Source organism: Xenorhabdus griffiniae (assembly GCF_037265215.1).
Lineage (GTDB): Bacteria > Pseudomonadota > Gammaproteobacteria > Enterobacterales > Enterobacteriaceae > Xenorhabdus > Xenorhabdus griffiniae.
Map to the genome: position 1 here is coordinate 3,014,925 of NZ_CP147737.1, position 57,671 is coordinate 3,072,595.

The following is a 57,671-nucleotide window of genomic DNA, read 5'->3' on the forward strand; positions in this document are numbered from 1 at the left end:
GACCAAATTCTCACTGCCAATCAAGGCGGTACGCCATTGCCGCCCAAAGCGGTATTGCTGACTTTCGACGATGGCTATAGCAGCTTTTACCATCGCGTCTTTCCGCTGCTGAAAGCCTATAACTGGCCAGCTATTCTGGCTCCTGTTGGGATCTGGGTTGATGCGCCAGCCGAAAAACCCGTTGATTTTGGTGGGTTGATGGTAGCGCGGGAGCGGTTCACTACCTGGGAACAGGTGGCTGAGATGTCTCGTTCTGGTTTAGTGGAAATAGGCTCTCATACTTATCAGCATCATTACGGCGCCATCGCTAATCCACAAGGCAATACTGAGCCGGCCGCAGCCATTCGCATTTACGATCCGAAAACCAGAAAATATGAAAGTGAGCAGGCGTTTCGTCAGCGGATGGAAAAGGATATCGCCACGATCACTCAAAGAATTATCGCAGCCACAGGCAAGCAGCCACGAGTCTGGATTTGGCCTTATGGCATTGATAACGGTGTTACCCTGGAAATAGCCAAACGCTATGGCTACAAAATGGCATTGACTCTGGATAATGGGCTGGCAAATGTCAACAATCTTGATAATGTTCCACGGATTTTGCTTACCCATAACCCTTCTCTGAAAGAATTCGCCGAGCAGGTCATTCAGGTACAGAATAAACCGTTCTTACGGATTGCTCATATTGATCTGGACTACGTTTATGATCCAGATCCCGCTCAGCAAGCCGATAATCTCGATAAACTGGTCCAGCGCGTTGCCGATCTGCGCGTCAATACCGTTTTCCTGCAAGCCTTTGCTGATCCCAAAGGCGATGGCAATGTACGTGAACTCTACTTTCCTAATCGCTGGCTACCAATGCGAGCGGATCTCTTTAACCGTGTCGCCTGGCAATTGCACAGCCGCCTGAACATTGAAGTTTATGCGTGGATGCCTGTTTTGGCCTTTGAACTGGAGTCTTCCCTCCCGCGGGTGATGAGCTATGACCCAAGCCATAACAGGCTGTTTGTCAACCCGACACAATATCGTCGTTTATCGCCTTATAACCCAGAAAATCGCCGAAGGATCAAAGAGATTTATCAGGATTTGGCCTCTCATGCTATTTTTCAGGGTATCTTGTACCACGATGATGCCGTCATGTCTGATTTTGAAGATGCTGGCGCAGATGCCATCAACGCTTATCAGGCCGCAGGTTTATCTGCTTCCATTACAGAAATTCGGCAAGATCCGGAACAATTTGCTCGTTGGACACGTTTTAAAAGCCAATACCTGATTGATTTCACTCATGAGTTAACCAGAGAACTTAAGTCAATACGGGGTTATCAGATCAAAACGGCACGCAATATTTTTGCCCTGCCCATTCTGGAACCGGACAGCGAAGAGTGGTTTGCCCAAAATCTGGATGATTTCCTCGCTCATTACGATTGGGTTGCTCCAATGGCAATGCCATTGATGGAAAATGTGCCACTAGCAAAAAGCAATCAGTGGTTATCCCGATTGGTGAAAATCATTGCTCAACGTCCACAAGCACTGGACAAAACTGTTTTTGAATTGCAATCCGTAGATTGGCGCAAACCACTGGATAAAAGAGCAATTTCAGGGCACCAATTAGCAGAATGGATGCGTCAATTGCAGCTCAATGGCGCACAGAGCTTCGGTTACTACCCTGATGACTTTCTCAACAATCAACCAGAAATGAATGATATCCGCCCTGTTCTTTCTCCTGAATGGTATCCACTTAATGATTGATCGTATTATTGCTTTTGCCGTGCTCTGCCTGGTATTGAGCATCCCTCTCGGTATCGCTATCACCTTTACCGGGGAAGTCATGCTGAACTTTGTCTTCTTCTGGCCTTTGTTCATGTCGGCCATCTGGATCTCAGGAGGGATCTATTTCTGGCTCTATCGGGAAAGGCATTGGAAAATCGTTGATGAAGAAGCCCCGCATCTTGCAGGTGATCCTCTGATTTCAATTTTGATCCCTTGCTACAACGAAGGACCAAATGTTCGCGAGACCCTGCTGGCCGCCTTGAACCAGCGCTATCCCAATGTTGAAGTGATCGCTATCAATGATGGTTCAACTGACAGCACCGCAGATGAACTCAATGCGATGGCAAAACAGCATCAAGCCCTAAGAGTGATACACCTGAAACAGAATCAAGGCAAAGCGACTGCACTTCAAGCGGGTGCGGCCGCCGCGAGAAGTGATTATCTGGTTTGCATTGATGGCGATGCCTTATTAGATCGCGATGCCGCTGTTTGGCTGGTCAAGCCCATGATTGATCATCCCCGTGTTGGTGCTGTTACAGGCAATCCCCGCGTTCGGACACGATCCACTTTAGTGGGACGCATCCAGGTTGGAGAGTTCTCTTCCATCATTGGCCTAATCAAGCGTACCCAACGGGTTTATGGTCAAGTTTTTACTGTTTCAGGGGTTGTTGCAGCCTTTAATCGTCGTGCTCTGGCCGACGTGGGGTATTGGAGTAATGACATGATCACCGAAGATATTGATGTAAGTTGGAAACTCCAATTACACCATTGGTCCATTTTTTTCGAACCCCGTGCCATCTGCTGGATCTTAATGCCTGAAACCCTACGGGGATTATGGAAGCAGCGGTTACGCTGGGCACAGGGTGGAGCCGAAGTTTTCCTGAAAAACCTGCGTCAATTGTGGTCATGGCGATATCGCCGCATGTGGGGGTTATTTGCTGAATTCTGCTGCTCCGTTATCTGGTCATTTACATTTGCCTTTTCCATCATTTTATTTTTACTTGGCATGTTCATCACATTACCGGAAAACATTCGCGTCTATACGCTATTTCCACCTGGGTATACAGGGTTGGTTCTGGCAGCTACCTGCCTGATCCAGTTTACCGTCAGTTTAGTGATTGAACGGCGCTATGAAAAACACGTTGCTTCATCGCTGTTCTGGGTGATTTGGTATCCGATGGTTTATTGGATGCTAAACCTATTTACGACTCTGGTATCTTTTCCCAAAGTGATGCTTAAAGTACACAGAAAACGCGCTCGCTGGGAAAGCCCTGACAGGGGAATAGAGAGAATCGAATCATGAAAGAACCATTGATTTTTACCGAACAAAGGTTATGGCCACGTTTAATTGATATTCTGTTGACCGTCCTGGCTTGGGTGGGGTTTATCTATTTATTCATGGTGGGATTATTTTACACCTCCCATAATGGTCCCAGGCCTTTTACGGCGACAGTATTTACTTCAGAATTGGGAACTATCACCCTTTATATTGGCATTGCCATATTTAATGCATTTTTGCTCATTGGCTGGGCGAAATACAACCAACGTCGATTTAGGATCGAACGTCGTCGTCACCGACCTGCGTTAACTCACACTGAGGTGGCGCAGAGTTTTACTTTGGAACAAAAATTGTTTGATACCTTAAGGCAAAGCAAAGTTTCCAGTATCACTTATGACAATCATGGACATATAATAGGAATCGATGAAGATGTATCAATATATACGCATTAAACTTCAAGTTGCAATTTACAACACGCTATGAAACCTGATTTCTTCCCGCTTCGCGGGAAGAAATCACACGCATCTTGAAGTTGCAGCTTGCAAATCAATGTGATTGTTTATATCTCCCCGCATAGCGGGGAGATATAAGACGCATCTTGAAAGGCGATTGCTATAGAAATAATCTTTATTCACTAAAAATGAAATTATACCTTAAAGGTATCAATTAGATTGATAATAATCTTATTTGGCAAGTAATAACTGTACAACCTATCTCATTCAGTTTCATTTCTTCAATGAGATAGGTTTTGGTTAAAGAACAGATTTTATCAATAACTTTAACACGATCATTCACACAACCATTGACAATATGAAAAACAAATACTGGATGAAAAATATATACTGGAACCCGATATGAAAGTAATTGAACGGATTCATCATCTTTGTAAACGCACTATTTTTAAACGTTGTGTCTCCAGATTATTTCTACGGGTATTGATGACCTTATGCTTAATCACCGGTACATGTCAGTCAACCGTAATGGCTATGCCTGACACCAATGAAAAACGAATAATCAATGAAAAAACAGCACACACCGAAAATGTTGCGCGGGTAGTTTCTGGAATTATCAGTTATACCCACTGGCCTATTACACCTACTATCCTGCACTTATGTCTGGTTCCTCCATCCAATTACATTAGCGCCTTAACCCACATTGATATGATTTCTGATCACACAGAACTGCAAGTTGAAACACTCAATTTCAATGTAGAACAACTCATAGAAAAATGTGATGTCATTTACTATGGTCAAGTCGACCCACAACTTCAACACCAGGTAATCAACCTGAAAAATGACAAGCCACTGCTTACCATTGCTGAAAATAATCCGAACTGCGAAATTGGCAGTGCATTTTGCCTCAATATTAACAGCACGCCGGCAACATTTAGCCTCAATCTTGATATTCTGACGCGCAGCGGCGTGCGCGTACAGCCGAATGTCCTGCAATTGGCTCGTAAGGTGGAATAATCTATATGAAAAAACGTTATTCACTGATGCCCTCGCGCCCGACTTTACGTCATGCTTTCCACCGGATCCATTTGGTCATTACATTTATCATATTATCCGTAGTCGGCTTGTTTTTATCGTTACTGGCATTGCTTGCCATGCAGAAATATGCCGAAAACAGTTTAAAACTGATTGCCACGACCATTGCTCATACCGCACAAGCCGCCGTAGTTTTTCAGGATAAAACCGCAGCAAACGAAATATTGGAAATGATTGCCGTTCACGATGGTTTTACCGAAGCCAAAATTTTTGATGCAAAACAACAGGTGTTAGCGAGTTGGCAAGCCAATCAGGAAACTCGGACGGGTAATTTCAAGAAATTGATCGAGCACTGGCTTTTTCCTGAACCTTTCACCCTGCCAATTTACCACCATCAGCAAAAAATAGGCTCAGTCTGGTTGCTTGGTAACAGCTGCCACATCATCAAATTTGTTTATCAGGCCCTGCTGGTGCTATTTGCCTGTCTGCTGTTCAGCGCCGTCATTTCACTCTACCTCTCATTGCGGATGCACGATGGTATCGTCAAGGCGCTGCAAAATATTACGGCCGTCGCCCATGATGTGCGGCAACGGCGGACATTTTCACGGCGCGTGCCCTCGGCCCATATTGCTGAGCTGCATGAGCTAAGTCAGGTTTTCAATCACCTGTTAGAAGAGCTGGAAGAGTGGCAACATCATCTGCAAACAGAAAAAGCCGCTTTAACCTGGCAAGCACAACATGATTCCCTGACAGGCTTACCAAATCGGGCAACTTTTGAACGCGTGCTTTCAACCGTCATGGGCGATAAATTTATGCGTGAAAGTGCAGCGATATTATTTATTGATGGTAATAGGCTGAAATATGTCAACGATGTCTATGGACATGCTGCTGGCGATCACGTGCTTGTCACTATCGCCGCCACCTTAAAACGAAGAGTAAGAAAAACAGATACCGTTGCCCGACTTGGCGGGGACGAATTTGCTATCCTGCTGCCTTCGGCCAATCTAGAAGACGCAGAACGCGTTGCCAAAAATATCATTCATGCCATGGATACCCCCATTCTCCTTCCCAACGGACAACATCTACGTATCACACTTAGCATTGGTATTGCATTATCCAATGGTGAACTAACAGCAGAACAACTACTCTCTGAAGCCGATGCGGCGATGTATCACATTAAACAACGAGGCGGTGGCTGGTATTCCGCTGATACAACAAAACTGAACTATCTATCAAGGAACCTTCTATGAGCAGAAATCGTTATTGTGTATTTATCTTGGCGTTTATTGGCGTACTTTTCCTCAGCGCCTGCCAGAGTAAAGGAGCATTGACAACCGCACAAATCGCCGCACTTAAACAACAAGGGTTTCAACAAACTGATGAAGGCTGGTTATTTGGTCTATCAGAAAAGGTGCTGTTTGATAATAACCAATTTCACTTGCGTCCAGAAGGTGAAACAAAATTAAAACAACTCGCCAGTGTCTTATCCAAAGTGGGTATCCACCACGCACGCCTTGATGGTCACACCGACAACTACGGAGAAGTGAGTTACAACAATCAATTATCATTGAAACGTGCCAACACCGTTGCAGATGCACTGACACAGGGAGGTATGCAGCGTAATAATTTGATAACCCGTGGATTAGGGCCAAGCCAACCTATTGCCGATAACCGAAGCGCAAAAGGTCGGGCAGAAAATCGCCGAGTTGCCATTGTGATAACGACACCGTGATAGCTATACCATGAAGCAGGCAATATGGGTTTTAACACAGCCCGATTAATTGCGGGTAACCTGATAATATATTGATATAAATCAAATAATAATTTAGCCATGGATGGCAACAATATTTGTTTATCTTGACCGTCCTCAGCAATTATAAAAAATTCCCTCCTAATTTTGTCATATAGTTATATAGTTATTTCCCGTCTTTAAATTCTTCCTGTAACATAGCCGACGTTGTTTTCGCAAAAAAAGAGCCTCTTTTTTTGTAATCAATAAGTTAATGAAATTTTGCATAGTTTGGATAACAAGCCTACTGTTAAGAAATGGGCTTGATCAAGAAAGGAGATATGATGGGGCTGGATCTGAAATCATACCGATCCCTGTATCGGATATTTGTGATGTTATTCATCACCATCACTGCCAGCACAGGTTATATATTCTGGAGATTATTTTCCAATTATCAGGATAATATCCAGCCAGATGTAGAATCAGTCTGTGTATTTATTTTATTGTCTCTGCTTACGTTCATATCTGCGGTGTTTTTCTATAGACAGACCAAAACCATAACTATCCCAGAATATCGTTTGAAAAAAGCGATTAAAAATAAGCAATTCATTCCCTATATACAGCCCATTATTTGTAGTAAAAACAATGAAATCATTGGATGTGAAATCCTTGTTCGCTGGCAACACCCCATCCATGGACTATTGACGCCAAATAAATTTATCGCACAAATTGAAAAATCAGATTTGATTATTCCTTTAACGCATAACTTAATCACCCAAGTAAGAGACTATTTTGCGCCTATTGCTCATCAATTACCTGAAAATTTCCATTTTAATTTCAATATTAGTGCAAAACATTATAAAGATGTCAGGTTAATTGATGATTGTCATCATTTTCTAAAATCATTTCCAGAAAATTCTATTAAACTGATTTTGGAAATTACCGAACGAGAATTATTGGAACTCGATAATCATACTATTCATTTATTCAATAAATTGGATGAACTGGGCGTATTAATTGCACTGGACGACTTTGGCACCGGTTTCTCTAATTACAATTACTTACAAAAACTTAATGTTAACTTAGTGAAAATTGGACATAATTTTATTAGCAAAATGAATACTGATATGGTTTCAAAAAATATTGTGGAGAATATCATTGACCTTGCCCTGCGGTTGCATGTGGAAATTGTGGCAGAAGGGATTGAAAGCCAAAAACAAGCTAATCAGTTAGCAAACTATTCTGTCGATTATTTACAGGGATATTACTTTGACCGCCCAATACCGTTGGAAGAATTTGTCAGGAAATGGTTATGATAAGCATTCTCCCTGCAAAAACGGCTTACGGGGTCTTTAGTTCTGACCATTTCTGTTCCATATGCTGTCCAATGGTAGCCGCTAAGTCTTCAACAGATGATTTTTGTTGTTTACGTTGTCGCTTGATAAAATCTTTTAATTCATGCTGCACATCATAGGCAGTATAGAGAGAAAGCATTAGCGTTATTCCTGTCACTATGATAACAATATTTAGCGATTATAACGCAAAATTGTCACAATAGCAGCAATTAAAGGTGCATAATGGTGAATACAGACAAGCATGATGATTTATCAAGGATTAAACAAATCATTCTATTATTTAAACATACTTGCCCTATTTAAAATCTTAGCCTTACCATGTTCATTTAACAAAATAGGGAGCTTATGCAAAAACACATAACCATCATGTTGAAACTCAATCAAGGCTTTATTTAAAGGCGATATAAAAAATGTATCGCCATCAAAAAAACAACCAGTGTTCAGTTTGAAATAATTACCAACAAAATCATCAAGATTATTTGCATCCATCAAATAAACCTCATCCTTTATATAGGAACCTTCATTAATTATAAAAACATCATTGCAAAGATATTCTTTTAAATTAACGCCCTTTAATCTTCCAGTATCATCCTTGCTATTCCAATCTTCTATCTTTTTTAAAAATTTAAATCTACTTTCTTGTGCAAATCCGACATAATTTAGTAATATCAACTCCCCACCAATAATAGGGTGTAACATCAGATCGGCTCTATCCATAGTGTAATTTTTATAGTTTTCCATACTCTTTCCTAATAAGTTCCAAAGGTGAGTCATCACGGCATAAACCATGTTTTTTTAAATTTCATTACTCTAACTTTTAATTGATTTATAATAATCAATTAAAATTATAGTAATTAAGCTTAACAACTACCTGATATCAAATTCAAATATAGTGATTACATCAAAACCACCACGACTGCATCGCTAAATTTTTAGGTCTATTTTTGATAAGTATCAGGAATAGAATGGATAAGTCCAGCATTACAAGGACAAGTCGTCCTGCTATCCAAAGTTCCTGCTAATTTTGTTCCTTTGTCCAAGAAAGAGCTGACTCCACCAACAACAGTATAATTTCCTGAATATCTCCCGCAAGTCACAGCAGAACCTTCAATTGCCGCTTGTTTTCCATAAAATTTAATACTGCTGGTTCCAGTCAAAATAGTACCGCCACACGTCGTTTTGTCGCCGACTGTCAAAAAGTTTCCTTTTGCCATTTTATTTCCTCTTGTTTTAGACTAAATTTACAGTGAAATATTAATTACAGTTTATATGCATTAAACTTCAAGTTACAATTTACAGCACAATATCATTGGCAACCCAAATATCGTAGGCCATTTTTGCTTTTCAGCATATTTATTATGCACATTATTTTCCGAAAACATCAATCTGTTTTAATAACAAGAATACAGAATAATATATTGATTATATCGTTCCATTAAAGCCCATATTGATTTTTATGCGCATTAAACTTCAAGTTACAATTTACAACACGATATGAAACCTGATATCTCCCCGCTAAGTGAGGAGATATCACATGCATCTTGAAGTTAGATCGGTATTTAAAGCCTATTTTACCATTAAACCGCCATCAACAGGTAAACAACAACCGGTAATAAATTCCGCTTTGTTACTCGATAACCACACGATAGCATTCGCGACTTCTTCTGTTTCCCCAATCCTTCCAATTGGATGGGTATCGCCATACGCATCTAAATTATCGCCAAACACACTGACTGACATATCTGTTCTGATTAATCCTGGACACACAGCATTAACCCGAATATTTGACTTTGCCATCTCTAAAGCGGCAGACTTTGTCAATCCAACCACCGCATGTTTACTGGCAGTATAGGCACACCCGCCTGCATAATTCGCCTTTAACCCTGAAACTGATGCGACATTTACTATTGCTCCACCTGATTGCGCCATTAACGGTATCTCATACTTCATGCATTGATACACGCCGGTTACATTCGTCGCAATGACGTCATCCCATACTTCATCTGGATATTCGGTTATTTTTGTAAACGAAGCACCAAACATTCCGGCATTGTTAACAGCAATATCCAAACGACCATAATGCGCTTTAATATATGCAAAGAGCCGTTTAATGTCTGAACGTTTACTCATATCAGCAGAATAAAACGCACAATTAGCATTATGTGGCATTTGTGCTATTGCTTTACTGCCTTTATCAACATTTCGCCCTACCAAAAGGACTGTTGCATTCCTTTTCACAAACTCAATAGCAGTAGCCAACCCTATTCCCGCCGTTCCTCCCGTGATTAATACCACCTTATTTCCAAATACATTCATAACCTATCCCCCTTAAATAAATAATTAACTTCACCTCATCCTTTCAAATTACCACACACCACAACTGTAATTAGAATGGACGTTTTCCCATAATAAAACTTTCATCTATCCTTACAGTGAACACTTTGAATATTATGCCTAAATCCTTATATTTTATATGTTAAAAATAATCAGAACTAAAATGCATTTAATTCATAAAAAAGATATCATCAATATTATTTCAACCATTTTTCTCTGATTTTTTTCCATGTATTTTATACCAATCATCTTTCAAGATGCGTCTTATATCGTGTTGTAAATTGCAACTTGATATCAGGCAGCGGTCGAATCTGGCGTATCCGTAGAATGCCCGCGTAGCCATTCATTCAAACATAATTTTTGAGATCATGATCACAAAATTAAAATGATCATCATTTTAAAGGCAACAGACTCTTCATTTTTACATTTAAATCAATAAGTTAATTAAATACTATTTTTCCGCCAGCTAAATTATGCGAAATAATAAGTTAACTATATATAAAAACACCGCGTATTACGCTAATTAAGCAATGATTTTAATTTTTCATCCTGTGATTGTCAGAAGTTATTTTTTATTTCACTGGATTTCATTTTGTTTTTACTTTTTCATTATTTATTATTCCCCCCATTTTATTCACCACGAATGAGCCGATATATTCGGCTAATAACGTCTCTTCAAATTATCACAAGACGGCCTCTTGCGTCCTTAATTAACCAATTTGTCCGGGACAATGTGTGTGAGATTAACATCATCTCAGGGAGATACACCGTGCCAATGAAAAAGCACCTCACAAAATTGAAGAAAGGAAAAGCGCTGTTGGAACAAGGACAGCAAGCGACACAGAAGGTGAAACAGGCCAAGGAATTGTTGACAGGTGCAAGTGGTAACGCCGCCAATACCAATAGCATGATCAGTGGCATGGGTGGGGGCTTTGCCGGAGGAACAGGCAAATCAGTTGGGGGCCTCAGTGCCAATAGCCTGACCAGCGGCGGCGGTTTTGCCGGTGGGGCCAGCAAGGCACTTGGCGCGCCGGGGTTGGCCGCTAAAGCTGCCGCGGGTAATCTGGGGGCAGGCAAGATCCTGCAACAACTGGGCCAGAAACTGGGGCTGGGTGGTGACGGGCCTGCGCCCAGCGGCCTGCTGTTTACCCTGACCGCGGGCACCTTGCCGGCACAGACCTTTGTTGTCACCGACTTCAGCCTGACCGAACACTTTTCACACCCCTTTACCCTGGAAGTGGGGCTGGCCAGTGCTGACGCCGCCATTGATTTTCCACTGGTGCTGGATCGCACGGCAACACTCACTATTCTGCACAATGGTATTGAACAACGCAGCATCACCGGTATCGTCACCCGCTTTGAGCAGGGCAACACCGGTTTACACCAGACCACCTACCGGATGAGCATCCGTCCGGATCTGTGGCGCACGACCCTGCGGCAGAACTCGCGCATTTTCCAGCAACTCAATATTGCCGGCATTATTACCAAAATCCTCAAGGAGCACAGCATCCGCGACGTGGTATTCAACCTGCGTCACCCACACCCAGAGCGCGAATTCTGCGTGCAATATCAGGAAAGTGACTTCAATTTCCTGCAACGGCTGACCGCAGAAGAAGGTATTTTCTACTTCTTCGAATGTAGCAACGGGCGTAATACGCTGGTGTTCGCCGATGACTGCGGCTCGGTACAGCCGGGTGTACGCTTGCCTTATCAACCCGGTGAAAGCAGTACGCTGGGGGAACCGGCGGTCAGCAGCCTGACCCATAGTGCACAGGTGCGCCCGGCTCAGGTGCAGCTTAAGGACTACACCTTCAAGAATCCCGCCTGGCCGGCAGAATTTCACCAAAAAATACGGGACGAAAACCTGCAACAGCTGTACTACGAACACTACGACTATCCGGGCCGCTTCAAAGACGAGGCGCACGGCAAAGCATTCACCCGCTACCGACTGGAGGCACTGCGCAGCGACGCCGTGACCGGAGAAGGTCGTGGCAATGCGATTGCCCTGCAACCAGGTAAATTGTTCATTCTCGATAACCATCCCCGGGAAGACCTGAACCAGTCATGGCAAACCATCTCCACCCGCCACAGCGGCAGCCAGCCGCAGGCACTGGAAACCGTCAGTTCAGGCTCTGGCACCACGCTAAACAGCCATTTCTACTTCATCCGCCAGAACCAGAACTGGCGTCCGGCACCGTTACCCAAACCGGTGATTGATGGCCCGCAAATTGCCAAAGTAGTCGGCCCGGCTGGGGAAGAAATCTTCTGTGACCAGTACGGGCGTGTGCGCCTGCAATTCCCGTGGGATCGTTACGGCAAGAGCGATGACCAAAGCTCCTGCTGGATACGGGTCAGCCAGCCGTGGGCCGGTCAGGGCTGGGGCATGCTCGCCATTCCGCGTATCGGGCAGGAAGTGGTGGTGGATTTTCTGCACGGCGATCCGGATCAGCCCATCATCACCGGCCGCACCTACCATGCCAGCAACCTCCCGCCGGGCGCACTGCCGGGCAGCAAAACCCAGATGGCTTTCCGCTCCAAAACCCACAAAGGCGAGGGTTACAATGAGCTGCTGTTTGAGGATGCGAAAGGCAGTGAACGGCTGGCACTGCACGCCCAGAAGGACATGTACACCAAGGTACTCAACAACCGCGATACTCATGTGCTCGCCAACCACAGCGAAACCGTGGAGAAAAACCAGGCCATTAAGGTCAATGAGAATAAAGAAGAAACCGTCACCCTTAACAGCGCAGAAATCGTGGGCGAGGTACGCAAACTCACCACTGGCAAGGATTACATTATCACGGTCGGGACGCATAAGCAGGTCAACGTCGGCAATACCCTGGCCATCACGGCCGGGGAGGTGATTGAGCTGCGCTGCGGTGCGAGTGTCCTGCGCATGGACAGTACCGGCAAAATCACGATACAGGGCAGTGAGTTCAAATTTGACGCCAGCGGCGCAGTACAAATCACCGGTAAAGATATCGATCTGAACTAAAAGGAAGCCTTAAGATGGAATTTCGTAACTTGACCCCGTTTGCGGTCATGAACTATCAGATGCTCGATATCGAAGATACCGAACATTATGTCGCCGTGATGAAAATCGGCTATCAGCTTATTCCCACCGGACAAGGGGAGTACCATGCTGAACTGCTGCCTGCGCCACCACTGTGCCTACAGGATGAATATCGCGGCACGATGAACACCTCACAAGTGTTACAAGAAAGCGACCTTGCCCCGTTCAAACCACGTTGTGATGTGATTGTCAACGGCACAGCGTATGCGCCACAAGGCAGACCCTGCCCTGAATTCCCCGTGCGGTTGCTGGTACAAAGCTCACAGGGACAAACCTTGCTCGATAAAACCCTCACTATCAGCGGTGAACGGGAATGTATCCGCGATGACAGTGGTCACTGGCAACTGAGTGAACCAAAACCCTTGACTTCCCTGCCGCTGGATTACCGCTATGCCTTTGGCGGTGAGTGCAAAATCTACGCTAATGATGAAGCCAGCCAGCGTCTGCAAGGATCTGATTACCTGACAACAGCGCAGCGTCAGCAACACCCGGACGGCGAAAAAGCGCCGCTTGCTCATGCTACCTGCGAAACCAATCCGCTGGGAACCGGTTTTATCACCCCGTGGTATGCCGAAGCTAAACAACTGACCGGCTATCCCGCACCGCGTATTACCCGACCGGATGCGCCATTTACTCTTGAGCTTTTTACCGCTCAACTGAATGGCACACTCCTCTCCGATACCCCCGCCTGCTCGCCACAGGGAATGGGATTTATCGGGCGTCCATGGCTGCCTCGTCGGGCATTAGCGGGGACTTACGATGCTGACTGGCTTGAACATCGTCATCCTTATCTGCCGAAAGATTTTGATTTCGGCTACTGGAACGGGGCGCCAGCAGATCAACAGATCGCGTGGCCGGCCACTGATATCGCCATCACCCTGAACGGCCTGACCCCCGATGGTAAGCTGTATGTCTGTCTGCCGGGGCATCGCCCATTTATCCTGCTGCGGATGCACAACGGCGTATTATTGCCCGTACCGATGCGCACGGACACGCTCATTATCGATAGCGATGCCAAAACACTGCACCTGACCTGTCGGCTAAATTTTAGGGCTGACCTGCCCGTGCGGGTTGCCGAAGCCCGGTTTGAAATCAGCCCAGATGCACCATTGCTCAAACTGGCTCCACGGGATGAGGAGAAAAAAGATGGCTGATAACTACCTTGCCCGTACAGCAGGTGACTGGATGATTGTCGGCACGCTGCCGGATGTATGCAAAACCCCGATGGGCGCTTCCACTCCGCCCATTCCTTATCCGGTGGTGGCGAAACTGGCGGACAGCGCCTCGCCGGTTCCCTCTGTGCGTGCCAATGGCAAGCCGGCCGTGGTATTTGCCAACAGTTTTGTCCCGACCACTATTGGTGACCAGCCCGGTGTAGCGAACGGGGTTAAAAGTGGCACGGTTGGCGGTAAATGCCATCCGCAGGAGCACACCAATACGGTGCGAGCGGGCAACAAACTGGTATTACGTCACGGCGATAAATTTTGGATGAACGGGGCATAAGGAAAGAAACGATGACAGAACAATCTTCGACGCTGGTTGTTACACCCACTGTTTATGAAGGCAAGGAATTTTGTGAGGAATTTCATATTCGGACCCAGGCAGAGGCGGAAACTGCACTGAGTCGGGTCGATACGCTCTATCCACAGAGCCGCCGATATTATGGCGCTTATGGAGACGACCCAGAATTAGATCAATACTACAATCACGAAGACGCCAAATTCGAAGCGCAGTCTTTTAAAAAAGCGGCACAGGATGCCGTTGACAAATTCAACAGCGGCGAGTTTCCACTGAAAGCGTGGGAAGAAAAGGAAAAAACAAAAGAACCTGACTATCCTCAGCCCAATTCCCCCTTACCGGCCAGAGTCCGCGATGACAGCCCGACAGGAACAGGGAATACCCTTGGCAAAATTACCGCTCAGGCAGCCCCAGCACAAGTGTCAGTGGCAGAAGCCAATCCCATTCCCAAAGCAGAAACACCGGCAGAAAAGGGAATGTGGGATAAAACCGTTGACTGGTTTCAGGAAACCGCCGATAGCGTCAGCAAATGGATTGATGAGAGTCAACATAATCTGGAGGCGGCCTGGGAGAATCCCGGGGAAGCGGCTATCGGGGCAGGAAAAGCGCTTTGGAATACCATCCCTGAAATGGCGGAATTGCTTGGCAAGGGCATGGTGATCGCCACAACAGCCCCCGCCGCCGCCGCCGAAAAAACCTGGGAATATATGGGAGGCGCTCCTGTCGGCATTGCCGAAATGCAGCAAAAGGCCGTAGAGATGGTCAATGCTGACGCCATTAAACTGGAAATGAAAAGCGACGCAGAAAAAGGGGGCGCCTTCGCTTTCGATATCGGTAGTATCGCTATGGGTGGGGCGGGGATACTTAAAGGCGCAGCAAAAGGCACCGCAAAAGCAGCAGCCAAAGCTGAAGGCAAGGTGTTGAGTAAAAAGGCCAACACTGCTGAAGTATCGGGGGCCAAAATCAAAGGCCAGTCTCAGGAAACCGTTAACCCCACGCCGGCAAAACCCAAAAATGCCGAAAAAGACCCGGTTGACAACAAATCCAGCGAAAAAGACGGCAGTTGCACGGAGACGTGCGGTACAAAAGGTGAGCCTGTCGATATGGCCACCGGCGACTTCCTGCAAGTCTGGCCGGTGATTGCCATTCCCGGGCTGTTGCCAATCACCCTGACCCGCACCTATCGCTCCACCGCCAAATTCAGCGGCCTGTTTGGGCCGAAATGGGCCGATGACTGGTCACGTCAGCTGGTGCTGAGTGACGGCAAGGTCAACTTCACGGATGCAGACGGCGTGATCTACGATTTCAGCACCCCGGATAACACCGTGCTTGCCCGTAATCTGCATATCCCGCATTACGTGCTGACGGGGGAATTGAACGGCGAGCTGCAATTGACCGATCGCCGATCGCAGCTGATTTACCATTTCAATTATGTGATCGGATCGCTCCGCAAGCTGTCTGCGATCACCGATCGTCGCCAAAACGCTATTCAGTTTCTCTATGATGCACAGTCACAACTCATCGAAATTACCCGCACGGATGGTTTCCGGTTACTTCTGGGCTATCACAGACAGCAACTCCAGACGGTCGATTATCTCGAACCGCAGAAGCAGAAACAGCAGCGATTAGTCACCTGTCATTATGATCCGCAGGGCTATCTCAATGAATGTGATGCCTTCCAGTACAATCACCTGTGGCATGAATATGATGTTCAGGGGCGGATGATCCGCTGGCATGACACCGACCAGACTGATTTTAACCTCACTTATGATGAACAGGGACGGGTTCTGACAACGAGTACGGCCAGCGGTTACTGGTGCGATAGTTTTCACTATGATGATCGGTTGCGTATCACGACCTACCGGGATGCTGAGGGCGGGGAAACTCAGCACCATTACGATCACCATGGACTGGTTTTCCGTGAAATTGATCCATTAGGCAGAATCACCCGTCGGCAGTGGCGCAACAGCCAAAAAATGTGGGAAGCAGATCCCGCGGGCAATGTCACCACCTTTGATTACAACCCTGACGGTGCGCTGACGGCAGTAAAGCTTTCAACCGGCGAAATTTTTGCTTACGGTTATGACGAACACGGGCAGCTTATTGAAAGTGTCCTGCCGACCGGCGAGCGCTGGCACTATCACTATGATGAGCAGGGTAACCTTACTGAACTGATCAACCCGCTGGGGCACAAGGAGGAATATCAATACGGTACACAGGGAGAATTACGCCAGCACCTGCTGCCGGATGGCCGCCAGTGGCACTATACCTACGATAAACAACAACGGCTGGCAGCGGTTATCACGCCGGACGGCCAGACCACCGGCTTACAGCTGGATGAACTGGGGCGCCTGCGCCAAATCACCGATGCCCTGAAACAGCACACCCACTACCATTACAGTGATGCCCATGCCAGCCTCAATGGCAGCCTGACCGATATCGAACTGCCGGACGGCACCACGCAGCAACTGGAATATGATACTGAACGACGTGTAGTGGCCGCCACTGACGGCGAGGGCCGCACCACACGCTACACGTACGGTGCATTTGACCTGCTGACTCAGGTGACCCGCCCCGATGGCACCACGCTGCGTTTTGGCTATGATCGCCTGACCCGCCTGCAATCGGTCACGGCGTCCACCGGCGAAACTTACCGTTATGAGCGGGATGCGGCCGGCCAGATTATCCGCGAAATCGATTTTACCGGCCGCACCCTGGAATATCAGTACGATAAACTGGGACGTCGCACCCAGGTGCAATACCCCGATGGTCAGCAACTGCGCTGGCACTATTCCGCGGCGGGGTTGCTGGTCAGACAGGAAAGCGGGCAGCCAGAAGAAAACCAGTGGGTACTGAAGGACACCACCACGTACGAATACAACAAACGCCATCAGCTGGTGAAAGCCGCCAATGCCGATGCCGTGGTGGAATATGAGTATGACAAGACTACGGGCCTGCCGATTTGTGAGCGAATCAACGGGCGGGAAATCACCCGCGAATGGGACAGCCTGACGGGGAGGCCGGTCAGTGAAAGCCTGGATGGTCACACCCTGCACTTTGGCTATCACCCGTTATCAGGCGCACTGAATCATTTTCAGTTTAACCAACATGCCCCGCTGACACTCCGGCATGATGCACTGGGACGGGAAACGGTGCGCGAAAGTGCCCGCGGGTTTATTCTCGCCAGCCGTTATACCGCAACGGGTTTACTGGCCCATCAGTCAGCCGGGCGGGACAGCGCCTTTTTCCAAGAGGCGCTGTCACAAAACGATCCGCATTTTCCTCCCCAGGCGACCGCCGTCAACCGGAGCTGGCAATACGACCGGGCGCATAATGTCCGGGTTATTGACGACAATTGGGGGCAAACCCGCTACCGTTATAATACCAACGACCAGATAGTACACACGCTGTTCGAGGGGTTACGCCCCCATGAAGAGCAATTCAGTTACGATGCCAACGGCAACCTGCGCCAACATTTGCCGGTTGATGCGCAGGGCGCAATGGAACAGTTTACACAACGCCAGCAGGCTGGCCGGGTGGTGCAACGGGGGGATTCGCGTTATCACTATGATGATAACGGCAGACTTATCGAAAAAATCGAACAGTATGACGGCTTCCGCCCCCAGGTCTGGCGTTACCGCTGGGATACCCAAAACCAGCTTACCCACTTAGAAACCCCGGATGGCTCGCGCTGGCAGTATTGCTACGACCCGTTTGGTAGGCGAATTCGCAAAATCAAAGAACGCGATGGAAAACTGACCGCCGCTAATTTGCAACTGTGGCTGGCGGGCAAGCCGGATTTGCCGGATAATCCCAAGGCGCTGGGCGGTTATGATTACCTGTGGAGCGGTGACCAGCTGATTGAGGAAGTGCCGTTTCAGCGTGACGGCACCCGGCTGGAAGAGAAGCGCGTGCGCTGGCTGTATGAGCCGGGCAGCCTGACGCCAGCGGCGCGTTTTGAGCGCGGCAAACTGCATTATGCTATCCATGATCATCAGGGCACCGTACGGGAACTGCTGGATGAACAAGGGGAGATGATCTGGGGCCAGCACCTGACCACCTGGGGCCACGCCGAAAAACGCGGCGGCGTCCCGTCCCATCACCCGGATTACCATGTTCAGTGTCACTTCCGGTTTTTAGGGCAATATTTTGATGAGGAGTCGGGTCTTTTTTACAATCGGCACCGCTACTACTCGCCGGAGACTGCGCAGTACATCAGCCCTGATCCCATCGGGCTGCTGGGCGGGTTTAATCCGTATTCGTATGTCCATAACCCCACCGGATGGGTAGACCCCTTTGGATTAACAAATTGTCCATCTTCATTCATAAATGATGATGTTGTTAATCATTCTAGTAAAGGAGACTGGAAGGAAGCCAGTTCTATGCCACCGAGGGATAGAAAAACATTCCCAAACGGAAGGTTAAGTGGTGGGGGACATGGACAATCAGCTATTCGGGAGTTAGAAGCAAGAGGTATCCCTTACAATATAGAGCATACTTATCCTAATGGGGTACGGGTAGGAAATATACCTAACCATGCATCTAAAGCGAAACGCAAAGGAACAGGCCAATCATGGTTCCCAGAAAATTGGAGTGATGCAGATATTAAACATGCAGGGAAAGTAATTTGGGATTCTCCAAGTAGTGTAAAAGTAGACATGCCTTCTGGCGGAACTATGATTTCAGGAACACATAATGGAGTCTTTATCCGAGTTGTCCGTGACCCTAAAGGGGGCGGCTCTATTTTCCCAGATAATTCAATTCAACCTTAACGCATGATGGATTATATGAATATAGAACATAGCATTCGTGAAATTAAAAGAAAGTGTGATGAAATACTCTCTTTTAATATGTGGTTTAATTTTCATGACGGATTTTTTTGGTCAATTATTGAATTAATTGATAATGATTTTCTTATAGATATCTATAGTTCTATTGAAGATAAATATCTTGAAATTTTGTGCCATGAACCAGTAATTATTTCTTTGGTAGAATCAACTCAGAGCAAGGAACTGATTGATTTAATTAAAAACATAAGAGATTACAAATCTGGTTTAATTGATGATATTCTTATTCATGATATCGAATCAGCTTTATTTGTTAATTATGATGAGCCAGAAAACCATTTGAGTGCCCAAGAATTTAAAGATACTTACATGACCCTTAAAAAACTAACTAAAGAGGCTTTGAATACAGAGCAAGATAATGAAAGTATAAAAAACACCTTAGACTCAATCATTGATTTTTCAGAAAAAAACAGACATGAATATTTATCTTACGTCCGTGTGTATTGGCTAAGTCTTTATTTTTATAAGTCAAACTATAAACTTAAAAACCAAGATGAAATAGAATATTATAAGAGAAATTTATCTGAACTATTTCCATGTGGTAGCTTTTAAATTAATAATAACTGAAATATGATTCACGTTATTAAGCCGGAAAGATCAGCGTGATCTTCCGGCTTTCTTCTTTTTTAAGAGCCGCTCATTCCCTGCCCTTAGTTGCTGTTGTAGTCGCCAATCAGTTCCCGCATCCGCAGCTTAATCTCACTGAGCTGGGCTTGCTGGCGCTGGTACTGTTGCTTCATTGTGTGGGTGTCGTCGCTGTCAGGAATGAGCACTAAACAGCCATCCATAATCTTGACGGTGAGTGTGCCACCAATATCAAATCCGGCCTGCTTAAGCCACTGCCCTTTAAGATGAATTGCGGGCGGGGCATTGGCCTTGTCATTTTGCGGCACGTATCCCACGGTGTAATAACGTTCGGTTTTTGCCGCTTTATTTACGGCACGGTTTTGCCTAGAATGCGCCTTAGCCATCATTCAACTCCTTGTTAGTTGGTTGTGGTCAGCGGCGTTGGTGTGTTGCAACCACATCAGCGCCGCGTTAAGTCAGATTATCCAATCAATAGCCTAGCCTGATGCTTGAGAATCAGGGCATCCAGCACTGAAATCACCGAACGTTGTTCTTCCTCATCCATCTGTTTAACCGCCTCAAACTTCAGCTTCAGTTCGTCCTGCGGTTCACGTTCTTCTTCCTCAAATATCAGCCAGTCCGCCGACACATTAAAAGTGACAGCAATCCGCTTGAGAATGTCCAAAGAGGGCTGTGCTTCACCAGACTCGTAGCGGCGAACTTGGGTCAGGTGTATGCCTACACGCTCAGCCATCTGGGGCTGGGTCAGGCTATGCTGCTTGCGCAGTTGCAGAAAGCGGGTAGAAAAACTCATCCAGTCTGTTCCTTTGTCAATATTGATGAGTTCCATTATCGCCCCCTGTTCTAAATAGACTTGACTAAATAATCTTTATAGAGCATATAATAATATCTATAGAGAGCATTGACAAGGTTTTAAAAGGAACATTTTTATGGCTCGCATCCCCGACGCAGAATTACAGCACCTGAAAGCCGCCGTCTCTTTAGTGGCCGTTATCGAGCAACAAGGCCGGCAGCTCTTTAAGCGCGGCAAAGACATGGTTGTGCTGTGCCCGTTCCATGAAGAGAAAACGCCCTCGATGGTCATCACACCGTCAAAAAATCTCTATCACTGTTTTGGTTGCAGTGCGGGCGGCTCGGTGCTGGACTGGGTGATGAAAACCGAAGGGTTAAGCCTGCGCCATGCCGTGGAACGCCTGCGCGCGGTGTTAGGAGTCAATCCCTCGGTAGAGCCGTTGGTGCAACCTGCGGAGCTGGTCAGTGATGCTATCGGGCAACAGGGGCTGTTATGGCGGGTGATTGGGTTCTATCACCATACGTTGCTGAATGCGCCGGAAGCACAGGCGTATCTGGCGAAGCGGCGGCTCAATCATCCTGAATTAGTCACGCAGTTTAAGCTGGGTTTTGCCAACCGGACGCTCGCTTACCGTCTGCCCGGCAGTAAATACACCAAAGACGGGGCTGATGTCCGCCAACGCTTACAGGCCGCTGGCGTGATGCGAAAATCAGGGCATGAGCATTTTGTTGGTTCACTGGTTGTGCCGGTGATCAGTCCTGAGGGGCAGATACAGGAAGTGTACGGGCGTAAAATCACGGATCGTCTGCGACCGGGCACACCGTTGCATCTGTATCTGCCGGGGGCGCATGGTGGCGTCTGGAATGAAACCGCGCTGGGTACGTCCAAGACGTTGATCCTGTGTGAATCGCTGATTGATGCGATGTCGTTCTGGGTAACGGGGCAACGCAATGTGACTGCCGCCTATGGCGTAAATGGCGTCACAGCGGATCACTGGCGGGCGTTCGAACACTACGGCATTAAGCAGGTACTGATCGCGTTCGACAATGACAGTGCAGGCAATGAAGCGGCGGTCAAACTGGCGTCAGCATTGGTTGCCAAAGGGATCACACCGCTGCGCGTGGTGTTCCCGCCGGGCAGGGATGCGAACGGTTATCTGTGTCAGATGGCAGAACCCGAATCCGCCTTTGCCCTGCTGCTTGAGAGTGCCGTACCGATGCAGGAAGCTGCCGATCTCGTTATCGTTGAACGCCAGACAGTTGAACCCGCCGTTGACCCCGAACCAACAGTCATCTTAGCCGCTGAACCTGTGCCCCGCGTGACGCCGAATGTGGTGTGTGAATCCGGCGACAACGGCGAGCTGCTGATCTCGGTCGGCACATTACAATGGTGTCTGCGCGGCATGGGCACAGTCAAAGCCGGCGCTGCCGTGATGAAACTCAATGCGCAGGTGCTGGACAGGCAAAGCGGCGTGTTGTTCGCGGATGGCGTTGATCTGATCAGTGCCCGTTCCCGCCACAGTTATGCGCGTCTGGCTGCGGCTGAGCTGGGGCTGGGCGAAGCGGATCTGCGGCGTTCGCTGGGGCAGGTGTTACTGGCGATCGAACAGTGGCAGCAACAACCCGCGGACACCGGCCCCAACGTACCGGAGATGGGGATCGCGGAACGGGAAGCAGCACTGGCGTTACTGCAAGATCCGTACTTGACGGCGCGTATTACCGCTGACTTAGCCGCCTGCGGCGTAGTCGGCGAATCCACTAACTTACTGGCGGGCTTTTTGGCGGCCGTGAGCCGAAAGTTACCCAAACCGTTAGCCGTCCTGATCCAGAGCAGCAGTGCCGCCGGAAAATCCTCATTAATGGATGCCGTACTGAACCTGATCCCGGAAGAAGAACGCATCCAGTACAGCGCCATGACCGGCCAGAGCCTGTTTTATCTCGGTGAAACCAACCTGCAGCACAAAATATTAGCCATCGCGGAAGAAGAAGGCGTGCGGCAGGCGGCTTATGCGCTCAAGCTGTTGCAGTCAGACGGCGAGTTAACAATGGCGAGTACGGGCAAGGATGAAGCCACGGGCAACCTCGTGACCAAAAGCTACACCGTCAAAGGCCCGGTGATGCTGATGCTCACCACGACTGCCATTGATGTGGATGAAGAGCTGCTCAACCGCTGTCTGGTGCTGACGGTGAATGAATCCCGCGAACAGACCGAAGCGATCCACGCGGTGCAGCGCCAGAAACAAACCCTCGAAGGCTTGCTGGCCGAGAACGAGCGCGATTATCTGACCCAGCTTCACCAGAACGCCCAGCGGCTGCTGAAACCGCTGAATGTGGTCAATCCCTATGCTCACCAACTGACGTTCCTGTCAGATAAAACCCGCACCCGCCGTGACCATATGAAATACCTGACGTTAATCCAGAGCATTGCCCTGCTGCACCAGCACCAGCGGGAGATCAAGAGCACTGAGCATCGCGGCAAGCGGCTTGAATATATCGAAGTGAGCAAAGACGATATCAAACTGGCGAACCAGCTTGCCCATGAAATCTTAGGCCGGACGCTGGACGAAATGCCGCCGCAGACGCGCAGGCTGTTACTGTTAATCCAGCAGATGGCGCACGGCATGGCAGCAGAACAACAATGCGCACTGAATAGGGTGCGTTTTACCCGACGGGATATCCGGGCTTACACGAACTGGAGCGACAGCCAGCTTAAGCTGCATTGCCAGCGCCTGAGCGACATGGAATACCTGCTTGTTCACGGTGGCAGTCGCGGGCACCTGCTGCAATACGAACTGCTGTGGGACGGTGACGGCGACAGCGCCCACTTAAGCGGCCTGATCGTCCCGGTATGATCCCCGCAAGTCTGGGTAGCACGGAGGCAAGTCTTCCCCAAGTCTACCCCAAGTCGGGGTCAAGTCTGGGTAGCCAAAACTACCCTAAAGCCACAGCCAGAGTGGGTTAACCGAGCGCAAGTCTGACAAAACGAAAAATCACTGTTCCGGCAACACAATAAAAACTTCCCGTCATACCGTACTGCCGGATAGCACCCACGACAAAAAGGACAATCCGCATGATAACTTCACACGACAACACCCTGATCACACTGCGCCAACAGCTTGAAGCGTGGTTCGACACGCTGCTGGCACAAGGCCGGGCTGACCGCACGCGGGAAACATACCGTAGCTACCTGCTACCCTTTATCGACTGGTGCGAACAGCGCACGGTGCGTTACCCCGCACAGGTCACACTGGTGTTACTGGAAAGCTGGCAGCGGTATCTGCGGGCTTACCGTAAAGCCGATGGCCAGCCTTACGGCAATAACGGTCAGCGGGAACGGCTGATCGCCCTGCGGCTGTGGTTCCGCTATTTGCTGCAACGCCATCACATCCTCTATAACCCAGCCGAGCAGATGGTGTTGCCGAAAGAAGAAAAGCGGCTGCCGGCGCAGATCCTGAGTGAACGGGAAACCACGCAGGTGTTGGACAGCCTTGATGATCAGAGTGTGTTGGGACTTCGCAACCGGGTGATGCTGGAAATCCTCTGGAGCAGCGGCATCCGGCGCATGGAGTTACGCCAGCTCCGGCAGGGGGACATCGACTTCGAACGCGGTGCGGTCGTCGTGAATCAGGGCAAAGGGAATAAAGACCGGGTTGTGCCTGTCGGTGAGCGGGCGCTGGGCTGGCTGAAACGCTATCTGGTCAACGTCAGGCCACAACTGGCCGCGCACTATGACAGCGGTTATCTGTTTATCTCGCAAAAGGGCAGGCCGCTGAGTCTGGGACACCTGACGCAGATCGCAGGCAAGGCCATCCGGCAGCAGGCGCAGTTAGACAAACCGGGCGCCTGCCATCTGTTCCGGCACTCAATGGCGACGCAGATGCTGGATAACGGCGCGGATATCCGCCATATCCAGGCAATGCTGGGACATGAGAAACTTAACACGACAGAAATTTATACACGCGTGGCGATCGGTCACTTGAAGAAAGTGCATAAACAAACCCATCCGGCAGAGCGTGACACACCGACACCACAGGAAAGCAGTGCAGGTTGTGCCAGCGACGAGCCGGATGCCGAACCGACACCCCAACGCACCGGGCAGTCTGACAGTCCCCGTTGAGTTCGCTGGGAACGGTGCAGGGGCAGACCGTGGCCGGACTGCCCGTCAGCATCGGTGCTCGCGGGGGTACGTGGGCCATGGTCGGCCTGAGCAGCCGTGTCCCCGTTCAGTCAGTGCAGGCCGCCCAAAGCCCACTCAACATAATGTGGGGGAATTATGCGAAACTCGCCGTTGCGCTGAGTCGTTCCCAAAAACCGGGCAAAGCGGCTCGCATCGCATAATTTACATTATGTCTGGCGCCCCCGCTGTTCGGCATCGCGGGGTGTGGCGCACAAGGCTTCGCCTTCTGCTGTCAGCATCGGCGCACCCTCTTGGCAAACACCGCGCCGAATCGGAACACTGCGCCAACGTCCAACCAAGCAGGTACCTTCTTTAGCTGCCTTGCTATCCTCTGGCAAACACCCCTGTAGGCAAGTCGGCCTGCGGCCTCCGTTGGTTTACCTCCCCCGCCCCAACCCACGCTGCATTGGCTGCGCCCGGCTCGCAGTCGCTGCGCTCCTCGCTCGTTACCGTGCTCGCCATCTCCGCCCCGTGCAGCCCCCAGAGGGGGCTTCCCTTGAGCAAAGCATCATCGGTAAAACCGAGCCAGATCCTGCGCATCAGTGCTTGATAGCGTCGCAATGCGCCGCTGGCGGGTTCTGTGCCACCCGCACCCGCAGAACGAGCGCCCGCCGCCCAAACGAGTTGGGCGACGTTCGCCCGTTGCCGAAAGTGAAAAGCCTCACAAAATCAGGTTATTCAATCCATCACAAGCCAAAATGATCGCTATACTGCACAACGGCTTGCGGCGGTGGCATAGCAAAACAGGCCAAAAGTGCACTTCGGCATTTTAGGTTCGCGGGAATGGGCTAAACAGGTAAAAACGGTTCTTTAATAAGCTGATAGATAAGAAAAAAATCGCTTAAAAAAGTATAACCGCACCGGAACCTGCCCTAAGACCCCATTGGGTTGCTGAGCGGGTTTAACCCGTATTCTTACGTGCATAATCCGGTTGGGCGTGTTGACCCACTTGGACTGAATTCAGAATTAATTGCGACTCAGGAGAAGATCAACGCAATACTTCGTGAGCATTTACCGGAAATACGCAAAATAGATCCAAATGCGGAAATTGGCTATCGAGGCAGTGTGGCGAGTGGAATAAGTAAAGCACACGATCCGAGCATAGCCAGACCTGTTAATTTAAAAGACTTTGATGTGGATGCATTTATTAAATCTGATTATCTGGGTTATGACACAAGATATACAAATAGGCGACGTGATGGTAATAAATTCCCAGAAATAGCTAAAATTGAGCAAGATATTGATAGAAAATTAAGAGCTGCACTTCCTGGGTTAAGGGATGAAGCATTTGGATTCAGAATATACAAAAGTCATGAACTTGATGATTACCTACGAAAAGGTGATAAGCAGGTCGTTATTAATTGTAAATAATTCAAGGTGATATATGACTCGTTACTTAAGTATAGTATTAGATACAGACACCAATTTTGAAGAGCTGGTATCTGAAATCAGCCAGGTTTTTGATATTAATTTACTAATCAAAGATGATAAAGGTAGATATATAGCTACCGGTGATTGTGAAAAATACAAAATTATTGTTGTTGATAAATTAGATAGGTCATCTGAATTATTATGCGATGAACATTATACGTTAGAACTAGCTATGAATAACGAAAATGATCATTATGAATACGAAGATAATATAAGGAATATATTGTTCAACGGTAAAATAAAATGGAGCAGAGGAGTATGGAATACAATAAATGAAAATGAAAGTTGTAAAATAATTTATCCTCACTATAAATAGTGAGAAAGTAAAATTTATAAATAATTATATGCAATTAGAGCCGGAAAGATCCTAGGGGCTGTTGACGTTTTGAGTTCACCATTTACTCAACCCACATCGGTAACCATATAATGACAAACGCCAGTGCCAACATACTGGCGTAATTTCGCGCCAATTTATCGTATCTTGTCGCAATAGCTCGAAAATGTTTTATTCTGGCAAACGCATTTTCGACCAAATGCCGATAACAGTATAAAACTTCATCAATACTTTTATCGGGTTTTCGGCTATTTTTTCGATAGGGAATGACCGTTTTTGAACCTTGTTTTTCAACGAAATCTCTGAAAGTACCGCTATCGTAACCTTTATCCGCGATCACAAAATCGGATGCGGGTGAATGGGTGACCAAACTTTCTGCATGTACAATGTCGTGCGTTTGACCCCCTGACAGCTCAAAATGGACAGGCAAACCATAACTGTCTACGGCCAAATGAATTTTAGTCGAACGTCCACCTCGACTTTTACCGATGGCTTCATCTTCTGTTGAAGCTGCCCCTGAGCTATGTTGATGAGCGCGGATAATACTCCCATCAATGAATAACCATTCGGTGTCTGTATTTTCAGATAACAATTTGAATAATAATTCAAAAACACCTTTCTTTGACCAGGCGTTAAAGCGCTTAAAAAGCGTATTCCATTTGCCAAATTCATCGGGTAAATCCCGCCACGGACATCCCGTTCTCATTCGATAAAGGATCCCTTCGAAAGTCAGGTAATGCGCGTCTTTGTGGTAAATACATCCATGTTGTTGCATTAATACAGCTAGCGTATTCCATAAAGATTTTGATAACATTGTTCTTGGCATGATGAGCTGGGGTAATGGTTTTTTCGCGAAGACAATGATACCAGATCATCATGCTGTTCAAACTTCCCTCCACGAAACGTCAACACGCCCTAGTGATCTTCCGGCTTTGTTATTTTTAAGAGCAGCTCACTCCCTGCCTCTAGTTGCTGTTGTAGTCGCCAAGCAGCTCGCGCATTCGCAGCTTAATTTCACTGATTTGCTCTCGCTGGCGCCGGTATTGCTGTTTGAGGCTGTGAGTCTCGTCGCTGTCAGGAATAAGCACTAAACAACCGTCCATAATCTTGACGGTCAGTGTGCCCCCAATCTCAAACCCCGCCGCCTTAAGCCACCTGCCCGTTAAATTTATCGCGGGTCGGGGGTTCGGCCTGCCGTTTTGCGGCACGTATCCCACGGTGTAATAACGTTCTGTTTTTGCCGCTTTATTTACGGCACGGTTTTGCCTAGAATGCGCCTTAGCCATCATTCAACTCCTCGTTAGTTGGTTGTGGTGAGCGATATCAGCAGGTAGCCGCCTGCTGATATCGCGCTACATCATTCTATTGTCTTAACTCTTCAACCACTTACGCGCCTGATACTTAATCACCATCCCTTCCAGCATTTCTCTGATGACGTTTTTTTCTTCTTCGGGAAATTCATTAATCGCCTCGAACAAAAAAAGAAACTCATTAGGTGGCGTCCGTTCGCCCTCTTCAAAAAGTAACCAGTCAGCAGAAATAGAAAACGTTTTAGCTAACTTGCGCAGGGCTTCGGCGGAGGGTTCAGAAGTTCCGGCTTCGTAGCGTTTAACCTGCTGAACATGAATATTGGCAGCATCAGCTAACCCTTGCTGGGTCAATCCTTTTTGCTTCCGTAGTTGAATTAAACGGGCAGAGAAACTCATCTCAGAACTCCATGATAATACAGAATCCATAATGTAAGTCCTCCGTTAATGTGCCCTTGACAATAGTTACATTATGGGTACTAATATAATACATGCAAAGAATCTTGACGCAGTTTTAAAGAATTAAGATATGGCTCGCATCCCCGAAGCAGAATTACAGCACCTGAAAGCCGCTGTCTCTTTAGTTGCCGTTATCGAGCAACAAGGCCGGCAGCTCTTTAAGCGCGGCAAAGACATGGTTGTGCTGTGCCCGTTCCATGAAGAGAAAACGCCCTCGATGGTCATTACCCCGTCGAAAAACCTCTATCACTGCTTTGGCTGCGATGCCGGCGGTTGAGCCACTGGTGCAACCGGAAGAGCTGGCCAGTGATGCCATCGGGCAACAGGTGCTGCTGTCACGGGTGGTTGATTTTTTATCACCATACCTTGCTCAATGCACCGGAAGCCCAGGTCTATCTATCCAAGCGGCGGCTCAACCAACGAATACCTCTGTCAGATGGCCGAGCCGGAAACCGCCTTTGCCCTGCTGCTTGAGAGTGCCATACCGATGCAGGAGGTAGCGGATAAGCACTATACTGCACAACGGCTGACGGCGGTAGCAGGGCAAAAAGCGCACCGGGGCAACATCGCAAAACAGGCCAACCAGTTACAAATGGTAAACCTTGGAAAGTTCAAAATATGGGGGAAATTATCGGGGCTATAGAAGGTAAACCAAGTCAATGGATAAGAGTTGAATATAGCGGCGGTACTATCCACGGACATCCAATATCTCTCAACTAATTTAGGCAACTGACAAAATAATGAACATTGATTTTTCAAAAAAAAGTGGGGTGATCATTTTTAATGATTTTTCTATTAGTGATGATATTCCACTTGAGAATCAACTTAATGAATTAAAAGAAGATATGTTGCAAGTAGAATTTCCTAATGGATATCTTTTAGACATCGGCTGGAGACCTTCATTCGAAATTAATGGACAGTTTAACTTGGCATTAATTAAAGATTTTAACTGGGAAAGTCCTGTTTATTTAGGTTCAGCAAAGAATTTATCTGAGTTAGAAGAAAAGATTCAATCAGCAATGCATAAATTATAGTTGACGAAATTTAAAAGCCGGAAAGATCCCCGTGAGCTTCCGACCTTGTTCTTTTTAAGAGCAGCTCAGTCCCTACTCTTAGAGGCTTTTGTATTCCCCAATCAGTTCCCGCATCCGCAGCTCAATTTCACTGAGCTGGTCTTGCTGTCAGACATTTACAACAAAAAAACCCAGACAACGATGACTGGGTTTTTTAAACATTTTCTTTAATTTATTGTTTACAGAACACTTTTCGCCTGCTGAACAATATCAATTAGCGGTTGTGGCCAAACACCAAGGATCAATACCAGTAATGCACTGAGCAATACCACAATCCCGCCAGAAGTAAACGCCCAATTGTGTGGTGTATCACGGTTCAGTGCTTTCGGTGCAGGCAGGTACAGGCTCACCATCACGCGTAAATAGTAGTAAAGACCGATGGCACTACCCACAACTACGGCACCAGTCAACCACCACAATTTTGCTTCAACACCTGTCGCGATGACATAAAATTTACCAATGAAGCCAAATGTTAATGGTATTCCCGCCAATGACAGCATCATCACTGTCATTACCGCTGACAGGATCGGTTTATGCCAGAACAAGCCACGATATGAGAACAGTGAATCCGCATCTGGCCCTCTGTATGGGCTGGACATCAAGCTGACCACACCAAATGCCCCGATACTGGCGAACAAATAACCGACCAGATAAATACCTGCCGTCTCTTCTGCCAACGTATGATCTTTGATGGCAACCAATACCACCAGCAAATATCCCAAATGAGCAATGGATGAATAGCCCAGCAGTCGTTTGATATTGCTTTGTGTCAAGGCCAATAAGTTACCAAACAGGATAGATGCAATAGCAATCACTGTTAGCAGAATACGTAAGGTTGTGCTTTCAGCCACGGGTGCTTCAATGAATAAACGCATGATCACTGCGAAGATCGCAACCTTACTTGCCGTTGCCAGAAAGGTCGATACCGGTGCCGGTGCGCCTTGATAAACATCCGGTGTCCATAGTTGGAAAGGCACAAGGGAAAGTTTAAAGCCCAGCCCTACGATCATCATCCCCAAGCCAGCCAGAACTAACGGTTCATGCAGTTTGCTATCGCTCAAACTCTTGCCTAGTGATGCGAAAGACAAATCACCGGATTCTGCATACAGCAATGCAATACCAAACAGCAGGAATGAAGATGCGGCCGCAGACAACAGCATATATTTAATGCCCGCTTCCAACGAACGTTTCTGGCGATAGGCATAACCCACTAAGCCAAACAGCGGCAAGGTGATCAATTCAATTCCGATAAACAGTGATGCCATATGGTTGGCAGAAGAAAGCAGAATTCCTCCAGCCGCCGCAATCAACACCAACAGATAAAATTCTTCTTTATTATCGGGATAATTTTCCAACCATGAGTAGGCAAATGTCGTTGTTGCAAGGCTCGCAATCAGCACAAGCGCAGTATAGAACATTGCAAAACGATCTACATGAATCAATGGCGTGACATCCATTGGCTCCTGCTGCCCCACAAAATAGAGTGAGAACAGGGCCAGGTTTAGACCAATCACCGTCAAGGTGACATTGGTGAAATGATCGCGTCGCCACGCAATGGACAACATCACAACCACTACCGTCAATCCGACGATCAATAGCGGCAACAGTGCGATCAATTGTTCAGAAGTTATTGTCATGGCGAATTACGGCCTTGTAGTTAAAAGTGAAGCTGAATACCAATTCTGGATGTTACCCATTGCTGCGGCTGAGGTATCAAGAATTGGCTGCGGGTAAACCCCTAAAATTACCAACAAGACAACCAACAGCAGCAAAATGGAAATTTCACGCACATCCATTCTCTGTAAGGGTTTATCCGTTTTTGCCGTACCGTAATAAGCCTTCTGCATCAAGTACAGTGCGTAAACGGAGGCAAAAACTAAACCGAACACGGATACCGTAGTCACCAGGGTAAATTGACTGAAGCTGCCGAACAGGATCATAAATTCCCCAACAAAGTTACCGGTTCCTGGCATACCTAATGTGGCTACGGCAAAAAATAGGGATATCGCCGGCAAAAGCTGAATTCTTCCCCACAATCCGCCCATTTGGCGCATGTCCCTGGTATGTAGGCGTTCATAAAGCTGACCACACAGAATGAACAAACCCGCGGCTGACAGGCCATGTGCAATCATTTGGATCACCGCTCCCTGATAAGCCAATTGGCTACCTGTGTAAATGGCGATAAGCACAAAACCCATATGGGAAACACTGGTATAGGCAATCAAACGTTTGATATCAGTCTGACTGAATGCCATCCAGGCACCGTAGAAAATACCAATGACGCCTAGCCACATGGCAATCGGAGCAAATTCCGCAGAAGCTTGCGGGAACAGAGGCAAACTGAAACGTAACAAACCATAAGCTGCCGTCTTCAGCAAAATCCCTGCAAGGTCAACTGAACCTGCCGTTGGAGCCTGACTATGGGCATCCGGCAACCAGCCATGTAAAGGAACAACCGGCATTTTCACCGCGAATGCAATGAAGAAACCCAGCATTAGCAGGTATTGAACGGTGTGTGACATCGGCGTATCCAACAATTTTTCATAGTTGAATGTCCATTCGCCGGTTGCATCATGGTGAATGAAAGCCAGTGCCAGAATCGAAATCAGCATCACCAAACCGCTGGCTTGGGTATAGATGAAGAATTTCGTTGCCGCAGTGATACGGGTTTTACCTTCTGAGCCTCTGTGCCCCCACAGGGCAATCAGGAAGTACATCGGTACTAACATCACTTCCCAGAAGAAAAAGAACAAGAACAGGTCGATGGCAAGGAAAACCCCCATCACACCACCCAATATCCACAGCAGGTTCAGGTGGAAGAAGCCCTGGTATGGCTGGTTTTCATTCCACGAACAGAGGATTGCCATCAAACCCAGTAATGCAGTCAACACGACCATCAGCAAGGATAAACCATCCAGTGCCAGATGAATGCTAATGCCGAAACGTGGGATCCACTGAAGCAAGAATTCGGATTGCCACTGTGGTATGCCCTGTGGGTTGGTGAGTGTATAACCGCCCTGTAACCACAGGTACAGGGAGAGTAACAGCGTCAGTCCCATCGCCAGAAGCGCTATCCAACGCGGCATACGGGTGCCGAAGCGCTCGGCCTGCCAACACAACAGGCCTCCGATGAAGGGCAGAAGAATTAGCCAAGGTAGTAGCATGGCGCAATGTGTCCCTTAATTAAACCAAAAGCAGCAGAGCTAAAACCAGCACTGCACCCAACCCCATAGAGGTAGCATACCAACGGACTTGTCCGTTCTCACTCCAACGTAGCCCTTTATTGCCCCAACGTGACAATATGGCTGGAATGTTCATCAGTGAGTTCAAAGGATCACTTTGCAACAGGCGAGTGATGCCCTTGAATGGTTTCACAAATACCCAGTCATATAGCGCGTCAAATCCCCAGGCATGGAACCACCATGTGGAGAAGAAGCGCCCTGGGGCGCTGTTCGCCGTGGCATTAACCACACCACGTTTGCCCAGATACAACGCAGCCGCCAGCAAGATACCGACAATAGCAACCACACCAGAAATAATTTCCAATGTCATTTTGCCATCATGCCCTGTCGAGCTGTTTCCTGATAGAACACTCTCAGGTAAGACTCCCGCCAGCGGTGGAACAATTAGTGCGCCCACAAAAGTGGACAACACCAACAATACTGACAATGGCAAAGTGTGAGTAATGCCCTTGACTGGATGAGCATGGGTATTTTCTTCACCGTGGAACACGATAAAGATCATGCGGAAGGTATACAGTGATGTCATCAATGCCCCAATCAGCCCCGCCAGCATCAGGTTCATATGACCATTTGCCAACGCGCCCCATAGGATTTCATCCTTACTGTAGAAACCGGCCGTCAATAATGGCAGTGCCGACAACGCAGAGCCTCCCACCAAGAAGCAGAGATAAACAAATGGGATACGCTTACTCAGCCCGCCCATTTTGAAGATGTTTTGCTCATGATGGCAGGCCAGAATCACCGAGCCAGAAGCCAGGAACAGTAATGCTTTGAAGAATGCATGGGTCATCAGGTGAAAAATCGCGGCATCCCACGCCTGTACACCCAATGCCAAAAACATGTAGCCAATCTGGCTCATGGTGGAATAAGCCAGCACCCGTTTGATATCTGTCTGTACCAGTGCTGCGAAACCTGCCAGCAGCAAGGTGATCGCACCAATAACACCGACCAAATGTAAGATATCAGGCGCCATCAAGAACAATGCATGGCTACGGGCAATCAGATAAACCCCAGCAGTAACCATTGTAGCGGCGTGGATCAGCGCAGAAACGGGTGTCGGACCGGCCATCGCATCTGCTAACCATGTTTGCAATGGTAACTGAGCGGATTTACCGACAGCCCCCCCCAGAATCATCAAGGTTGCCCAGGTGATCGCGCTAGAGCCTACTTCAATATGTTGTGGCGCCAATACCGCCAATTCGCGGAAACTCAACGTACCAAGCTGGTCGTAAAGGATAAACATACCAATGGCAAGGAATACATCACCAACACGGGTCACAATAAAGGCTTTCATTGCCGCCGCGCCATTGGCAGGGTTTTTGTAGTAGAAGCCGATCAACAGGTAACTGCACAGGCCGACGCCTTCCCAACCGAGATACATCAGTAGTATGTTATCTGCCAGTACCAATACCACCATACTGGCGATAAACAGGTTGGTATAGGCGAAGAATCGGGAGTATCCCTCTTCACCGCGCATGTACCAGGAAGCGTAAATGTGGATCAGGAAACCAACGCCAGTCACAACACTCAGCATTGTCAGTGACAGACCATCCAGCACCAGATTAATCGGGATGCTGAAATTATCCACTGCCATCCAGTTCCACAGCGTCTGGCTGTAAACCAGCCCCCCTGCCCCATTCTGGGTAAGAAAATCAATCGCTACCCAGAAGGTAACCAATGCTGCCAGCCCAACAGAACCACTCCCAACGGTAGCTGACAAATTTTCAGACCAGCGGCCACGGGAAAATGCCAATAGCAAAAATCCCAGCAGTGGCAGCAGAATTGTTAAATAGAGTAAGTTCATCCGCGCATCTCACTGACTGTATCAATATTCAGGTTTTGGCGACGACGGTGCAACTGTAGTAACAGTGCCAAACCGATACTCGCCTCGGCGGCTGCCAGCGTAATGGCCAGAATGTACATCACCTGACCATCAGGCTGGAGCCAATAGCTGCCAGCAACGACAAACGCTAGCGCTGAAGCATTGATCATGATTTCCAACCCGATCAGCATAAATAACAGATTGCGGCGGATAACCAGGCAGGTAAAGCCTAATGTAAACAAAATAGCCGCCAAAATGAGGCCATGGTGTAACGCTATCATTATTGTTGGTCCTCCGCACGATTGCTGATCACTTCACCTTGCCGATTTTCACGGCCGATGTGGTAAGCCACTACCAATCCTGCCAATAACAGCAAAGAGGCCAGCTCGACCACCAATACATAAGGGCCAAACAGGCTAATCCCTACTTCTTTGGCACTGACGACTTCACCACTGATTTCAGCAGATGACAGGGTACTGATGGCGTAAACCAACACAATCAACAGCACGATAGACAGGAGTGACGGGCCAATCCAGGCACGGGGTTGTAACCAGCGCCGTTCCTGCTCGACAACTGATTTTCCCAGATTCAGCATCATCACGACGAAGACGAACAACACCATAATTGCGCCCGCGTAAACGATGATCTCCAAAGCACCAGCAAAATAGGCACCCATTGAAAAAAACACAACAGACAGGGCTAACAAGGAAATAATCAGATACAACAGTGCATGTACCGGATGCGTATGGGTTACTACCCTGAGTGTTGCGAGAATCGCAACCAGCCCTGCGACATAAAATGTAAATTCCATGAATATCGCTCCTTACGGCAACAGGCTTTTAACGTCGATAGGCTTAGCCTCATTGTCGGCTTCACCTTTATCCTTGCCGTCAATTGCCATACCTGTCTTACGGTAAAAGTTATAGTCAGGATATTTACCTGGCCCTGAAATCAGCAGATCTTCTTTCTCGTATACCAGATCCTGACGTTTGTATTCACCCAGTTCAAAATCCGGTGTCAACTGAATAGCGGTAGTTGGGCACGCTTCTTCACACAGGCCGCAGAAAATGCAACGCGAAAAATTGACGCGGAAGAATTCAGGATACCAGCGCCCATCCTTATGCTCTGCTTTTTGCAGTGAAATACATCCCACCGGACACACCGCTGCACACAAGTTACACGCAACACAACGCTCTTCACCGTCAGGATCACGCGTCAGAACGATGCGCCCACGGTAACGGGGTGGCAGATAAACCGGCTCTTCCGGATACATTTTTGTTTCGCGTTTATGGAAGGCATGAAGCCCTATCATCCAAATACTGCGTACCTGGGTGGCAAAACCGACCACTAATTCTTTCAATGTCATGGTTCAATCCCCCCCTTTATTGAGCGTTGTATAAAATAACTGCGGCTGTCGCTAGCATATTCAGTAACGTTAACGGCAGACAAACTTTCCAGCCAAACGACATCACCTGGTCATAACGAGGACGTGGCAAGGCAGCGCGGATCAAAATGAACATCATCATGAAAAATGCTGTTTTCAGCGCAAACCAGACGAATGGAGGCAAGAGAGGTCCATTCCAGCCACCAAAGAACAGCGTGACGATCAAAGCAGATACCGTCACAATCGCGATATATTCTCCGACAAAAAACAGACCGAATTTCATGCCGGAATATTCGATGTGATAGCCATCGGCCAGTTCTTGCTCGGCTTCCGGTTGGTCAAAGGGATGGCGGTGACATACCGCGACACCCGCAATGGCAAAAGTCAAGAAGCCAAAGAATTGAGGAATGACATTCCATACATGTTGCTGTGAGTTGACGATATCCACCATGTTAAAGGAACCAGCTTGTGCCACAACGCCCATCATGGACATGCCGAGGAAAACTTCATAACTCAATGTCTGTGCTGATGCACGCATCGCACCCAGCAAGGCATATTTGTTGTTACTCGCCCACCCCGCAAACAGCACGGAATAAACCGCCAAGCCCGCCATCATCATGAAGAATAAGATACCAATATTCAGGTCTGCGACCATCCATGTCGGGCTGACTGGCACGATCGCAAAGGCCAGAAGCATTGAGCTGAATGCAATGACAGGAGCCAAAGTGAAAATGGCTCTGTCAGAAAAACGTGGTGCCCAGTCTTCTTTAAAGAACATTTTGATCATGTCTGCGACAAGCTGCAATGAACCGCCCCAACCGACTCGGTTTGGCCCATAACGGTTTTGAAACAGGCCAAGGATACGGCGTTCAAAGAAACTCATGAATGCCCCGCAGATCACCACGACCAGTAGAATGACAACCGCTTTCAGTACAGTAATCAGGATTTCAATGACATCGGGAGTCAACCAGCTCATTATGCAACCTCCCGTAAGTTATGGACTGATTTGCCTGCCAGAACCGGCGGTATACCTGACATTCCCAGTGGCAAGCCAATTTGCCCTTGGGCCAGATTACCACTTAAGCGCACGGCCAAACGCAGTTGCTGCCCTTCACAATCAAATGTCATCACAGCGCCTTCTTTCACCTTCAAATGCTCCGCATCTTTTTGATTAATCATCACATACGGCTCAGGCATACGTTCCTGTATTACATCAGAACGTTGTGACAGCTCTTCACTGCCAAACAAATGGAAATAGGGCGCAACATGCCATTGATCTTTTTGCGCAGTAAATGCGGTCGGGATAGCGTCAAAATAGTTCAACCCACCATCAACCGTTTCAATCAAACGAACCCCTGGATCGCCAAAGCGCAGCTTGCCCCCCACTTCAGCCTGGAATTTATTCCACGCTTGCGGTGAGTTCCAGCCTGGTGCCCATGCAAATGGAATTTGCTGACGTGGTGCATATGGGCTGTTGTTCCCTTCCATTGAGAAAGCAAATGCAGTATCGATATCCTGTGGCTGGCGCTGCTCATGGACACTGACATCAGCCAACATCGCGGTACGGCCGCTATAACGATGAGGTGAACGCGCCAATTTTTGCCCACGAATACGGAATGTCGCATCTGGTGCCGCATCTACGATGCCTTTGAATTGCGGCATCACTTTGACACAAGCTGCAATCACGTGATCAAGTTGTGTCCAATCGGTTTGACACTGTGTATAGGTGGTATACAGGGAATGCATCCAGCGCCAGCTTTCTAACATAACGATGGATTTATCATAAAATGCAGGTTCGTAAACCTGGAAATAGCGTTGAGCACGGCCTTCTTGATTCACCAACGTACCATCGCTTTCAGCAAAACTGGAAGCGGACAGAATCAAATGCGCCTTATCCATAATGGCGGTGCGTTGGTGATCCACGACGATCAGATTTTTCAAACTATCCAGTGCACGATCAATTTTATCCGCCGGTGCATGACGATAGAGATCGTTTTCCATAACGATAGCGGTGTCTGAATCCCCTTTAGCAATACGCTGTAAAGCAGCATCTAATGGCTGCGCCTCCATCATCGCCAATCCCAAGCTATTCGCATATGCGGCAACATAGGAAAGCCCCACATCCGCACCTTTATCTTTCAAGGCCCATGCGATATTGGCCGCAGCCTGAATCAAGGCATCACTGCCTGGATTACTGCCACTGATGATCAAGGGTTTTTTCGCATCACGCAATGCATGTGCAATGATTTCCACTTTCGATTTCAGCTCATCCGGCAGATCATTAACGGCAGGAGCGATATTGTTCAGGGCATGTGCCACGGCAAAACCCAGGCGAGCCTGATCATCAGTAGGTGCACGGTAGCTCCATGCGGCAATATCATCCAGTCGGGTTTCATCGACACTGGTCAAGAAAAGAGGATATTTGGCGTGTTGACCAATATTCATCACAGCTGCAATCTGCCAGTCTGCCACTTTCTGAGCAGCCGCCATTTCACGTGCTTTGCCTTTCACTGCCTGACGCACAGATAACGCCATACGGGCAGCCGTTTGGGTCAGGTCTTCCCCTAACACCAGAACCGCATCATAATCTTCAATTTCACGCAGCGATGGCGTATAAACCCCACCTTGCTGCAGAATTTCTAACATCGTATCAAGGCGATGTTGTTCTTCCGCTGAAATACCACTGTAAAAGTTTTCCGCACCAACCAATTCACGCAAGGCAAAGTTACTTTCAATGCTGGCACGCGGTGAACCGATGCCAATAGCATTTTTCGCCTGACGCAAAATATCTGCGCCTCCTTGCATAACTTGCTCAGCATTCAATGAAATCCACTGATCGCCACGCAATTGTTGTGGCTGGCGAGGACGATCGTCACGGTTAACATAACCGTAACCGAAACGCCCGCGGTCACACATAAAGTAGTGGTTGACTGTGCCGTTATAACGATTTTCTATCCGGCGCAATTCACCGTAGCGTTCCCCTGGGCTGGTATTACAACCAATACTGCACTGTTGGCAGATGCTTGGCGCAAACTGCATGTCCCATTTACGGTTGTAGCGTTCTGAATGTGTTTTGTCGGTAAATACCCCTGTTGGGCAAATTTCAACCAGGTTACCGGAAAATTCACTTTCCAATGTGCCACTTTCAGGACGACCAAAATAGACGTTGTCATGAGCACCATAAACACCAAAATCCGTTCCATCCGCATAATCTTTGTAGTAACGGACACAACGGTAACAGGCGATGCAACGGTTCATTTCATGAGCAATGAATGGCCCCAATTCCTGATTTTTGTGAGTACGTTTGGTAAAACGGTATTTTCGGAATGAATGCCCCGTCATCACTGTCATATCCTGTAAATGACAGTTACCCCCTTCCTCACAAACTGGACAGTCGTGGGGATGGTTGGTCATTAACCATTCCACAACACTGGCACGGAACTGTTTAGCTTCTTCATCATCAATAGAGATATACGTGCCATCTGACGCTGGTGTCATGCAAGACATCACCAAACGACCGCGTGTATCTTCCGCATTTTGATATTGCTTCACCGCACACTGGCGGCAAGCGCCAACGCTTCCCAGCGCTGGATGCCAGCAAAAATAAGGTATATCAAGCCCCAATGAGAGGCAGGCTTGTAACAGGTTATCAGCCCCGTTTACATCATATTCTTTGCCGTCTACATGTATCGTAGCCATAGTCAGCATGCTTCCCAATGGCCTGCCGTGGCAGGCGTTAATCAAAAATTAGCACTGTTTGTTACCAACGCTGGTTGAGCAGGTTTGGTTGAATACCCGCAATCAGATTGGTATTGCCATAATCTTTGGTGACAATTCCCGCTTCAAACTCTTCACGGAAATACTTGATGGCACTCTGCAGAGGTTCCACAGCACCTGGTGCATGGGCGCAAAACGTTTTGCCTGGACCAAGGAAACGACAGAGTTGTTCTAAAGTTTCAATATCACCTGGCTGGCCTTTGCCACTCTCAATGGCCCGGAGGATTTTGACACTCCACGGCAAGCCATCACGGCATGGTGTGCACCAACCACAAGATTCACGTGCGAAGAATTCTTCAAGATTGCGAGTCAGGGAAACCATATTGATTTCATGATCCACCGCCATTGCCAGTGCGGTTCCCAATCGACTACCCGCTTTAGCGATATGCTCAAAATCCATCGGCAAATCTAAATGGTCCGCGGTCAGAAAATCAGTTCCTGCCCCTCCGGGTTGCCATGCCTTGAATTTCAAGCCATCACGCATTCCGCCCGCATAATCTTCAAGAATTTCACGGGCAGTTGTGCCAAAAGGTAATTCCCAAAGACCTGGATTTTTGACTCGGCCAGAAAAGCCCATGAGTTTAGTACCGGCATCTTTACTTTTGCCGGCACTCAAACCGATATACCACTCTTTCCCATGTTCAAGAATGGCAGGAACGTTACACAATGTTTCGACATTGTTGACGCAGGTAGGTTTACCCCATACGCCAGCCGTCGCAGGAAATGGCGGTTTTGAACGTGGGTTTGCCCGGCGCCCTTCAAGGGAGTTAATCAAAGCGGTTTCTTCACCACAGATATAACGCCCCGCGCCAGTATGAACAAACAGTTCAAAATCAAAACCACTGCCCAAAATGTTTTTGCCAAGCAATCCAGCTGCTTTGGCTTCCTCTATGGCTTTGCGTAAATGGTCAGCCGCTTCGATATATTCACCGCGCAGGAAGATGTAACCGCGATAGGCTTTCAATGCAAAGGCACTGATTAACATGCCTTCCACCAACAGATGAGGCAATTGCTCCATCAATAGGCGATCTTTATAAGTACCCGGCTCCATCTCATCCGCATTACACAATAAATAGCGGATATTCATGCTTTCGTCTTTTGGCATCAGGCTCCATTTCAAGCCGGTTGAGAAGCCTGCACCGCCACGACCTTTTAAGCCAGCATCTTTAACCAGTGCGGTAATTTCATCAGGAGCCATGCCCTTCAGTGCTTTTTCGGCTCCTTTATAACCATTTCGGCTTCGGTATTCATCCAGCCAGACAGGTTGTTGGTCATCACGCAACCGCCATGTCAGGGGATGAGTTTCCGCTGTGCGGATAATTTCTTTCACTCCTGAATGCGTTGTCATGGATATTGCTCCAGTAATTTTTCAATTTCTTCGGGTTTTACGTAACTGTGGGTGTCCTCATCAATCATCATCGTGGGTCCCTTGTCACAGTTACCCAGGCAGCAGGTTGGTAACAGTGTGAAACGTCCATCAGCCGTGGTTTGCCCCGGACGAATGTTCAGACACGATTCTATCGCTGCCTGAATACCCTGGTAGCCCGTGATGTGACATACGACACTGTCACAGTAACGAATAATGTGACGCCCCACTGGTTGCCGGTAAATCTGGCTGTAAAACGTCGCCACCCCTTCCACGTCACTGGCCGGAATACCTAATACCTCAGCAATGGCATAAATGGCACCATCCGGCACCCAACCACGCTGTTTTTGCACAATCTTCAATGCTTCGATTGACGCAGCACGCGGATCTTCGTAGTGGTGTTTTTCCTGCTCAATGGCATTACGTTCGTCAGCACTCAATACAAACTCATTCGGGGTCTGAGCGTCCGTTACGTTAACTACATCAAGGCGTGCTTGCTTGTTTGTGTTAAATTCACTTTGCATCGTTAGCGATCCACATCAGACATAACAAAATCGATACTGCCCAGATAGACGATAAGGTCAGAAACCAGACTACCGCGGATCACCGATGGAATTTGCTGCAAGTGAGCAAAACTTGGTGTACGGATACGGGTACGGTAGCTCATGGTGCTACCATCGCTGGTCAAGTAATAACTGTTGATACCTTTAGTCGCTTCGATCATCTGGAATGATTCATTGGCAGGCATGACCGGCCCCCATGACACTTGCAGGAAGTGGTTAATCATGGTTTCGATATGCTGCAAAGTCCGTTCTCTCGGTGGCGGAGTGGTCAGTGGATGATCAGCCTTGAATGGTCCTTCCGGCATATTTTTCAGGCACTGCTCAAGGATGCGCATACTCTGACGGATTTCTTCCACTTTCAGCATTACCCGGTCATAGCAATCACCGTTGTAGCCTGTTGGTATTTCAAAATCGAAATTTTCATAACCAGAATAAGGGCGCCATTTGCGTACATCAAAACCAATGCCAGTGGCACGCAGCCCTGCACCGGTAACCCCCCAGTCCAAAGCTTGTTTGGCATTGTAGGCCGCAACCCCAACAGAGCGCCCTTTCAGGACACTGTTTTTCAACGCTGCTTTGACATAGGAATCCAAACGTTTCGGTAGCCAGTCCAGCAATTCACGCAAGAGTTTGTCCCAACCACGCGGTAAATCATGAGCAACACCACCGATGCGGAACCATGCCGGATGCATACGGAATCCCGTAATCGCCTCGACGACATCGTAAACTTTCTGTCGGTCAGTAAAGGCAAAGAAGACGGGCGTCATCGCACCAACATCCTGGATAAATGTACTGATATAAAGCAGATGGCTATTAATGCGGAACAGTTCGGACAACATGACACGAATTGTTTTCACCCGATCGGGGACTTCAATACCGGCCAGCTTTTCAACCGCCAGCACATACGGCATTTCGTTAACACATCCTCCCAAATATTCGATGCGATCGGTATAAGGGATATAGCTGTGCCATGACTGACGTTCCCCCATTTTTTCGGCACCCCGATGGTGGTAGCCGATATCGGGAACGCAATCGACGATTTCTTCGCCGTCAAGTTGCAGAATAATGCGGAATGCACCGTGAGCAGAAGGATGGTTTGGACCGAGATTAAGGAACATGAAATCTTCATTATCTGTACCACGCTTCATACCCCACTCTTCGGGTTTGAAAGTCAGCGCTTCCATTTCCAGATCTTCTTTCTGCTTAGTCAAGACGAAAGGATCAAATTCCGTGGCACGGGCAGAATATTCCTTGCGCAACGGATGACCTTCCCATGTCGGTGGCATCAAGATACGACGCAAATTGGGGTGGCCATTGAAGGTGATGCCAAACATTTCCCACGTTTCACGTTCATACCAGTTGGCATTTGGGAAAATTGACGTGACAGTTGGGATATTCAGGTCTTGTTCAGCGAGCGCGACTTTCAGCATGATGTCGCGATTACGCTCAATAGAAAGGAGATGATAAAACACCGAAAAGTCAGCTGCCGGCAAGCCTTCTCGGTGAGAGCGCTGACGCTCATCAACGCCATGCAAGTCAAACAACATGACATAAGGTTTAGGCAATTTTTTCAGGAACGTTATTACCTTCAGTAACTGTTCCCGTTTGACCCAAACAACTGGCATACCAGTGCGGGTCGGCTGGATGGTAAAGGCATCCGGGCCAAATTGACGATTAAGCTCGCTGACAACCGGATCATCAAGATGATCTCGTGTTGCCCAAGCAGGCCGTGCGCTTTCTTGCGCTATCTGATCTGTCATCATTCTTCACCACAACGCTTGATCAGGGTTTTTGTGATCGCAACACATTGCTCTGGTTACGCTATATGGCTAAAAGCCTTAAATTTCGTCTGGCGTACGCAGATTTTTCACTGCAATACGTTCACCGCGTTTCCTTTCTCTTTCTGATTGCATATTGGCGCGGTAAACCCCTTGATCGCCAACCACCCATGACAGTGGGCGTCGTTCTTTGCCTATGGACTCTTGCAATAGCAGCAGAGCCTGCATATAGGCTTCAGGGCGAGGAGGGCAGCCAGGAATATAAACATCGACAGGGATAAATTTATCAACCCCTTGAACTACGGAGTAAATGTCGTACATACCACCAGAGTTTGCGCAGGCTCCCATTGAGATAACCCATTTCGGCTCCAGTAATTGGTCGTACAGGCGTTGAATGACGGGCGCCATTTTGACGAAACAGGTCCCGGAAATCACCATGAAATCAGCCTGACGGGGAGATGCTCGCAATACTTCGGCACCAAAACGTGCAACATCGTGGACAGCGGTAAATGACGTCACCATTTCCACGTAGCAGCAAGAAAGTCCGAAGTTATAAGGCCACAGGGAGTTTTTCCTCCCCCAATTCACCATATTATGCAGAGCATGTTCCAGTTTCCCCATATAGACACTTCGGTGAACATGTTGCTCCAAGGGATCGCTGACAGTTTCCTGTTTTTGCAGGGGATAACGGTCATTCTCACCGTTAGGATCTATGCGGGTGAGCGTATAATCCATCTTTATGCCTCGCTATTACTGCATGTGACTGTTGTTGGTATGATTGCCAGTAGTGTTGATATAAGTATCAGCACTCGGTTTACTAACCTGACGTTTTGAACGCGCTGGTGTCCAATCCAATGCCCCAATACGCGCCAGATAAACCAAACCTGCCAATAACACCAAAATGAAAATGCTTGCTTCGGCAAAGCCTAGCCAACCGCTCTCTTTGATTGAGACGGCCCATGCATACAGGTAAAGGACTTCAATGTCGAAGATAACAAAGAACATGGCAACCAGATAAAACTTCGCCGACAGACGCAAACGTGCACTGCCGACAGAATCGATACCTGATTCATAAGGGACGTGTTTTGCCCTGGCTTTCGCCCTGCCCCCCATGAAGTACCCACCCAGTAGCATGAATGCGCACAAACCAAGAGCACCTATTAGAAAAACCGCGAATGCCCAGTGATGGGCTAAAATTCCAGTGGATGTAGACATACTCGTTGCTTACTCATCAAAAGTGGTGTCAAAGTGTCTGCTCTTTTTGCCGGCAGTGTTGCACCACATCGATTCATGGGAAGGGATAACAACCAAATCTGAAACAACGCTAATCAATGTATCTTATCGATTGAATCGTCTTGGTTTTTATTCCTCTCAACAAAATTCGCCCTAACGGCAAAAGCACCTGCCTATTTATTTACAAACCACAAACCATTAATTAACGGATTGTGCTGGCATACCGCTAAAACGTGTCAGTCGTACAAAAAAACCTCTTCCTGACATAACTAGTCTAACCGATAACTCGACTTTACTACACCATTATCGCAGGAAAAACCTGTCTTTCCACTGCACTGCTTGGGGTATTTTTATGATCAAGTGCACAGTTTCATTGAAAAATATTCAACACTTGAATGTAATTTATTCAACGATTAATAAATTGTTTCTAAAAAGAACGATTAAAGTGCAATAAGCGAGCTATTTCTGAAAATGGTTTATTTTATCAAGTTAGGAAAATGAAATTTGTTAACAAAACAACATTCTATTAACCAAAATTCGAAAGGTATAGGAAAATTAGTAGGGTATATTTCTTATTAGAAATATCAGAAATGGAAATGAAAATTTGAGAAGATTATTAATAAGTAATTAGCAACAGGCTAATACTTCCATAAATAAAATGGAAATATTAGCCTATAAAACACATAATACTTATTCGTCTATATTTTCAGCGGAATTTTCATCCACTGTTTCAGTTGATTTGATGGGTTCAATCGTATCGATAGATTCATCCATTTCGTCGGATTCATCAGATTCAACAGCTGTTACAGTATAAGGTGTTTTCTTATTTTCTATTGCATCAAAAACAGTCAAAACAGATTCGTTCTGTTCGTTACTATTACGATATAAGAAGAATTGGATTTCCGGCAGACGTGGTAATCCTTCAATTTCACCTAAAATTCTCAGGTCCGCATTCTGCATTTCCAGAGGGCGAGCCGTAATGCCGACTTCTGCATTCACAGCCGCGCGAACAGCGGATAAGGAAGCAGCTTCATACGCAATACGCCATGAAATGCCAGCCATATCCAGTGTTTCCTGAGCGATCTGGCGGAAAGGATTAGTTTCATCCATTACAACCAACGGGACAGGCTCGTTTGTCTGCAATTGGAAATCTGGTGCACAGTGCCATAAAACAGGCGAAGAACGTAAGAGTGTTTTAGGATGGTGGTTGATTTTTGCTGTGGTGACTGCCAAATCAATCTCATGGTTATCCAACATGCTTTCGATAAACTGAGCGCGCTTAATACGCACATCAACGGCCACACGTGGATAGACAGAGGCAATACGGTTCAATAAGAAAGGAAGCAGTGTATCAACAGCGTCATCGGATACACCTATTCTTAATTCACCGTCGGCATCATTGTAGGTTAATGATGCGGTTGCATCGTCATTAGCACGCAGAATTTGGCGTGCGTAACCAAGAAGTTGAAGACCATGTTCGGTCAGAAGCTTATTGCGACCGTGACGAGCAAACAACTCTCTCCCCACGAGATGTTCCAACCGCTGCATTTGCTGACTCACAGCTGACTGCGTTCTAGAAACAGCTGCCGCTGCTGCTGCAAAAGTATTTAAGTCAGCAACAGCAACAAAAGTTCTTAGCAGATCGAGATCGAGGTTTATTATCTGACGATTTGCATTTATCATTGTTTATTCATCACTTTTTTTTGATTTTAATTACTAACTAACCTGGTGTTTTTACTTCAGCAGTATCAAATAAAATAATACCGATTGTGACATTACTCTACTCTATTAAATAGGGCAAAGGTTTACTGCATTTTTTTACTATTTAAATCATCATGGGTTTTATTTTCTCCTTTCTTAACAAAATTTATGCAATCCCAAAATAAGTCTAGAGAGAAAACCCTATTTACATCACATAATCACGAATTTCCAGTACAAATACCCTTTTTCTGACTTGCTTCAAAGAATAACCTAATCTGAATTAGGAACACTTAACATTATCAGATAGTATTAGAATTTTTAATAAATTGACATTTTTATCGAATAGGCTCAAAAATGCTATGGATAAAAACTCAAAAAATTTGTCAAAGTATCCTGAGATAAAAACCTAAATTAACTTTAGGTCAGTAAAGATAAATTATAAGAATACATTATACAAATCTTCTTACTTTTATTGACAATTTGGATTCCCTGAAAAAACGACAAATGAACCCAAAAGCTTCGTCAAAATGTCATCTACTGTCTCTCTTGCCATCTAAAAACCCGTCATTATGCGAAATTTAATTACAATTTAACACATATAGTTGAAATAAAACACCAATAAAAGACAATAATTCAGAGAGCAAACTTATTCATTTATTCTTAAAACAATCATTTTAACCAAAGATATCAAAGCCTCTTCAAAATACAGACTGAGAAGAGTACATTGATCATCACACTTTTTATGCCGGTTAGTATCCATTTTGCCAAAGAGGTCAAGGCACCCTATGTTTTCCATTAATAAATCCAGTAAATTAGATAATGTCTGCTACGACATTCGAGGGAATACCCTCAAAGAAGCCAAACGACTCGAAGAAGAAGGTAATAAGATACTGAAATTAAACATTGGTAATCCGGCGCCATTCGGATTTGAAGCACCTGATGAAATTTTAGTCGATGTTATCCGTAATCTGCCAACCGCCCAGGGTTACTCTGATTCAAAAGGATTGTATTCAGCGCGTAAGGCAATCATGCAGCATTATCAGGCCAGAAATATGCTGGATGTCACCGTTGAAGATATCTTTATTGGTAATGGTGTCTCTGAACTTATTGTTCAATCCATGCAGGCCCTGTTGAATACTGGGGACGAAATGTTGGTGCCTGCGCCTGACTACCCTCTTTGGACTGCGGCAGTATCACTTTCCAGCGGCAATGCCGTCCACTACCTATGTGATGAGCAACAAGGCTGGTTTCCTGACTTAGATGACATACGCCGTAAGATTACCCCACGTACCCGTGGTATCGTTATTATCAACCCGAATAACCCAACCGGCGCGGTATATAGCAAAGAGTTGTTGCTGGAAATCGTAGAAATCGCCCGCCAGCATAATCTGATTATCTTTGCTGACGAGATTTACGACAAAATCCTGTACGATGATGCCCAGCACCACCCCATTGCAGCATTAGCACCTGATCTCTTTACTGTGACTTTTAATGGTCTGTCCAAAACCTATCGTGTTGCTGGTTTCCGTCAAGGCTGGATGGTCCTCAACGGCCCCAAAAAACAGGCTAAGGATTATATTGAAGGATTAGAAATGCTGGCATCAATGCGCCTTTGTGCCAATGTGCCAATGCAGCACGCAATCCAAACAGCATTAGGTGGTTATCAAAGCATCAGTGAATTTATTTTCCCAGGTGGCAGACTCTATGAACAACGTAACCGTGCATGGGAACTGATTAACCAGATCCCTGGAGTTTCCTGTGTGAAACCGATGGGTGCCCTCTATATGTTCCCGAAAATAGACACCAAACGTTTCAATATTTATGATGACCAAAAAATGGTACTCGATCTCTTACTACAGGAGAAAGTCTTGCTGGTTCAAGGCACCGCATTTAACTGGCCAGATCCTGACCATTTCCGCATTGTTACACTGCCACATGTCGCTGACTTACAAATAGCAATTGAAAAATTCGCCCGATTCATCGGTAATTATCGCCAATAACCATAATCTTTTTCATTAAAGCCAATCCCATTAATATTAACAAATTAATGGGATGGCTCTTCGCTGAGATAAATACTTATTTCTGACTTACCGCTATTTTTTCCATAAATGAATTTTCCGCGCGTAAATATTCCCGTTGTTTTTCAAGTTATCGATACTCCGCTCACAATTAACCATATTATTCCGCTACAATTTTGCTACAAATTAATCGGCTACAAGAGGAAATTATGAGTCATTTTTTCGCCCAATTATCCCGCCTGAAATTAATTAGCCGTTGGCCCCTTATGAGAAATGTACGTACAGAAAATGTTTCAGAGCACAGTTTACAGGTTGCTTTTGTCGCACACGCTTTGGCAATCATCAAAAACCGTAAATTCAGCGGCAATGTCAATCCTGAACGGATCGCCCTGTTGGCAATGTATCACGATGCCAGCGAAGTCATCACCGGTGATTTACCAACACCCATTAAGTACTACAATCCCCAAATTGCCCATGAATATAAGAAAATAGAAAAAATAGCCCAACAAAAATTATTGGCTATGTTACCGGCTGAATTACAGGATGATTTTCGTACCATTCTGGATGAGCATCACCATAGTGAAGAAGAAATCCGTATTATCAAACAAGCCGATGCATTATGCGCTTACTTGAAATGCCTGGAGGAACTCTCAGCAGGCAATACTGAATTCAATCAAGCCAAAAAGCGATTGGATAAGACACTGGCAGAGCGTCGCAGTGAAGAAATGGATTATTTTATGGATGTGTTTGTACCAAGTTTCAGTCTCTCCCTTGATGAAATCAGCTTATAAATCATACGCATTACCTTTTAAGTTGCTCATTATAAGACAACATAACTCATTGTTTCTTAAAATGAGATGGGTATATTACCCAGCCATAATCATTTAGAGTTATATACGCATTAAACTTCAAGTTGCAAGTTGCAATTTACAACACGCTATGAAACCTGATTTCTCCCCCGCTTCGCGGGGAGAAATCACACGCATCTTGAAGTCAGATTGATATAATTATTCAATAATATTAAACAATATTCCTGACGCAGCTTCCTGCTATGCGGAAGCTGCTTCGATAAAATATTAGAATGGAAAAAGTATTGGGATAATCGCAACGCTAATCCCCATCACAATTAACGTAAAAGGTACGCCAAGTTTCACGAAATCAGCAAACCGATATCCTCCCGGCCCCAGTACCAATGTATTAACGGGAGATGAAACGGGTGTCATAAATGCTGCCGAAGCCGCCACACCAATAATCATCGCAAAGGGCAAAGGAGAAACAGCCATCTCATTCGCCGCCGCAATCGCAATCGGGGCCATTAGCACAGCTGTCGCAGTGTTGGAAATAAACAATCCTATCATGGCGCAAAGTACAAACAGGCACACCAACATCACCCGTGGCCCCATATTACCTGCGATATCCATCAATCCCTTGACAATGAGATCAATACCTCCCGTCTTCTGCAATGCCAGCGCAAAAGGCATCATGCCAACAATCAAAATAATGCTCGGCCAGTGAATGGAACGGTAAGCACTTTCCATATCAATACAGCGGAATTTCCCCATTAACAGGCAGGCGATTAACGCGGCAATAAAATTGGGAATTTCATTGGTCAGCATCATAGCGACCATCAGGGCAAGGCAGAATAAGGCATGTGGAGCTTGTGAGGCAGCAGGGGCCGCACTTTCCACCTCAACAGGCAGATTTAGCACAATAAAATCCGGCGTTTTTGTTTTTAACGCATGGATCAATTTCCAATCGCCAATCAACAGCAGGGTATCACCAAGCAACACAGGTTCATCCACTAACTTCCCTTCTAACGCTTTTCCCCCGCGACGTATCCCCACTACATTGAGACCATAGCGTGTACGAAATTTCATATCACGCAATGATTGCCCCAAAAGTTCGGATTCAGGGAGCACCGAAACCTCAGCCATACCCACATTACGCGAGTGCTCGGAAAAATATTCCCCACGCAATACCATCGGTTCTAGCTGCTGCTCACGGCAAAACTCCCGCAAATCAATATCACTATCCGACATATCCACCAGCAAGACATCCTGCCTCTGCAATTCCATGTCCCCTGTGGCAGCCACCATCACTCGACGGAATTTACGCCAACGCTCAATACCAATGACATTGGCGCCATAACGGGCGCGCAGCCCTAATTCATCCAATGTGTGTCCAACCAGAGACGAACCTGGACGGATAGTCAGACGGCGAGCACGGCCCGACAATTTATAATCGCGTATCAAACCACGAAATGTTCGATGATAACGCTCGTCCGTTGTCTGATGGGTTATTCCCCCTAGCCAGCGACGAGCAACGAGCATGTAAACTACGCCAGCCATCAACACTAATATACCGATCGGTGTAATGGAGAAGAAATCAAAACCCCGCAGACCCTCGCGCACCAGCTCACTATTGACGACCATATTAGGTGGCGTTGCGACCAAGGTCATCATGCCGCTGATCAAACCGGCAAATCCTAATGGCATCATCAATCGCCCCGGAGAGGTTTTCATTCTGGCAGCCACGCTCAGGACAACAGGTATAAATATTGCCACAACGCCCGTAGAACTCATGAAAGCCCCCAATCCGGCAACGGATAACATTAACCAAACCAACATCTTGGTTTCATTGTTACCTGCGACACGGACCAACCAGTCTCCCATCTGATAAGCAACTCCAGTTCTCACCAACCCTTCGCCAATGACAAATAGGGCAGCAATCAGCAACACATTGGGATCACTAAAACCGACAGTGGCTTCACTTAACGTCAGTGTGCCACTCAAGACAAATGCGATGATCAGCAATAAAGCCACAACATCCATTCTGACTTTATTGGTGGTGAAAAGCACAATGGCTATCAATAGCAGGGTTAATACCCATAACAGTTCGCTACTCAATTTGGCCTCTATCAACGATACCTTTCAAATATGACTATCCGCACGACCAATCTGCCAATTAGCAGATTGGCTATATATCAAAAGCCTACAGGTACAAACGTTAACAAAGTCAGTAGACCATGTTTCTTAGAGAAAATCCCTCGTTATGATCAAGGAACCTTTTGATTTGGGATGCGTCAATCGGTATAAATCGATACGTAACTGCCAGATTTGACAATCTCAATATCTTCCAGATTATTAATCGTCAAATGAATTTCATTGCGACGGGGAATATCCGGTGAATCGTGGACAACAACAACCTGACAACCCGCATCCAAGCCGGCATTTATTCCCGCAGCAGCATCTTCAAACACGACACACTCCTCCGGCAATAATCCCAACTTTTTAGCCCCCAATAAATAGGGTTCAGGATTTGGTTTTCCATTTGTTACCGATTCGGCCGTCACCCAATGAGCAGGTTCTGGTAATTCCGCCACTTTATGACGCGCAGAAGCAAGAGGAATCGTTCCCGATGTCACAATGGCCCACGGAATATCCAGTGCATTCAACTTATCAATCAAGGCGATGGCACCAGGTAAAGCTGTAATGCCTTCCGTATCTTCTGTTTCAATTTTTTCAATCCATTTGAAAGTATCGGCGATCTCTTCTTCACTCGCATCTGGCATAAAATGCCGGAGCGATAATATCGCCGGCGTACCATGAACATAGTTCAGAACTTCATCCCTATCGATACCCATCTTATCGGCAAACTGAATCCATGCTCGTTCAACCGCAGGCAATGAATCAATTAGCGTACCATCCAAATCGAATAAAAAACCTCTACATTTCAAAACCAAACCCGACTCCTTCAAATGTCATTATGTGTTAATCAGATACTTATTCCCTATACCAATCGCCTTTCAATGTTAGCTTGGTATAACACCTGGGGATTAAATATCATCAAGAAAAGCGTCGTCTAATTGCTTAAAAGCCCGTTTAAGCAATTCAGCCAATGAAAAGTAGGTCGGGGCATTTTCTACTGGTGCCATTGCAATGCCGGCCTGAGCAAATTTTTCCCGAATGTCATAAAACCAATGCAATAATTTTTCCGGTAATGGCGTCGCCGCACGTTTCCCCAACCACCATAATCCCTGCAACGGCAAACTACAGGCAAACAGTGCTGTTGCTACCGATGGTCCCAATTGACCACCCAGCGCGATTTGCCATGTCAAAGTAAAAATAGCCAATGGCGGCATAAACCGAATACCAAAGCGAGTCGCCTTAATCACACGATTCTCAGGAAAAACAGGTGCAAGCTGCTTTTCCAGTGGCCAGGTTTTCAAATATTGCTGTCCTAATTGCATACGTTTGAACCAACCCTGGCTAACAGGCGGTGTCGTGTTCATCATGACCTCAATCAATTAAAGGTATAGTTTTTAAAAAATCCCTACAAAAGATAAAATCTTTTTTGTAGTATTAATACTATTAAGTATATTTTGTCTTTATTGCTAGCAAACGGTATCCTACACAGACTTTTATGTTGTTGCAGTAGCAAAACAGGAATTTTGCCCTTTTTCGCAACAATTGGGTTCGGTTTGTTAATAAATTGTTTTATTTTTAACATTGTTCTTATTTAAGATTAGATCACAACAAGATAATAGGTATTTCCATGTCAAGTAAGCTGGTACTGGTTCTTAATTGCGGTAGCTCCTCCCTGAAATTCGCTATCATCGATCCTGCCAATGGTGAAGAATATCTTTCTGGTTTAGCAGAGTGCTTTGGCCTGCCAGAAGCCCGTATTAAATGGAAAATGGATGGCGCGAAAAACGAAGCTGCTTTAGGTGCCGGCGCAGCACACAGCGAAGCACTGAACTTCATTGTTAATACTATCCTGGCTGAAAAGCCAGAACTTTCTGCACAAATCTCAGCCATCGGTCACCGCATTGTTCATGGTGGTGAGAAGTTCACTTCTTCCGTGGTTATCACCGATGAAGTTATCGCAGGCATTGAAGCGGCTATTCCATTCGCCCCTCTGCACAACCCAGCTCACCTGATCGGTATTGCTGAAGCGAAAAAAGCCTTCCCTCATCTGCTTGAGAAAAACATTGCTGTATTTGACACCGCATTCCACCAGACTATGCCTGAAGAAGCATACCTGTACGCACTGCCTTACAACCTGTACAAAGAGCATGGCATCCGTCGTTATGGTGCACATGGTACCAGCCATTTCTATGTTTCCCGTGAAGCAGCCAAGATGCTGAACAAACCCGTTGAAGAACTGAATGTCATCACTTGCCACCTGGGCAACGGTGGTTCTGTTTCTGCCATTGTCAACGGTCAGTGTGTTGATACTTCCATGGGCCTGACTCCACTGGAAGGCCTGGTCATGGGAACCCGCAGTGGTGATATCGATCCCGCTATCGTATTCCATCTGCACGATGCAATGGGTATGAGCATTGCTCAGATCAATACCCTGTTGACCAAAGAGTCTGGTTTCTTAGGTTTGACCGAAGTCACCAGCGATTGCCGTTATGTAGAAGACAACTACGAAACCAAAGCTGACGCTAAACGTGCTATGGATGTTTACTGCCACCGTCTGGCTAAATACATCGGCGCATACAGCGCATTGATGGAAGGCCGTCTGGACGCCATTATCTTCACTGGTGGCATTGGTGAAAACTCCGCTCTGGTTCGTGAACTGACCATGAAGAAAGTGGCTCTGCTGGGCTTTGAATATGATCATGAGCGTAACCTTGCTGCTCGCTTCGGCAAATCAGGCGTTATCACGACAGATAACAGCCGCCCAGCTCTGGTTATTCCAACCAATGAAGAATTGGTTATTGCTCAGGATTCAGCACGTCTGACCGCATAATCAGCATGATTTTATAACCGCCAGCAATGCTGGCGGTTTTCACGAAGATATCGAACTGAGTCACATTTATTGACTGACGAGCAACCGTTAAAGAGGTTTCCGTGTCCCGTACAATTATGTTAATCCCTACTGACACTAGCGTTGGTTTAACCAGTGTCAGCCTGGGTGTTATTCGCTCTATGGAGCAAAAAGGCGTTCGCCTGAGCGTTTTCAAACCTATCGCCCAACCACGTCACACTGGTTCTCAGGATCAAACCACTTCCATTATCCGTTCACACTCCAGCATCCATGCTGCTGAACCTCTGGATATGGCGTATGTGGAGTCACTGCTAAGTACTAACAAAAAAGACGTATTAATGGAAGAGATCGTGGCGCGTTACCACGAAAACACCAAAGATGCGGAAGTGGTTCTGCTCGAAGGTTTGGTTCCGACTCGCAAGCATCCGTTTGCTCAGTCCCTGAACTATGAAATCGCCAAGACACTGAACGCTGAAATCGTGTTCGTGACAGCCCTGGGTACCAATACTCCAGAACAACTGAAAGAAAGAATTGAACTGAGCCGGGCTGAATACGGTGGCAGCAAGAACCAAAACATTATCGGTGTTATCGTCAATAAACTGAATGCCCCGGTTGATGACCAAGGCCGTACTCGCCCTGATTTATCCGAGATCTTTGACGAATCAACCAAAGCGACGATCACTAACGTCGATCCAAAAACTATCTTCAAAAACAGCCCACTGCCTATTCTCGGTTGTATCCCGTGGAGTTTTGACCTGATCGCTACCCGTGCAATTGATATGGCTAAGCACCTGAAAGCTAGCATTATCAATGAAGGTGCTATCGAAAGCCGTCGCATCAAGTCCGTGACTTTCTGTGCTCGCAGTATTCCTAATATGCTGGAATACTTCCGCCCTGGTTCTCTGCTGGTGACTTCGGCGGACCGCCCTGACGTACTGATCACGGCATGTCTGGCAGCCATGAATGGTGTTGAAATTGGTGCCGTATTGCTGACCGGTGGTTACTCAATTGACGATTCTATCCGTGAACTGTGCGAACGTGCATTCAACACCGGCCTGCCCGTTTTCACTGTGAAGACCAACACATGGCAGACTTCCCTGAATCTGCAAAGTTTCAGTCTGGAAGTGCCGGCCGATGACCATGAGCGCATCGAAAAAGTACAAAACTACGTTGCACAACACATCAGCAGCGAGTGGATCGATTCTCTGGCAGCTGCATCAGAGCGTCCAAACCTGCTGTCTCCACCTGCATTCCGTTACCAGTTAACCGAACTGGCTCGTCAGGCTGGCAAGCGTATCGTTCTGCCGGAAGGCGACGAACCACGTACCGTCAAAGCAGCGGCTATCTGTGCTGAGCGTGGCATTGCAGAATGTATCCTGCTGGGCGATCCAGAAGAAATTCGTCGTGTAGCAGCGGCTCAAGGCGTTGAACTGGGCGCAGGTATTGAACTTGTTAACCCTGCATCCGTACGTGAACGCTATGTGCCACGTCTGGTTGAACTGCGCAAGAACAAAGGCATGACCGAAGTTGTTGCCCGCGAACAACTGGAAGACAACGTCGTTCTGGGCACCATGATGCTGGAACAAAACGAAGTTGATGGTCTGGTTTCCGGTGCAGTGCATACCACAGCAAACACCATCCGCCCGCCATTGCAGTTAATTAAAACGGCACCAAACAGCTCTCTGGTTTCTTCTGTCTTCTTTATGTTGCTGCCAGAACAAGTGCTGGTTTACGGAGACTGTGCGATTAACCCAGATCCGACCGCAGAACAACTGTCCGAAATTGCAATCCAATCTGCAGATTCTGCGAAAGCATTTGGTATTGAGCCTCGCGTTGCGATGATCTCTTACTCCACCGGAAACTCTGGTGCAGGCAGCGACGTTGAAAAAGTGCGTGAAGCAACCCGTCTGGCACAGGAAAAACGCCCAGATCTGATCATCGACGGCCCATTGCAGTATGACGCGGCTATCATGGCAGATGTCGCGAAATCCAAGGCGCCGAACTCACCGGTTGCAGGCCAGGCCACCGTGTTCATCTTCCCGGATCTGAACACCGGTAATACCACTTACAAAGCGGTACAGCGTTCAGCAGATCTGGTTTCTATCGGACCAATGCTGCAAGGTATGCGTAAACCCGTTAACGACCTGTCCCGTGGCGCACTGGTTGATGATATCGTTTACACTGTTGCACTGACTGCAATTCAGGCAACCCAGCAAGAAAACGCGTAATTTTCTCGCTGCATAAACATAAGATAGCCCTGCCCTATGCTGTTAGCGTGGGGCTATCTTTTTATCTACTGATAATCAGCAATTATTTTTTAATGGTTCAGGGCGTCAGAAACTTTCTGTTTATACACAATTTGCCTTAAAATAATATTCTCCCCGCCAAAATCCCCATTTATCACTTTTGTCTGGTTCTAATACCATGTAACCTCCTTGATATCCAAACCCATATTGAAAATAAACATTTCTCGCAGCAGGCGCTGGTATTAGTTTGATATTCCCATTTTTACCCAGTGTTTTTGATTTGTTTACCGCATATTCCATTAGAAAAATCCCACTATTTCTAATACCTATATGGGTAGCAAACTCTATAATAGAAGAAGGTTCTGTGACTTTTTCCTTGTTATTAGAAAATATCAACATACCAATTGGTTTTCCTTGAAAAAACATAACAAAGGAATAATGTTCTATTGAAGCTGAAACACCTGCAAAGTTACTTTCTAAGAGACTAGAGATTTGGGAAAGTATTCTATAGCTAGCCTTATACCTCGAATTCCATCGTTCCTGCTCCTGACTTAATTGTCTGTTCTGATTAGCACTTACCAACCAATCAGCATTAATCATGTTCGTTCTTATTTGATTAGCAACACATAAAGCCTCTTGAAGCTCAACCTCTCTGATAGTGATAAAATTCTTAATATTAAATCCCCTGGAAGGCGTATTTATTAAATTTGACGCACTACGCGTCAATGGTCCCGTTATATCTGGGCTCAAAATGCTAAAAAATTTAGATTCAAGTATCATGATATATCTCCCAAATATAAAAATATCTTCATAGGATCTGTTTAATTCAATTTACCATTTCTTGCCGAATTTTCTGTTTTTCCCGATGTTTTCTCATTCACCACAACATTTCTAATATCACAAACCACACTGGCGTGCCATATAATGCAATACGGGTGTCATAATCAAATACCATGATCACCCCGTAAAGGCAAAAAATAGCAAGGTACACCATGCTATACAGGGCGGGATTCCACTTTGCATAAAAAGTATACATTTCGCAGATATTGATAATTTCTCACATTCAATACGATTTTATTGATAGGTTTTGATATCTGGCATGAACATTTATTGAGCTGGAAGAGAGTTGTTTTTATCCACAATAACCATATAGAAAGTGTGAGATCCTACCCTGTTACGCATATGGGTCGGACCTAGTTTTTCTGCTAGCCTTCCC

At 46.8% G+C, this 57,671-nt stretch carries 52 protein-coding genes and 1 pseudogene (1 of these 53 only partly in view); 25 read left to right on the forward strand and 28 right to left on the reverse strand.

Annotated elements, in window-relative coordinates; all coding sequences use genetic code 11:
- The 7 genes from pgaB to WDV75_RS13140 form a co-directional block, all read left to right on the forward strand.
- Nucleotides 1-1,746: the 3' portion of a poly-beta-1,6-N-acetyl-D-glucosamine N-deacetylase PgaB gene (gene pgaB / locus WDV75_RS13110; RefSeq protein WP_273570378.1), read on the forward strand. It extends 291 nt beyond the left edge of the window; only the last 1,746 of its 2,037 coding nucleotides appear in the window; its start codon lies beyond the left edge, outside the window; its stop codon occupies nucleotides 1,744-1,746.
- Nucleotides 1,739-3,070, forward strand: a complete 1,332-nt coding sequence (gene pgaC, locus WDV75_RS13115; protein WP_273570379.1) for a poly-beta-1,6-N-acetyl-D-glucosamine synthase — start codon at nucleotides 1,739-1,741, stop codon at nucleotides 3,068-3,070. Before pgaB ends, pgaC begins: the two co-directional genes overlap by 8 nt.
- On the forward strand, nucleotides 3,067-3,498 hold the full coding sequence (pgaD, locus tag WDV75_RS13120) for a poly-beta-1,6-N-acetyl-D-glucosamine biosynthesis protein PgaD (protein WP_189758181.1): 432 nt from the start codon (nucleotides 3,067-3,069) through the stop codon (nucleotides 3,496-3,498). Before pgaC ends, pgaD begins: the two co-directional genes overlap by 4 nt.
- A gap of 402 nt (nucleotides 3,499-3,900) precedes the next feature.
- Nucleotides 3,901-4,515, forward strand: a complete 615-nt coding sequence (locus WDV75_RS13125; protein ID WP_273570380.1) for a YfiR family protein — start codon at nucleotides 3,901-3,903, stop codon at nucleotides 4,513-4,515.
- Between the two features lie 5 nt (nucleotides 4,516-4,520).
- On the forward strand, nucleotides 4,521-5,783 hold the full coding sequence (locus WDV75_RS13130) for a diguanylate cyclase domain-containing protein (protein WP_189758179.1): 1,263 nt from the start codon (nucleotides 4,521-4,523) through the stop codon (nucleotides 5,781-5,783).
- A complete protein-coding gene (locus WDV75_RS13135; protein ID WP_273570381.1) occupies nucleotides 5,780-6,265 on the forward strand; it encodes an OmpA family protein in 486 nt (161 codons plus the stop codon). The genes WDV75_RS13130 and WDV75_RS13135 overlap by 4 nt, the downstream gene beginning before the upstream one ends.
- Nucleotides 6,266-6,654: 389 nt before the next feature.
- On the forward strand, nucleotides 6,655-7,578 hold the full coding sequence (locus tag WDV75_RS13140) for an EAL domain-containing protein (protein WP_273570382.1): 924 nt from the start codon (nucleotides 6,655-6,657) through the stop codon (nucleotides 7,576-7,578).
- A 25-nt stretch (nucleotides 7,579-7,603) separates the two neighbouring features.
- On the opposite strand, the gene WDV75_RS13145 is transcribed toward WDV75_RS13140, so the two are convergent.
- The 4 genes from WDV75_RS13145 to WDV75_RS13160 all read right to left on the reverse strand — a co-directional run bounded on the left by WDV75_RS13145 (nucleotide 7,604) and on the right by WDV75_RS13160 (nucleotide 9,933).
- Nucleotides 7,604-7,756: a hypothetical protein gene (locus tag WDV75_RS13145; RefSeq protein ID WP_273570383.1), complete on the reverse strand. Its 153-nt coding sequence runs from the start codon at nucleotides 7,754-7,756 to the stop codon at nucleotides 7,604-7,606.
- Nucleotides 7,757-7,893: 137 nt separating this feature from the next.
- A complete protein-coding gene (locus WDV75_RS13150) occupies nucleotides 7,894-8,358 on the reverse strand; it encodes a hypothetical protein (RefSeq protein ID WP_273570384.1) in 465 nt (154 codons plus the stop codon).
- A gap of 197 nt (nucleotides 8,359-8,555) precedes the next feature.
- The gene (locus WDV75_RS13155; protein WP_273570385.1) at nucleotides 8,556-8,831 is read right to left on the reverse strand and encodes a PAAR domain-containing protein; all 276 of its coding nucleotides are present in this window, start codon (nucleotides 8,829-8,831) and stop codon (nucleotides 8,556-8,558) included.
- Nucleotides 8,832-9,183: 352 nt separating this feature from the next.
- Entirely contained in the window at nucleotides 9,184-9,933 is a 750-nt protein-coding gene (locus WDV75_RS13160; RefSeq protein WP_273570386.1) for an SDR family NAD(P)-dependent oxidoreductase, read from the reverse strand.
- Nucleotides 9,934-10,720: 787 nt separating this feature from the next.
- On the opposite strand from WDV75_RS13160, the gene WDV75_RS13165 reads away from it, so the two are divergent.
- The 5 genes from WDV75_RS13165 to WDV75_RS13185 are packed head-to-tail and all read left to right on the forward strand — an operon-like array spanning nucleotide 10,721 to nucleotide 19,941.
- A complete protein-coding gene (locus tag WDV75_RS13165; RefSeq protein ID WP_338859968.1) occupies nucleotides 10,721-12,946 on the forward strand; it encodes a type VI secretion system tip protein VgrG in 2,226 nt (741 codons plus the stop codon).
- 14 nt (nucleotides 12,947-12,960) lie between these two features.
- Entirely contained in the window at nucleotides 12,961-14,178 is a 1,218-nt protein-coding gene (locus WDV75_RS13170; RefSeq protein WP_273572332.1) for a DUF2169 family type VI secretion system accessory protein, read from the forward strand.
- On the forward strand, nucleotides 14,156-14,527 hold the full coding sequence (locus tag WDV75_RS13175) for a DUF4150 domain-containing protein (protein WP_273572333.1): 372 nt from the start codon (nucleotides 14,156-14,158) through the stop codon (nucleotides 14,525-14,527). The genes WDV75_RS13170 and WDV75_RS13175 overlap by 23 nt, the downstream gene beginning before the upstream one ends.
- Before the next feature lie 11 nt (nucleotides 14,528-14,538).
- Entirely contained in the window at nucleotides 14,539-19,314 is a 4,776-nt protein-coding gene (locus tag WDV75_RS13180) for an RHS repeat-associated core domain-containing protein (RefSeq protein WP_338859970.1), read from the forward strand.
- A 15-nt stretch (nucleotides 19,315-19,329) separates the two neighbouring features.
- A complete protein-coding gene (locus WDV75_RS13185; protein WP_047686580.1) occupies nucleotides 19,330-19,941 on the forward strand; it encodes a hypothetical protein in 612 nt (203 codons plus the stop codon).
- A 98-nt stretch (nucleotides 19,942-20,039) separates the two neighbouring features.
- On the opposite strand, the gene WDV75_RS13190 is transcribed toward WDV75_RS13185, so the two are convergent.
- Entirely contained in the window at nucleotides 20,040-20,360 is a 321-nt protein-coding gene (locus WDV75_RS13190; protein ID WP_273572149.1) for a SymE family type I addiction module toxin, read from the reverse strand.
- 77 nt (nucleotides 20,361-20,437) lie between these two features.
- Nucleotides 20,438-20,770, reverse strand: a complete 333-nt coding sequence (locus WDV75_RS13195) for an RstR family transcriptional repressor (protein WP_047686454.1) — start codon at nucleotides 20,768-20,770, stop codon at nucleotides 20,438-20,440.
- A 136-nt stretch (nucleotides 20,771-20,906) separates the two neighbouring features.
- On the opposite strand from WDV75_RS13195, the gene WDV75_RS13200 reads away from it, so the two are divergent.
- The 3 genes from WDV75_RS13200 (at nucleotide 20,907) to WDV75_RS13210 (ending at nucleotide 25,107) form a co-directional block, all read left to right on the forward strand.
- Nucleotides 20,907-23,621, forward strand: coding sequence for a CHC2 zinc finger domain-containing protein (locus WDV75_RS13200; RefSeq protein WP_273572152.1), 2,715 nt, complete (start codon nucleotides 20,907-20,909; stop codon nucleotides 23,619-23,621).
- Nucleotides 23,622-23,839: 218 nt separating this feature from the next.
- Nucleotides 23,840-24,886, forward strand: a complete 1,047-nt coding sequence (gene xerC / locus WDV75_RS13205) for a site-specific tyrosine recombinase XerC (protein ID WP_273572154.1) — start codon at nucleotides 23,840-23,842, stop codon at nucleotides 24,884-24,886.
- Between the two features lie 29 nt (nucleotides 24,887-24,915).
- On the forward strand, nucleotides 24,916-25,107 hold the full coding sequence (locus WDV75_RS13210) for a hypothetical protein (protein WP_273572156.1): 192 nt from the start codon (nucleotides 24,916-24,918) through the stop codon (nucleotides 25,105-25,107).
- A gap of 6 nt (nucleotides 25,108-25,113) precedes the next feature.
- Here WDV75_RS13210 and WDV75_RS13215 read toward each other — a convergent pair whose 3' ends face one another.
- Nucleotides 25,114-25,284 carry a hypothetical protein gene (locus WDV75_RS13215; protein ID WP_273572158.1) on the reverse strand — a complete coding sequence of 57 codons (171 nt, stop codon included), beginning with the start codon at nucleotides 25,282-25,284 and terminating at the stop codon, nucleotides 25,114-25,116.
- A 34-nt stretch (nucleotides 25,285-25,318) separates the two neighbouring features.
- Here WDV75_RS13215 and WDV75_RS13220 point away from each other — a divergent pair, with 34 nt between their 5' ends.
- The 3 genes from WDV75_RS13220 (at nucleotide 25,319) to WDV75_RS13230 (ending at nucleotide 26,693) form a co-directional block, all read left to right on the forward strand.
- Nucleotides 25,319-25,648: a hypothetical protein gene (locus WDV75_RS13220; RefSeq protein ID WP_338859976.1), complete on the forward strand. Its 330-nt coding sequence runs from the start codon at nucleotides 25,319-25,321 to the stop codon at nucleotides 25,646-25,648.
- A gap of 216 nt (nucleotides 25,649-25,864) precedes the next feature.
- Nucleotides 25,865-26,317, forward strand: coding sequence for a hypothetical protein (locus tag WDV75_RS13225; RefSeq protein WP_338859977.1), 453 nt, complete (start codon nucleotides 25,865-25,867; stop codon nucleotides 26,315-26,317).
- Nucleotides 26,318-26,330: 13 nt separating this feature from the next.
- Nucleotides 26,331-26,693: a hypothetical protein gene (locus WDV75_RS13230; protein ID WP_273572409.1), complete on the forward strand. Its 363-nt coding sequence runs from the start codon at nucleotides 26,331-26,333 to the stop codon at nucleotides 26,691-26,693.
- Nucleotides 26,694-26,775: 82 nt separating this feature from the next.
- On the opposite strand, the gene WDV75_RS13235 is transcribed toward WDV75_RS13230, so the two are convergent.
- The 3 genes from WDV75_RS13235 to WDV75_RS13245 all read right to left on the reverse strand — a co-directional run bounded on the left by WDV75_RS13235 (nucleotide 26,776) and on the right by WDV75_RS13245 (nucleotide 28,417).
- On the reverse strand, nucleotides 26,776-27,537 hold the full coding sequence (locus tag WDV75_RS13235) for an IS5 family transposase (RefSeq protein WP_338802971.1): 762 nt from the start codon (nucleotides 27,535-27,537) through the stop codon (nucleotides 26,776-26,778).
- Between the two features lie 139 nt (nucleotides 27,538-27,676).
- Nucleotides 27,677-27,997 (reverse strand): SymE family type I addiction module toxin, encoded by a 321-nt coding sequence (locus WDV75_RS13240; RefSeq protein WP_273571162.1) that lies wholly within the window; start codon nucleotides 27,995-27,997, stop codon nucleotides 27,677-27,679.
- A gap of 84 nt (nucleotides 27,998-28,081) precedes the next feature.
- Nucleotides 28,082-28,417: a helix-turn-helix transcriptional regulator gene (locus WDV75_RS13245; RefSeq protein WP_337927182.1), complete on the reverse strand. Its 336-nt coding sequence runs from the start codon at nucleotides 28,415-28,417 to the stop codon at nucleotides 28,082-28,084.
- Nucleotides 28,418-28,547: 130 nt separating this feature from the next.
- Between WDV75_RS13245 and WDV75_RS13250 the strand changes: the two are divergent.
- The 3 genes and pseudogenes from WDV75_RS13250 to WDV75_RS13260 all read left to right on the forward strand — a co-directional run.
- Nucleotides 28,548-28,894: pseudogene (locus WDV75_RS13250) on the forward strand (CHC2 zinc finger domain-containing protein); the annotation flags it as partial.
- Complete coding sequence (locus WDV75_RS13255; protein ID WP_273571166.1) at nucleotides 28,851-29,120, forward strand: hypothetical protein; 270 nt, start codon at nucleotides 28,851-28,853, stop codon at nucleotides 29,118-29,120. The pseudogene WDV75_RS13250 and the gene WDV75_RS13255, both read left to right, overlap by 44 nt.
- Nucleotides 29,121-29,217: 97 nt before the next feature.
- Nucleotides 29,218-29,511 carry a hypothetical protein gene (locus WDV75_RS13260; RefSeq protein WP_273571158.1) on the forward strand — a complete coding sequence of 98 codons (294 nt, stop codon included), beginning with the start codon at nucleotides 29,218-29,220 and terminating at the stop codon, nucleotides 29,509-29,511.
- A gap of 218 nt (nucleotides 29,512-29,729) precedes the next feature.
- On the opposite strand, the gene nuoN is transcribed toward WDV75_RS13260, so the two are convergent.
- The 14 genes from nuoN to hexA all read right to left on the reverse strand — a co-directional run bounded on the left by nuoN (nucleotide 29,730) and on the right by hexA (nucleotide 46,398).
- Nucleotides 29,730-31,187, reverse strand: coding sequence for an NADH-quinone oxidoreductase subunit NuoN (nuoN, locus tag WDV75_RS13265; RefSeq protein ID WP_273571157.1), 1,458 nt, complete (start codon nucleotides 31,185-31,187; stop codon nucleotides 29,730-29,732).
- A gap of 6 nt (nucleotides 31,188-31,193) precedes the next feature.
- A complete protein-coding gene (gene nuoM / locus WDV75_RS13270) occupies nucleotides 31,194-32,714 on the reverse strand; it encodes an NADH-quinone oxidoreductase subunit M (RefSeq protein WP_189759292.1) in 1,521 nt (506 codons plus the stop codon).
- A gap of 19 nt (nucleotides 32,715-32,733) precedes the next feature.
- Entirely contained in the window at nucleotides 32,734-34,596 is a 1,863-nt protein-coding gene (gene nuoL / locus WDV75_RS13275; RefSeq protein ID WP_273571154.1) for an NADH-quinone oxidoreductase subunit L, read from the reverse strand.
- Nucleotides 34,593-34,895, reverse strand: a complete 303-nt coding sequence (gene nuoK, locus WDV75_RS13280) for an NADH-quinone oxidoreductase subunit NuoK (protein WP_189759294.1) — start codon at nucleotides 34,893-34,895, stop codon at nucleotides 34,593-34,595. Before nuoK ends, nuoL begins: the two co-directional genes overlap by 4 nt.
- Entirely contained in the window at nucleotides 34,895-35,425 is a 531-nt protein-coding gene (gene nuoJ, locus WDV75_RS13285) for an NADH-quinone oxidoreductase subunit J (protein ID WP_189759295.1), read from the reverse strand. Before nuoJ ends, nuoK begins: the two co-directional genes overlap by 1 nt.
- Nucleotides 35,426-35,437: 12 nt before the next feature.
- A complete protein-coding gene (gene nuoI, locus WDV75_RS13290) occupies nucleotides 35,438-35,980 on the reverse strand; it encodes an NADH-quinone oxidoreductase subunit NuoI (RefSeq protein ID WP_189759296.1) in 543 nt (180 codons plus the stop codon).
- A 16-nt stretch (nucleotides 35,981-35,996) separates the two neighbouring features.
- The gene (gene nuoH / locus WDV75_RS13295) at nucleotides 35,997-36,974 is read right to left on the reverse strand and encodes an NADH-quinone oxidoreductase subunit NuoH (RefSeq protein WP_189759297.1); all 978 of its coding nucleotides are present in this window, start codon (nucleotides 36,972-36,974) and stop codon (nucleotides 35,997-35,999) included.
- Nucleotides 36,974-39,697: an NADH-quinone oxidoreductase subunit NuoG gene (gene nuoG, locus WDV75_RS13300; RefSeq protein WP_273571152.1), complete on the reverse strand. Its 2,724-nt coding sequence runs from the start codon at nucleotides 39,695-39,697 to the stop codon at nucleotides 36,974-36,976. Before nuoG ends, nuoH begins: the two co-directional genes overlap by 1 nt.
- Before the next feature lie 61 nt (nucleotides 39,698-39,758).
- Complete coding sequence (gene nuoF, locus WDV75_RS13305) at nucleotides 39,759-41,123, reverse strand: NADH-quinone oxidoreductase subunit NuoF (protein ID WP_273571151.1); 1,365 nt, start codon at nucleotides 41,121-41,123, stop codon at nucleotides 39,759-39,761.
- A complete protein-coding gene (gene nuoE, locus WDV75_RS13310) occupies nucleotides 41,120-41,665 on the reverse strand; it encodes an NADH-quinone oxidoreductase subunit NuoE (protein ID WP_273571150.1) in 546 nt (181 codons plus the stop codon). Before nuoE ends, nuoF begins: the two co-directional genes overlap by 4 nt.
- A gap of 2 nt (nucleotides 41,666-41,667) precedes the next feature.
- Nucleotides 41,668-43,467, reverse strand: a complete 1,800-nt coding sequence (gene nuoC / locus WDV75_RS13315; protein ID WP_273571149.1) for an NADH-quinone oxidoreductase subunit C/D — start codon at nucleotides 43,465-43,467, stop codon at nucleotides 41,668-41,670.
- Nucleotides 43,468-43,542: 75 nt separating this feature from the next.
- Complete coding sequence (locus WDV75_RS13320) at nucleotides 43,543-44,217, reverse strand: NuoB/complex I 20 kDa subunit family protein (protein ID WP_047769419.1); 675 nt, start codon at nucleotides 44,215-44,217, stop codon at nucleotides 43,543-43,545.
- 15 nt (nucleotides 44,218-44,232) lie between these two features.
- Entirely contained in the window at nucleotides 44,233-44,697 is a 465-nt protein-coding gene (locus WDV75_RS13325; protein ID WP_047769421.1) for an NADH-quinone oxidoreductase subunit A, read from the reverse strand.
- A 708-nt stretch (nucleotides 44,698-45,405) separates the two neighbouring features.
- Nucleotides 45,406-46,398 carry a transcriptional regulator HexA gene (gene hexA, locus WDV75_RS13330; protein ID WP_189759303.1) on the reverse strand — a complete coding sequence of 331 codons (993 nt, stop codon included), beginning with the start codon at nucleotides 46,396-46,398 and terminating at the stop codon, nucleotides 45,406-45,408.
- 803 nt (nucleotides 46,399-47,201) lie between these two features.
- Between hexA and WDV75_RS13335 the strand changes: the two genes are divergently transcribed.
- Nucleotides 47,202-48,416: a pyridoxal phosphate-dependent aminotransferase gene (locus WDV75_RS13335; protein ID WP_273571145.1), complete on the forward strand. Its 1,215-nt coding sequence runs from the start codon at nucleotides 47,202-47,204 to the stop codon at nucleotides 48,414-48,416.
- A gap of 227 nt (nucleotides 48,417-48,643) precedes the next feature.
- On the forward strand, nucleotides 48,644-49,225 hold the full coding sequence (gene yfbR / locus WDV75_RS13340; protein ID WP_273571144.1) for a 5'-deoxynucleotidase: 582 nt from the start codon (nucleotides 48,644-48,646) through the stop codon (nucleotides 49,223-49,225).
- Between the two features lie 285 nt (nucleotides 49,226-49,510).
- On the opposite strand, the gene WDV75_RS13345 is transcribed toward yfbR, so the two are convergent.
- From WDV75_RS13345 to yfbV, 3 genes are all read right to left on the reverse strand, one after another.
- The gene (locus tag WDV75_RS13345) at nucleotides 49,511-51,340 is read right to left on the reverse strand and encodes an SLC13 family permease (protein WP_273571142.1); all 1,830 of its coding nucleotides are present in this window, start codon (nucleotides 51,338-51,340) and stop codon (nucleotides 49,511-49,513) included.
- 176 nt (nucleotides 51,341-51,516) lie between these two features.
- Nucleotides 51,517-52,176, reverse strand: coding sequence for a sugar phosphatase (locus WDV75_RS13350; protein WP_273571140.1), 660 nt, complete (start codon nucleotides 52,174-52,176; stop codon nucleotides 51,517-51,519).
- 93 nt (nucleotides 52,177-52,269) lie between these two features.
- On the reverse strand, nucleotides 52,270-52,725 hold the full coding sequence (gene yfbV, locus WDV75_RS13355; RefSeq protein WP_189759307.1) for a terminus macrodomain insulation protein YfbV: 456 nt from the start codon (nucleotides 52,723-52,725) through the stop codon (nucleotides 52,270-52,272).
- Nucleotides 52,726-52,988: 263 nt separating this feature from the next.
- Here yfbV and ackA point away from each other — a divergent pair, with 263 nt between their 5' ends.
- Together ackA and pta are read left to right on the forward strand one after the other, a co-directional pair.
- Nucleotides 52,989-54,191, forward strand: coding sequence for an acetate kinase (gene ackA / locus WDV75_RS13360; protein ID WP_189759308.1), 1,203 nt, complete (start codon nucleotides 52,989-52,991; stop codon nucleotides 54,189-54,191).
- A gap of 101 nt (nucleotides 54,192-54,292) precedes the next feature.
- Nucleotides 54,293-56,437, forward strand: coding sequence for a phosphate acetyltransferase (gene pta, locus WDV75_RS13365; RefSeq protein WP_189759309.1), 2,145 nt, complete (start codon nucleotides 54,293-54,295; stop codon nucleotides 56,435-56,437).
- 120 nt (nucleotides 56,438-56,557) lie between these two features.
- Here the strand turns inward: pta and WDV75_RS13370 are convergent, their stop codons facing one another.
- The gene (locus WDV75_RS13370) at nucleotides 56,558-57,235 is read right to left on the reverse strand and encodes a hypothetical protein (RefSeq protein WP_273571136.1); all 678 of its coding nucleotides are present in this window, start codon (nucleotides 57,233-57,235) and stop codon (nucleotides 56,558-56,560) included.
- Nucleotides 57,236-57,671 lie beyond the last annotated feature (436 nt).

Bases quoted from the DNA above. Each gene is read 5' to 3' on its own strand.
- pgaC (WP_273570379.1), top strand. From the start codon at position 1,739: ATGATTGATCGTATTATTGCTTTTGCCGTGCTCTGCCTGGTATTGAGC.
- pgaD (WP_189758181.1), top strand. From the start codon at position 3,067: ATGAAAGAACCATTGATTTTTACCGAACAAAGGTTATGGCCACGTTTA.
- WDV75_RS13125 (WP_273570380.1), top strand. From the start codon at position 3,901: ATGAAAGTAATTGAACGGATTCATCATCTTTGTAAACGCACTATTTTT.
- WDV75_RS13130 (WP_189758179.1), top strand. From the start codon at position 4,521: ATGAAAAAACGTTATTCACTGATGCCCTCGCGCCCGACTTTACGTCAT.
- WDV75_RS13135 (WP_273570381.1), top strand. From the start codon at position 5,780: ATGAGCAGAAATCGTTATTGTGTATTTATCTTGGCGTTTATTGGCGTA.
- WDV75_RS13140 (WP_273570382.1), top strand. From the start codon at position 6,655: ATGTTATTCATCACCATCACTGCCAGCACAGGTTATATATTCTGGAGA.
- WDV75_RS13145 (WP_273570383.1), bottom strand. From the start codon at position 7,756: ATGCTTTCTCTCTATACTGCCTATGATGTGCAGCATGAATTAAAAGAT.
- WDV75_RS13150 (WP_273570384.1), bottom strand. From the start codon at position 8,358: ATGGAAAACTATAAAAATTACACTATGGATAGAGCCGATCTGATGTTA.
- WDV75_RS13155 (WP_273570385.1), bottom strand. From the start codon at position 8,831: ATGGCAAAAGGAAACTTTTTGACAGTCGGCGACAAAACGACGTGTGGC.
- WDV75_RS13160 (WP_273570386.1), bottom strand. From the start codon at position 9,933: ATGAATGTATTTGGAAATAAGGTGGTATTAATCACGGGAGGAACGGCG.
- WDV75_RS13170 (WP_273572332.1), top strand. From the start codon at position 12,961: ATGGAATTTCGTAACTTGACCCCGTTTGCGGTCATGAACTATCAGATG.
- WDV75_RS13175 (WP_273572333.1), top strand. From the start codon at position 14,156: ATGAGGAGAAAAAAGATGGCTGATAACTACCTTGCCCGTACAGCAGGT.
- WDV75_RS13180 (WP_338859970.1), top strand. From the start codon at position 14,539: ATGACAGAACAATCTTCGACGCTGGTTGTTACACCCACTGTTTATGAA.
- WDV75_RS13185 (WP_047686580.1), top strand. From the start codon at position 19,330: ATGAATATAGAACATAGCATTCGTGAAATTAAAAGAAAGTGTGATGAA.
- WDV75_RS13190 (WP_273572149.1), bottom strand. From the start codon at position 20,360: ATGGCTAAGGCGCATTCTAGGCAAAACCGTGCCGTAAATAAAGCGGCA.
- WDV75_RS13195 (WP_047686454.1), bottom strand. From the start codon at position 20,770: ATGAGTTTTTCTACCCGCTTTCTGCAACTGCGCAAGCAGCATAGCCTG.
- WDV75_RS13200 (WP_273572152.1), top strand. From the start codon at position 20,907: ATGGCTCGCATCCCCGACGCAGAATTACAGCACCTGAAAGCCGCCGTC.
- xerC (WP_273572154.1), top strand. From the start codon at position 23,840: ATGATAACTTCACACGACAACACCCTGATCACACTGCGCCAACAGCTT.
- WDV75_RS13230 (WP_273572409.1), top strand. From the start codon at position 26,331: ATGACTCGTTACTTAAGTATAGTATTAGATACAGACACCAATTTTGAA.
- WDV75_RS13235 (WP_338802971.1), bottom strand. From the start codon at position 27,537: ATGCCAAGAACAATGTTATCAAAATCTTTATGGAATACGCTAGCTGTA.
- WDV75_RS13240 (WP_273571162.1), bottom strand. From the start codon at position 27,997: ATGGCTAAGGCGCATTCTAGGCAAAACCGTGCCGTAAATAAAGCGGCA.
- WDV75_RS13245 (WP_337927182.1), bottom strand. From the start codon at position 28,417: ATGAGTTTCTCTGCCCGTTTAATTCAACTACGGAAGCAAAAAGGATTG.
- WDV75_RS13255 (WP_273571166.1), top strand. From the start codon at position 28,851: ATGCACCGGAAGCCCAGGTCTATCTATCCAAGCGGCGGCTCAACCAAC.
- WDV75_RS13260 (WP_273571158.1), top strand. From the start codon at position 29,218: ATGAACATTGATTTTTCAAAAAAAAGTGGGGTGATCATTTTTAATGAT.
- nuoN (WP_273571157.1), bottom strand. From the start codon at position 31,187: ATGACAATAACTTCTGAACAATTGATCGCACTGTTGCCGCTATTGATC.
- nuoM (WP_189759292.1), bottom strand. From the start codon at position 32,714: ATGCTACTACCTTGGCTAATTCTTCTGCCCTTCATCGGAGGCCTGTTG.
- nuoL (WP_273571154.1), bottom strand. From the start codon at position 34,596: ATGAACTTACTCTATTTAACAATTCTGCTGCCACTGCTGGGATTTTTG.
- nuoK (WP_189759294.1), bottom strand. From the start codon at position 34,895: ATGATAGCGTTACACCATGGCCTCATTTTGGCGGCTATTTTGTTTACA.
- nuoJ (WP_189759295.1), bottom strand. From the start codon at position 35,425: ATGGAATTTACATTTTATGTCGCAGGGCTGGTTGCGATTCTCGCAACA.
- nuoI (WP_189759296.1), bottom strand. From the start codon at position 35,980: ATGACATTGAAAGAATTAGTGGTCGGTTTTGCCACCCAGGTACGCAGT.
- nuoH (WP_189759297.1), bottom strand. From the start codon at position 36,974: ATGAGCTGGTTGACTCCCGATGTCATTGAAATCCTGATTACTGTACTG.
- nuoG (WP_273571152.1), bottom strand. From the start codon at position 39,697: ATGGCTACGATACATGTAGACGGCAAAGAATATGATGTAAACGGGGCT.
- nuoF (WP_273571151.1), bottom strand. From the start codon at position 41,123: ATGACAACGCATTCAGGAGTGAAAGAAATTATCCGCACAGCGGAAACT.
- nuoE (WP_273571150.1), bottom strand. From the start codon at position 41,665: ATGCAAAGTGAATTTAACACAAACAAGCAAGCACGCCTTGATGTAGTT.
- nuoC (WP_273571149.1), bottom strand. From the start codon at position 43,467: ATGATGACAGATCAGATAGCGCAAGAAAGCGCACGGCCTGCTTGGGCA.
- WDV75_RS13320 (WP_047769419.1), bottom strand. From the start codon at position 44,217: ATGGATTATACGCTCACCCGCATAGATCCTAACGGTGAGAATGACCGT.
- WDV75_RS13325 (WP_047769421.1), bottom strand. From the start codon at position 44,697: ATGTCTACATCCACTGGAATTTTAGCCCATCACTGGGCATTCGCGGTT.
- hexA (WP_189759303.1), bottom strand. From the start codon at position 46,398: ATGATAAATGCAAATCGTCAGATAATAAACCTCGATCTCGATCTGCTA.
- WDV75_RS13335 (WP_273571145.1), top strand. From the start codon at position 47,202: ATGTTTTCCATTAATAAATCCAGTAAATTAGATAATGTCTGCTACGAC.
- yfbR (WP_273571144.1), top strand. From the start codon at position 48,644: ATGAGTCATTTTTTCGCCCAATTATCCCGCCTGAAATTAATTAGCCGT.
- yfbV (WP_189759307.1), bottom strand. From the start codon at position 52,725: ATGAACACGACACCGCCTGTTAGCCAGGGTTGGTTCAAACGTATGCAA.
- ackA (WP_189759308.1), top strand. From the start codon at position 52,989: ATGTCAAGTAAGCTGGTACTGGTTCTTAATTGCGGTAGCTCCTCCCTG.
- WDV75_RS13370 (WP_273571136.1), bottom strand. From the start codon at position 57,235: ATGATACTTGAATCTAAATTTTTTAGCATTTTGAGCCCAGATATAACG.